The organism is Pseudomonas sp. 50_B (assembly GCF_017491625.1).
Classification (GTDB): domain Bacteria; phylum Pseudomonadota; class Gammaproteobacteria; order Pseudomonadales; family Pseudomonadaceae; genus Aquipseudomonas; species Aquipseudomonas danubii.
The window spans coordinates 1-57,671 of sequence record NZ_JAFGYX010000009.1 but is presented as its reverse complement, the minus strand read 5'-3'; the positions used below and the strand labels follow the sequence as shown (position 1 = coordinate 57,671).

The following is a 57,671-nucleotide window of genomic DNA, read 5'->3' as shown; positions in this document are numbered from 1 at the left end:
CAACTGAGAGGCCTTGGTCGACGCGGGAGCACTGTTGAAGCCGTGGATATAAAGGATCGAACCGGACATGCGAACTCCCTGTGCACCTGGGCAAAAGCCACAGTTTACAGGGATGACGACAGGTTACGAAGCCGCTTCAGTAGCCGTTGCTACCGTAGTCGATGGTGAATTCGTAGCCCAGGACCCGTTCCACACCGGTTTCCAACCGTCCATCGGGCCACAACCGCAGCCAGCGATAGCCAGGCACCTGCTCCTCGACCTTGAAGTCGTCGCTGCCGGGCTCGAACTGGATGCAGGTCGAGGGTGAGGCCAATAGCCGCATGGCGCCGCGCTGGCGATCGATTTCCTGATGCACATGCCCCCAGAGCAAGGCACGGACCTGAGGGAAAGCATCGAGCACGGCGAACAGCGCCTCGGCGTTGCGCAGGCCAATGGGCTCCATCCAGGTACAGTCAATGGATACCGGGTGATGGTGCAGGCAGATCAGGTGATGGCGCTCAGGCGCCTCGCTCAGGGAGTGAGCCAGCAATTGCAGTTGGTCGTCCTGCAGGTAACCCGGCACCGAGCCGGGCACCGCCGAGTCCAGCAAGGTGATGCGCCAGTTGCCGATATCCATTACCGGCTCCAGCAAGTCACTGTCCTGCGTCGCCAGTTGCATGACCTGCGGCTCGTCATGGTTGCCCGGCAGCCAGCGGCCCGGTGCCGGAATCTGTCGGGTCAACTGACGAAAGCGCTGATAGGACTCCAGGGAACCGTCCTGGGACAGATCACCGGTGGCCAGCATCAGGTCGATCCGCGGCTGCTGCGCCAGCACCTGCTCGATGACTCGCTGCAGACTGTCGGCGGTGTTCATGCCCAGCAAGGTGCCATCAGCGTCGGCAAACAGGTGGCTGTCAGTTAGTTGCACCAGCAGTACGGAATCGTCGGCAGTCAGTGCGGATACGCTTGGCACGGCGTTCTCCCGGAGCAAGGGCACAAAGCATGATGAAGGCGGCAATTATGCTGGGGGAAATGCAAAAGAGGAAACCTGGGAAACGGACCCAGTTCACATCTATCGCACGGCTTCGAACTCGTGGCCACAGGCCAGGCAATGACTCAGCCACTCCCCAAGAAAGACATTCAACTGAGCCTTTTCATCCGGCTGATGCATGAAGGCATTGGGATAGGGATAGATGCTACGAAAACGCCGGGCATGCTCGGCACTGATGACCTCCGCCATCCGCGCATCGTGATAGACCTGCACTTCCAGTTGCGGCACGGGCAGCCACGGCAAGCTATGCTCCTGACGCACCTGCAAGGTGGTGGTGTAGGGGCAGGCCAGCACCACTTCCAGGGCCAGTACGCCGAGCATCTGGTCGCCCTGGGTCACGGCAATGCGCCGTGCCACAGGCTGATTGCGCATGTCAGGCAACAGGCGCATCAGCCGAGCGTAGTTGGCCTCGCAGGACGCTTGCAGCCCCGCGAGATCAACCCGATAGCGGTCGCGTACCTTGTTTACGACCATAACCCCCTCACTTCAGCGCGATTGAGCGCCAGCCACTGCAAGGCAATGATGCTGGCGGCATTGCAGATCCGCCCGTCACGCATGGCCTGCAACGCATCCTCATAAGCCATCACCGAAACCCGGATGTCTTCCGCCTCTTCTTCCAGCCCATGCAGCCCGCCGGCAGCGCTGCTGTCGCAACGGCCCAGGAACAGGTGGACGAACTCGGTGCTGCCCCCCGGCGACGGAAAATACTGGGTCATCGGCCACAGCGCAGAGATGTCCAGGCCAGCTTCCTCCTGTGCCTCACGCCGAGCAACCTGTTCCGGTTGCTCGTCCTTGTCGATCAGCCCGGCCACCAGTTCCACCAGCCAGGGCGTAGCGGTCTTGCCCATGGCGCCAACGCGGAACTGTTCGATCAGCACCACTTCATCGCGTTGCGGATCGTACGGCAGTACGCAGACCGCATCGTGACGGACAAAGACTTCACGATTGATTTCCCGCCCCATGCCACCGGCGAACAACTCGTGGCGCAATTGCAAGCGATCGAGCCGGTAGAACCCCTGGAAGCAGTTTTCACGCCGGATGATCTCAACGGCACTTGGCGTGGAGTTGGCAAAGTCAGTCATAACAATCCTCGTGTACAGCGTATTCGACCCGAGGATCCCCCTCGACTTCGCGCCATCCTAACGCGCCCGCGGCTGCCGATGCAGCCCCTTTACCCTCAGCGGGATAGACGGCGAGGGGCTAAACCTACTCTAATTGCTTCTATTGAGCTTAGTGGCGAACCGACTGCCTCGCAGACAGTCGAAGCCGGTAACTTTTGCCTCCCCCCTGGTTTATGAAGGACGCCCATGTCGCTTGTCAAAATCGCCTCCGTGGCCTGTATCGCCCTGACCCTGGGCGCCTGCCAAAGCCTGTTTCAGCCAAGCTACAACACCCCACTGGAAACCAAGCGCGAGAAATCCGAACAACTCAAGCCCGGCTGCAGTGGCGCCGACTGCCCACTGGTCAACCTTGACACCGTGCACTTTCCCGCCGAGCCGCAACTGGACGCCATCGTCGAAAAGCGCTTGCTGCAAATGACCCGCACCAGCCCCGACGCCCCACTGCCGGCCAGCCTCAGCGCCTACCGCGAACAGTTCCTGCGCAGCGCAGCAGACCGCCACGGCATGTACCTGCAATCCAAGGTACGCGAGCAGCATGACGGACTGGTGATCATCGAACTGGCCAGCTACCTGGACACCGGCGCCGCCAATGGCACCCCGGGACGGGGCTTCGTCAATTACTCGCGCCAGCAACACAAGGCCCTGAACCTGGCAGACATGCTCCTGCCCGGCCAGGAGGACATGTTCTGGAAGGCTGCGCGGGTTGCCCACAACAACTGGCTGATCAGCACCCACCTGGATCGCGAAGCCGAATTCGTCAAGACCTGGCCGTTCCAGAAAACCCCGAACGTGGCCCTGACCCAGAAAGCCGTGACCCTCAAGTACGACGTCACCACCATCGCGCCCTCGGTTCTGGGTCATATCGAATTGCAGATTCCCTACGACCGCCTCAAGGGCGTGCTCAAGCCCGAGCTGTTTCCCGAGAACTGAACGCCCGCCCCAACAGCCACTGCAACAGCCCTGCCAGTACCAGTGACGGCAGGGTTGCACCGACATCCGGATACAAATTGGCCAGCAGGTGACAGGTGCTCACCCCACCCAACCAGGCCGGCAGCGCCGTCCAGCGCAGGGCTGAGTGCGGGATCTGCCCGCTGCGGCGACGCAGGATGAAGTGATCCACCAGCACAACGCCAAACAACAGCGCAAATGCCGAGCCGATCAACAGCAGGAAGTTCTGGTACCGGGCCAATGGCGCCAAACACGCGCTGGTCGGCCGGCTCCGGGAGATCGGGATAGCAGGTACTTGCCCTGCTCAAGGGATCTATCTCAGAAAGAACAGGAGCAAGCTGCAAGCCTCAAGCATCAAGAAAAAGCACTTCGGCCTTTGCTTTCCGCTTTCCGCTTGCAGCCTGCAGCTCGTGGCTTAGACCTTCTTGTACAGCTGGCTGCCTTCCTGCTTGAAGCGCGCGGCCTGCTCGGCCAGTCCCTTGGCGACATCCACATCCACCGCTTCGATGCGCTGGTTGGCCGCGTATTCGCGCACTTCCTGGGTGATCTTCATCGAGCAGAACTTCGGCCCGCACATGGAACAGAAATGTGCCACCTTGGCCGAATCCTTAGGCAGGGTTTCGTCGTGGTAGGAACGTGCGGTGTCCGGGTCCAGGCCCAGATTGAACTGGTCTTCCCAACGGAACTCGAAACGCGCCTTGGACAGGGCGTTGTCGCGGATCTGCGCGCCAGGGTGACCTTTGGCCAGGTCGGCAGCATGGGCCGCGATCTTGTAGGTGATGATCCCGGTCTTCACGTCATCCTTGTTCGGCAGGCCCAGGTGCTCCTTGGGCGTGACGTAGCAGAGCATGGCGCAGCCGAACCAGCCGATCATCGCCGCGCCGATACCAGAAGTGATGTGGTCGTAGCCCGGAGCGATGTCGGTGGTCAGCGGGCCCAGGGTGTAGAACGGTGCCTCATCGCAGCACTCCAGCTGCTTGTCCATGTTCTCCTTGATCAACTGCATCGGCACGTGGCCCGGGCCTTCGATCATGCACTGCACGTCGTGCTTCCAGGCGATCTTGGTCAGCTCGCCGAGGGTTTCCAGCTCACCGAACTGGGCTTCGTCGTTGGCGTCGGCAATCGACCCCGGACGCAGACCATCTCCCAGGGAGAAGCTGACGTCGTAGGCCTTCATGATTTCGCAGATTTCGTCGAAATGGGTGTAGAGGAAGTTCTCTTTATGGTGCGCCAGGCACCACTTGGCCATGATCGAACCGCCCCGGGAGACGATGCCGGTGACGCGCTTGGCGGTCAGCGGTACATAGCGCAGCAACACGCCGGCGTGGATGGTGAAGTAGTCCACGCCCTGCTCGGCCTGCTCGATCAGGGTGTCGCGGAACAGCTCCCAGGTCAGGTCCTCGGCCACGCCGTTGACCTTTTCCAGGGCCTGGTAGATCGGCACGGTACCGATCGGCACCGGCGAGTTGCGGATGATCCACTCGCGGGTTTCATGGATGTGCTTGCCGGTGGACAGGTCCATCACCGTGTCCGAACCCCAGCGGATGCCCCAGGTCAGTTTCGCCACTTCTTCCTCGATGGAAGAACCCAGGGCGCTGTTGCCGATATTGCCGTTGATCTTCACCAGGAAGTTGCGGCCGATGATCATCGGCTCCAGCTCAACGTGGTTGATGTTGGCCGGGATGATGGCGCGGCCGCGGGCGATTTCCTCGCGGACGAACTCTGGGGTGATTTCTTTCGGAATGCTGGCGCCGAAGCTGTGGCCGGCGTGTTGCTGCTTCAGCAGGCCGGCGGCGCGGGCCTCCTGCAGCTTCATGTTTTCGCGGATGGCGACGTATTCCATCTCGGCGGTGATGATGCCTTTGCGCGCGTAGTGCATCTGGCTGACGTTGGCCCCGGCCTTGGCTCGGCGCGGGTTATTGACGTGGGCAAAACGCAGCTTGGTCAATTCCGGGTCCGCCAGACGCTGCTGACCGAAGTTGGAGCTCAGGCCCGCCAGGCGCTCGGTGTCGCCACGGTCTTCGATCCACGCCGAACGTACATCGCCCAGGCCCTTGCGCACATCGATCACCACGTTCGGATCGGTGTAAGGACCGGAGGTGTCGTACACAGTGACCGGCGCGTTGATCTCGCCGCCGAAATCGGTGGGGGTCACGTCCAGGGTAATTTCGCGCATGGGCACGCGGATGTCCGGGCGGGAACCCTGGACATAGACTTTTTGCGAGCGGGTAAAGGGCTGCACCGATTGTTGGTCGACTTGGGCCGACTCACTGAGGTTGCTAGCGTTTTTTAGTTTTGTCGTCATCACGGGCTCTCCAGACAGCATCCAGGCAGTGGGATTTTGTCGGAGCGAACCTGTAGCGGACGGACGCACCCTGTCTAAGCAACTAGTGAGTGCAGTGCTTGGTACTCGAGGGGTGTTCGATTGTCGAACAACATCCCGGACGAAGCACAAGAGGACTCGCCGGGTGACGAGAAATCTTGTTCCCTACGCAGGCGCTAACCTGATCAGGTTCAACGGGATCCGGATTATCCGATCTCAGCCTCATAGCAAGGCACCCCGACAAGAACCGGGCCAGTCTAGACAAAGCCGGGACAGAACGCCAACCCCCGTGCAATAAGCAGGATGAATGGCGTAATTAGCGGATTGTTGCGACCTGCCAGCGGCTCTACACTCCTTGCCCTGTGTCGAACCTTGACGCTCTATGGGTCGCGCCTTAGCCTTGGCGCCTGGATTATCTCCGTAATATCAACTCTAGGGATCGCCGAATGCTGCGCAAACTCTCACTGGCTGTTGCCGTGTCTTGTGCGTCCAATGGAATGGCCTGGGCAGCAGAAGCGCCTTTGACCACCAAGACCGACCTGGTCAGCGTCTACCAGGAAGCGGTGGACAACAATGCCGATCTGGCCGCTGCACGCGCCCAGTACGGCGCCCAGAAGGAAGTGGTGCCCCAGGCTCGCGCCGGGCTTTTGCCCAACCTCTCTGCCGGCGCGGACATGAGCAATACCCGCACCAGGTTCGATGAGCCTTCCATGACCTCGACCCGCAGCGGCAACGTCTACCAGGCGACCCTGGCCCAGCCGCTGTTCCGCGCCGATCGCTGGTTCCAGTTGCAAGCCGCCAAGGACATCAACGAACAGGCCTCGCTGCAACTTTCGGCCACCGAACAGAACCTGATCCTGCAAAGCGCGGAGAACTACTTCGCGGTGCTGCGCGCCCAGGACAACCTGGCCTCGACCAAGGCCGAGGAAGCCGCCTTCAAACGCCAGCTGGATCAGTCCAACGAACGCTTCGATGTGGGCCTGTCGGACAAGACCGACGTACTGCAATCCCAGGCCAGTTACGACACCGCCCGGGCCAACCGCATCCTTGCCCAGCGCCAGGTGGACGACGCCTTCGAGGCCCTGATCACCCTGACCAACCGCGAGTACAACGCGATCCAGGGCATCGTCCATACCCTGCCGGTGCTGGCGCCGACCCCCAACGATGCCAAGGCTTGGGTCGACACCGCCGCCAAGCAGAACCTCAACCTGCTGGCCAGCAACTACGCGGTCAGCGCCGCCGAGGAAACCCTCAAGCAGCGCAAGGCCGGGCACGCCCCGACCCTGGACGCCGTGGCGCAGTACAAGAAAGGCGACAACGACGCCCTGGGCTTCAGCAACCCCAATCCGTTGACGCGCTACGGCAGCGATGTCGAACAGCGTTCCATCGGCCTGCAGTTGAACATCCCGATCTACAGCGGCGGGCTGACCAGCTCCCAGGTTCGCGAGTCCTATTCGCGCCTGAGCCAGACCGAACAGCAGCGTGAATCCCTGCGCCGCCAGGTGGTGGAGAACACCCGCAACCTGCACCGCGCTGTGAATACCGATGTCGAGCAGGTCCAGGCCCGACGCCAGTCGATCATCTCCAACCAGAGCGCGGTGGAAGCCACGGAAATCGGCTATCAGGTGGGGACGCGCAATATCGTCGACGTGCTCGATGCCCAGCGCCAGCTGTACACCTCGGTGCGCAACTACAACAACAGCCGCTACGACTACATCCTCGACAACCTGCGCCTGAAGCAGGCCGCCGGCACCCTCAACCCCGGTGATCTGCAAGACCTGTCGCGCTACCTCAAGGCCGACTACAACCCGGACCGTGACTTCCTGCCGCCCGACCTGGCCAAGGCCGCACAAGAGCAACTCAAGGCTCGTCCCTGAAGCTTGAAGCCATGAAAAAGGCCACCTTGGCGGGTGGCCTTTTTTTGCGGCCGCTACGCAGCCGAACGCAGCCTGCGGCAGCGGCTACAGACGGACGATCAGTGCCTGTTCAATAGACGATCAAGGCCATCCAATAACCGCTGCAAGGCCCCCTGGTTGGCCTTGAGCACCTTGAGCCCGGCCTCGGCCATCTTCTGTGCATCCCGGGGCAACTCGAACAGGCGCTGCACCGCCACCGCCAGTCCCTCAGCGTCATCCACCTCCTGCAAGGCACCGGCCTCGCGCAGCATCGCGGCGATTTCCAGGAAGTTGAACAGGTGCGGCCCGCTGATCACCGGTTTGGCCAGGGCCGCCGGCTCCAGCAGGTTGTGCCCGCCATTGGCGACCAGACTGCCGCCGACAAAAGCGCTGTCGGCCAGGGCGTAGAGGAACAGCAACTCGCCCATGGTGTCCCCCAGCAACACCGAGGTGGTGGCGCCCACCGGTTCCCCAGCGGAGCGGCGAACCGTCGCGAATCCCTGTTGCTGGCACAACTCGAACACCGAGTTGAAGCGCTCCGGGTGCCGTGGCACCAGGATCAGCAGGGCATTCGGGTAACTGGCCAGCAGTTGCCGATGGGCGTCGAGCACCACGGCATCTTCACCTTCGTGGGTACTGGCGGCGATCCACACCGGGCGCTCCATGGCCTGCCATTGCTGGCGCAGATCCCGGGCACGCTCCAGCAGTTGCGGGTCAATGCTCAGGTCGAACTTGATCGAGCCTGTGACTTCCACCGTCTCGGGACGTGCACCCAATTGACGGAAACGCTCGGCTTCGGCTTCGGTCTGCACCGCGAACAGGCTCATTTGCCCCAGCATGGGCGCGGTCAGGCGGGCAAAACGCCCATAGCCCTTGGCCGAGCGCTCGGACAACCGGGCATTGGCCAGGGCCACCGGAATCCCGCGCCGGGCGCACTGGTCAATGTGATTGGGCCACAGCTCGGTCTCCATGATCACCGCCAGCTTGGGCTGCACCCGATCCAGAAACCGCGCCGCGGCGCAGGGCAGATCGTAAGGCAGGTAGCAATGCTGGATTCGTGGCTCATTGGCGAACAACGCCTGGATACGCTCGGAGCCGGTGGGCGTCATGCAGGTCACGGTGATCGGCAACTGGGGATAACGGGCCAACAGGGCACGAATCATCGGCGCGGCGGCGATGCTCTCGCCCACAGACACCGCATGCACCCAAATGCCGCCAGTCTGCATGGCCGGCAAGCCAAGGGAGAAACGCTCGCCAATGCGTTTGGCATAAGCCGGAGCCTTGCGCGAACGCAGCCACAGGCGAATCGCTACCAATGGCAGCCCCAGGTAAAACAGTGCGGTATAGAGAGTTCTATTCATGGCGGCGGAGTTTATCGGTTTTTTAGCCGATCGCCTTCAGGTGCACGGCAAAACGTTCCGCCAGCCAACGCGCCGCCGGCCCCAGAGGTTCGTCGCGGCGCCAGGCCAACTCCACCACCAGCGCCGGCGGGGTCCATTCGCTGACCAATTCGACCATCTGGTGCTGGTAAGCCGGGTACTGCACCACATGCCGCGGCAGCCAGGCCCAGCCCAGGCCGCGCATCAGCCATTCAGCCATGACGTAAAAGCTGTCAGCCCGCCAGACCTGGGGGCTGACCTGCTCGCCACCAGGATAACCGCTGAGTTGAGGAGCGATCAGCAACTGCCGGTGCCGGGCCAGAAGCTGACGATTGACCCGTTTCTCATGGGCCAGCGGATGCCCCACGGCGCAGACAGTGACCATCTCGACGCTGCCCAGGGCTTGGCGCTCCAGGGTTTCCGGCATCTGCTCATGGTGAAACAGCAGCCCCAAGTCAGCCCGACGCTCCACCAGTTTTCGCGCCACGTCCCCCTGAGCACCGCTGGCCAGTTGCACTTCCAGGCTGGGAAAGCGCTCGGCCAGTGCCTCCAGGCTGTCGAGCACCGGCTGATAGGGCATCGCCTCATCCTGGGCCAGGCGCAACCGCGCCTCCTGGCCCCGCATCAAAGCCAGCGCCCGGCCATTGAGGCGATCACACTGGCGGAGGATTTCCCGGGCCTCCTGCAACAAGGCACTGCCGGCTTCGGTGAGCTTTGGCTGACGGCCGCTGCTGCGCTCGAACAGGCTCACTCCCAGATCCTCTTCCAGCAGGGCAATGGCACTGCTGATGGCGGACTGAGCCTTGCGTTGCTGGCGGGCTACTGCAGAAAACGAGCGCAGCTCGGCAACACTGACAAACAGCCGCAACTGCTCCAGGTTCCATTGCATGTTCATAGAGCAACCTATCTCCATAACAGATAGGTAATGACTTTACCCCATCTGAACACTCTCTAGAATGCCGACCTCAGAAAAGCAGTCCCAGACACGAGGAACCCTCCCATGAACGCTTACTACTACCTGGCCATCGCCATCTGCGCGGAAGTAATTGCCACTGTTTCAATGAAAGCGGTCAAGGGCTTGAGTACACCACTGCCCCTGGCGCTGATCATCGTCGGCTACGGCGTGGCGTTCTGGATGCTGACCCTGGTAGTGCGCACCGTCCCGGTAGGCGTGGCCTATGCAGTGTGGGCAGGCATGGGCATCGTCATGGTCAGCATCGCCGCCCTGTTTCTCTACGGCCAGAAGTTGGATATCCCGGCCATGCTGGGCATGGCGCTGATCGTCCTCGGCGTGGTGGTGATCCAGCTGTTCTCTAAAACCGCCGGGCACTGACCCTCTGCCCATGCAGGAGCCGGCTTGCCGGCGAGCAGCCCACCCCGTGACAACCTGTCACGGGGTTCGCCTGGCCGCTCCTACAGATTCACGAGCCTGTATACTGCGCCTCTCGTTTTGAACACTGAGGTCGCTGCATGCCATCCGCTATTTCTACCGATGTGCTGATTGTCGGCGCAGGCGTCGCCGGTCTCTGGCTCAACGCCCGTCTGCGGCGCCAGGGCTATTCCACTGTACTGGTGGAAAGCGCCAGCCTCGGTGGCGGACAGAGCGTGAAATCCCAGGGGATCATCCACGGCGGCGCCAAATACGCCCTGCACGGCGCCCTCACCGGTGCCTCGGAAGCCATCGCCGACATGCCGCGGCGCTGGCGCGAAGCCCTGGCCGGCACCGGCGAGCTGGACCTGTCCGGCGTGCGCCTGCTGTCCGACGCCCATTACCTCTGGTCTCCCGGCACCCTGGCCGGCAACCTCACCAGCTTCTTTGCCAGTAAGGCCGTGCGCGGCCGGGTCGATCAGGTCAAGGGCGAACAATTGCCCCCGGCCCTGCAAGACAAACGCTTCAAAGGCAAGGTCTATCGCCTGGCCGAGCTGGTGGTGGATGTGCCTAGCGTCATCCAGCGTCTGGCAGACCTCGGCGGCGATAGCCTGCTGGCCGGACAGAAGATCGAACCCCTACTGGAGAATGATCATCTGGTGGGCCTGCGGATCGATGGACGCGAGATCCGCGCGCAACGCATCGTCCTCAGCGCCGGTGCCGGCAATGCCGACCTGCTCAAGGCCATCGGCCTGAGCCAGCCGGCCATGCAGCAACGTCCGCTGCACATGGTGCTGGTCAAGGGGCCAACCCTTAAACCCCTGTACGCCCATTGCCTGGGCGGCGGCCCCAAACCCCGGATCACCGTCACCACTCACCCGGCTGCCGACGGCCAATGGGTCTGGTACCTGGGAGGCGATCTCGCCGAAGCCGAAGGCGTGGCCCGGGAACCGGCGGCGCAGATCGCCGCTGCCCAGAAGGAACTGGGGCAACTGCTGCCTTGGGTCGACCTGAGCCAGGCGCAGTGGGCCACCTTGCGAGTGGATCGGGCCGAGCCGGCGCAATCGGGCCTGACCCGGCCGGATAACGCCTTCCTCGCCGAGCAGGATCGCCTGCTGGTGGGTTGGCCGACCAAACTGGCCCTGGCGCCGGACTTCGCCGACCGCGTTCTCGCGGCTCTGGAGCGCGACGGCATTCGTCCAGGCCACAGTGATCCACTTCCCGCCCTGCCCAAGCCGCCCCTGGCACAACCGGCCTGGGAGCAACTGCTGCCATGAGCCAGCCGACCCTGCATAACCTGCATCGCCCCATCGGCAGCACCGGCCTGATGGTTTCGCCTCTGGGCCTGGGCACGGTCAAGCTGGGCCGTGATCAAGGGGTGAAGTACCCCAGTGGCTTCCAGATCCCAGATGACCAGGAAGCCCGCATGCTGCTCAAGCTGACCCGCGACCTGGGCATCAACCTGATTGACACCGCCCCCGCCTACGGCCGCAGCGAAGAGCGCCTGGGCCCCCTATTGCGCGGCCAGCGCCAGGAATGGGTGATCGTCAGCAAGGTCGGCGAAGAGTTTGCCGACGGCGTGTCCCGCCACGACTTCAGTGCCGCTCACACCCGACTGTCCGTGGAGCGCAGCCTGCAACGCCTGGAAACCGACTTCATCGACCTGGTGCTGGTGCATTCCGACGGCAACGATCTGGCGATCCTTGAGCAGTACGAGGTCTACCAGACCCTCGCGCAGCTCAAGCAGGAGGGCAAGATCCGTGGCTTCGGCTTCTCCGGCAAGACCGTCGACGGCGGTCTGAAGGCTCTGGAGCAAGGCGATTGCGCCATGGTTACCTACAATCTGAACGAACAGGCCGAGCGGGCGGTCATTGACTATGCCGCCGACCACCACAAGGGCATCCTGGTGAAAAAGGCCCTGGCCAGCGGCCATGTCTGCCTGAGTCCGGGCATCGACCCGGTGCGGGCCAGCTTCGAACTGCTGTTTGAGCGGCCCGGCGTTGCCAGTGCTATCGTCGGGACCATCAACCCGTTGCACCTGGCCCATAACGTGGCGACCGTGGCACAGGTTCTAGGGTCTGTTCCCGCTTGGTGACAGGCCGCGACGGCGGCTCACTGGGCACAGGGCAAGGCGCGAGGAGCGCTGTTTGGTTGTTCCAAATAAGCTCCGAGCAACGCCGCCCTGTGCCCAGTGAGCCCCGTCCCTTCGGGTTGCATGCCAAACGGGAACAGACCCTAGCTACCAACTGATGCCGCCGACGCGGCCGACCCCGACGCAAGAAGGAGCCGAGATGTCGCGACCGCTCATTAGAAAGAACCCCAGCAACTTCAAGACCCTGCCGCTGTTCGTCGAGGCGACTCCCGAAGGCCTCTGCTACCAGAGCGTCGGGAGGCCGCTGAACTTCGCTCAGACCCTGCAGCGCCGACGCGCGGTGACGGTGGCAGACCACGAAAGGTTTGCCTTGGAACTGGCCAACCTCGGGGTTTCTGTACGCCTGACCCTGCACTGGCAGAACCGTGACTACTGGGTGCTGGTGCGCCAGCGACGCCAGGACCGCGGCGACGTGGTGCTCAAGCTGATCTCCGGCTACGTACCCGCCCATGAACTGAACCTGCCGCTGCACACGGCCATCCAGGAAATCGCCGAGGAATGCCTGCTGGAAACCCCGGAAGGCTGGCTCGGCGGACGCTTCAACGACACTTGGCTACCTGCCCCTTACGCCGGGGCCCTGCATTATCGCGAGGCCCTGCCCTTTCGCCTGACTCCACTGTCCGGAGCCGCGCGACCGGTACGCTGCGCCAACCTGCAATTGCTGGAGCGACCCCGAGCCTACGTGCACCTGCCCACCGCCTCGTTGCAACTGATCTATGACCTGCGCCTGGACGTCCCCAAGGAAGCCAAGTCGCTGAGCCTGTTCCACGTCGACGAGCGCCTGGAAGGCGACCAGTTGGTGGCGCGCCTGGACCGCAAGCGGCCGGATCTGTACCTGATGCCCCTGGACAATGGCCAGCCCTGTGCCGAGCTGTACACCTTGAAGAAGGATCAACTGCACCCGGCCAGCACCCGCGGCCTGTACCTGGCCGAAAGCTTCGCCCAGCAGGAAGGCTGGGTGGTGCGTGAGGAGCGGATTCGCTGGAAGGACTGGCTCAGGCAACGAGGCCTGAGCGAACCGGAAAAGGACTCGAAGCTTTCGCGCCTGACCGGCAAGGCCCGGCAGATCCTGCGCAAGATGGTTCCCGCCAAGGCCAGGCGCCAAGGCTGAGGCAAAAAAAAGGCGCCTGGAGCAGGCGCCGTTTTTTCAGACTGCAACCGTTACTGGGCCTTGTCGGTCTTGCGGATCTTCTCGACGATGGCGGTGGTCGAGCTGTTCTCCACCAATCCCAGCACCTTCACCGTGCCGCCATACGCCGTGACGATATCGGCGCCCACCACCTGATCGATGCCGTAGTCGCCACCCTTGACCAGCACGTCCGGGCGGACCTGGGACAGCAGGTTTTCCGGAGTGCCTTCAGAAAAGCTGATCACCCAGTCCACGGCCCCCAGCCCCGCCAGCACCGCCATGCGCCGGTCGACACTGTTGATCGGACGTCCAGGCCCCTTGAGGCGGCTGACCGAAGCATCGTCGTTGATCGCCACGATCAATCGGTCCCCTTGAGCCCGGGCCTGTTCAAGGTAGGTCACATGCCCAGCGTGAAGGATGTCGAAGCAGCCATTGGTGAACACGATCTTCTCGTTGTGCGCCCGGGCATCATCGATGGCCAGCAACAGCTGATCGAGGCTCAGAACACCGCGCTCGGAACCTTCCTCGCGCTGGATCGCCCGACGCAGCTCCGGTGCACTGATGGCCGCCGTCCCCAGCTTGCCGACCACAATACCCGCGGCCAGATTGGCCAGGCCCACCGCGTGGGGCAGCTCTTCACCGGCGGCAATCGCTGCCGCCAGGGTCGAAATCACGGTATCACCGGCCCCAGTGACGTCGAACACTTCACGGGCACGGGCCGGCAGATGCAGGGCCGGATGATCCGGACGCAACAGGGTCATGCCGTGCTCGCCACGGGTCACCAGCAGCGCCCCCAGCTCCAGATCGTGCATGAGCTTGGCGCCCTTGCTCACCAGTTCGTGCTCGTCGGCGCAGCCGCCGACTATGGTTTCGAACTCGCTGAGGTTCGGCGTGATCAGGCTGGCACCACGGTAGATGGAGAAATCCTTGCCCTTGGGGTCCGCCAGCACCGGAATGCCACGGGCCCGCGCGGCCGCGATCAGCACCTGATGGTTGCGCAGAGCACCTTTGCCATAGTCGGACAGCACCAGCACCTTGATGCCGTCGAGCAAAGCGTCGACCTCGGCCGCCAGGGCCAGGGCGTCGGTGGCAAAGGGTTCTTCAAAGTCGATGCGCAGCAGCTGTTGGTGACGGCTCATGACCCGCAGCTTGACGATGGTCGGCTGGTGGGCAATGCGCTGGAACAGTGCACGTACGCCCGCACCTTGCAGGCTGTTGGCCAGGCTGTCGGCAGCCTCATCGTCACCGGTCACCCCGACCAGGGAGGCGGGCGCACCGAGGGCGGCGATGTTCAGGGCAACGTTGGCGGCACCACCCGGGCGGTCCTCGATCTGCTCGACCTTGACCACCGGCACCGGCGCCTCAGGGGAAATCCGTGAGGTACCACCATGCCAGTAACGGTCGAGCATGACATCGCCGACCACCAAGACAGGGGCTTGATCGAATCGCGGCATGGACAACTTCATGGAGCATCCCACATACAAAATGAACAGGGGCGCGATATTAACACAGGGTTGGCGCCGCCTAGTTCTATGCCTTGAGTGAGGCCGGCGAAGATTTTCTACGATTCATTTGCACGCCAGCAGTTGCAGCAGCCGGCGGATCGCCTCCGGCAACTCCACGCAGGACGTATCGATCTCGCAATCGGCTTGCAAAGGCGCTTCATACGGACTGTCGAGCCCGGTGAAATCCTTGATACGGCCCTCCAGGGCCGCCTGATACAGGCCCTTGGGGTCACGCTGGGCACAGGCCTGGAACGGCGTGCTGATGTACACCTCGATAAACTGTCCAGCCCCGAACAGCGCCCGGGCAGCATCACGATCGGCGCGAAACGGTGAAATCGCCGACACGATCACCAACAGCCCAGCCTCCACCATCAGCCGCGCCACCTCGGCCATGCGGCGGATATTTTCCTTGCGTGCCTCGGCCCCCATTCCCAGGTCACGGCACAGCCCACTGCGCACATTGTCGCCATCAAGGACGAAGGTATGCATGCCCAACTCGTTGAGGCGCAGTTCCAGCAGGTTGGCCAGGGTCGACTTACCGGCCCCCGACAGGCCCGTCAGCCATAGACAACAGGGCTTCTGCCGCTTGAGGGCGGCCCGGGCCTCGATGGACAGCGACAGGCTGTAGGGGCGGATCTGCAGTTGCTCCAAAGGCGCACAAGCGAGCTTATTCATAACCCAGCATCTCGTAGTCGCGTTGATAGACACGGCGCACCAGGCGACGGGTGCGTACCGAGCAGAATTCCCTGACAGGGGTAGTGCGGCGTTGAGCAGTGCCGTTGACATGGGGCAGTTGGGCATCGACCCCCAACTGCTGGCACAGCAGCTGGAAGTCACGTTGCAGGTATTCCTGATAGCCGATGAAGTCCAGGGCCAGGCGCCCCAGGGAGTCGGTGAGGAAGTCGCTCTGGGGCGCGAAATGCATCTGCCTGTGGATATTCTCCGAGTGCAGCCAGCGGCCGACAAAGTCGTCGAAGTCCCGGTAGTGCGTCACCAGGCTCTGGGCCGCCTGATCCCGTCGCCCCAGGCGGTTGCCCCGCAAAAAGGCATAGGCCGAATAGGCGCGTTCCAGGGGATCGCGGACGAAGGCGAACTTGAAGCTGCTGGAAAACGCCCGGGGAAACTGTTGCTCATACCAGTACAACGGCAGGTGCCCCGGCATCCACCCGTCGAACAGGGCCGAACAGACGCTGCTGCCGGCACACTTGGGAACATGGATAAACAGACAGGAATGACGGGCAAAAGCATCGGGGAACCGCACATTGGCGGACATGGACTTGTTCACCACCTGACGATCCACCACCGACAGGCGACCCAACAGGAAATGACGCTGGGTCTTGGGTAATAACTTCCACACAAAACGTTGCAGCATTGCGGTACCCACGCGAGAAGGATGGCCCTCTCGATCCATTCGAAGATTCAGGCGGGAACCATAACAAGCGTGAAACGCAGAATTATTTAGCCTTGGTCAAGACTGTAAGACGGGCCATACAAATGATGCCAAGGTGCCTTGCACACCCTGGAGGCTCCGGGGAACGAGCGGGCTCGCTCCCCGGAAAGACTCAGGCGATCCCGGTGGGTGCGGGCTCTTCCAGCCCCATGGCATGCAACCGCGAGTAGTAGCCATTCTGGGCCAGCAACTGGGCATGAGTGCCGCGCTCGACAATCCGTCCCTGATCCATGACCAGGATCATGTCCGCCTTCTCGATAGTGGACAGACGGTGCGCAATCACCAGGGTGGTACGTCCCTTCATGACCTTGTCCAGGGCAGCCTGGATATGCCGCTCGGACTCGGTGTCCAGGGCCGAGGTGGCCTCGTCGAGAATCAGCAGCGGAGCGTTCTTCAGCAAGGCCCTGGCAATCGCCAGGCGCTGACGCTGGCCACCCGAAAGCAGCACGCCGTTCTCCCCCACCTGAGTGTCGAGGCCTTCTGGCAACTGGGCGATGAAGTCCATGGCGTAGGCGTCGGCCGCGGCCTTTTCGATGTCAGCCCGCGGTGCCCCGGCCAGGTCGCCATAGGCAATGTTGTTGGCCACGGTGTCGCTGAACAGGGTGACGTGCTGGGTAACCTGGGCGATATGCCGACGCAGGTTCAGCAGGCGGTAATCTTCAACCTCGGTGCCGTCCAGAAGGATCTGGCCCTTGTCATGGTGATAGAAGCGCGGGATCAGGTTGGCCAGGGTCGACTTGCCGCTGCCGGAACGCCCCACCAGGGCGACCATTTTTCCGGGCTCGACGCTGAAGCTGATGTCGTCCAGCACCTGACGCTCGGTACCTGGATAGGTGAAGCTCAGGTTACGCACTTCCAGGTGTCCGCTGATGCTGGCGTGTTCCACCGTGCCATGATCGACCTCGGGCTCGACGTCCAACTGTTCGAAGATGCTTTCCGCGCCGGCCACGCCTTTCTGGATGGTGGAGCTGACTTCCGACAGCTGACGAATGGGCTTGGGCAGCAACCCGGCCATGGTGATGTAGGCCACCATTTCCCCCGCCGACGCATCGCCACGCAGGTACAGGACCAGGAACATCAGCACCGCCATGGCGCTGTAGATCACCAGTTGCAGCAGCGGCGTGTAGATCGCGCCGGTGCGGGTCATGCGCAGTTGCTTGTCGGTGTTGCCCTGGCTGGCCGCTAGAAAGCGCTGCTGCTCATAGGTCTCGCCGCCAAAGCTGCGCACCACGCGATAGCCCTGGATGGTTTCCGAGGCAACGTGAGTCACGTCGCCCATGGCCACCTGGATCTTCTTGCTTTGCTTGCGGAATTTCTTGCTGGCGGTACGCACCATGATCGCAATCAGCGGCAGGATGGCAATCATCACCAGGGTCAGGCGCCAGTTCATCCACAACAACGAGGCAAACAGGAAGATCACCGTCATGCCTTCGCGGATCACCACCTTGATCGCATCGGTCGCGGCCCCCGTCACCATGGTCACGTTGAACGTGATGCGCGAGATCAGGTGTCCCGAGTTGTGCTTGTCGAAGTAGCGGTTGGGCAAGGTCAACAGGTTGTTGAACAACTGCACCCGCAGGTCATGCACCAAGCCCAGGGAAACCTTGGCCAGGAAGTAGTTGCCCAGGTAGGAACCCAGGCCCTGCCAGGCAGCGATCAGCACGATCAACAGTGGCACCGCCTGCAGCAGCCGCATGTCTCGCAGGTAGGGCACAGTGGGAAACAGCGCAGCCTCGGGATTGGACAGGCCATCGACGAAATACTTGAGGATGTAGCCGAGCATGGGCTGGGTCGAAGCGAAGATCAGGAACCCGACGATGCTGATGAGAAACAGACCAATATAGGGCCGCACATAGCCAAGCAGACGGAAGTAGATTTTCAAGCTCGAAGGGCTTGCGCTGGGACTGGAGTCGGTCATATCACGGGAATGTCGTCAAAAAGGAGGCTGACTTTAGCACAGCTTGTTCGAGGTACCGGCACTCCCAAGGGACCGAGATTGTTCAGCTGACCAACGACACCACTCGGTATTAATCGCTATGATTGCCGGCTTAACTTCCGGGATGAACGTCTAAGCATGCAACCCAACGCTCTTCGCAACACGTCGAATCGAGTATTCGATTTCATTTGCCTGTGGATTCTGCCGCTAGGGTATCTATTGCTGCTATGCGCGCTGTTTTTCCTCCCCGGCCGCAGTCAGTTGCACAAGCTGTACTACGGCCTGTTCAGCATCCCGACGCTGATTGCCCTGTGTGCACGCCCCAGCGAACTGAAAGGACTGCTGCGCGAACCTATCTTCATCGCCATGCTGCTGTTCTGTACCTGGGCCATCGTCAGTCTGGCCTGGAGCCCGGCTGTCGACAGCGTGATGGGAGAGATCAAGACCCCTTTGCATACGCTGATGCTGTTCGCCGGCTGTACCCTGCTGGTGCGCTATCGCAATGACATAGTGCAGCCACTGATCTTCTGCGCGGCGATCGTTGCCCTGCTCGCCTCGATCTTCAATCTGTACGTCTTCGTTCGCTACCACACCCCCGATCTGCGCATGGTGGGTGCCGGAGCCTTTGACAATCCGCTGCTGAGCTCCCACGTCTTCGGTTTCTTCTGCGTCTACTGGCTGAGCCTGAGCATGACCTGTCGCCGCTACCAGATGCTCTGGCTGAGCATTCCGGCAATGGCCATCATGTTTGCCGCACTGATTGCCACCGGCTCCAGGACGCCCTTGGTGGCGCTGACCCTGGCCGCTCTCTGGCTGAGCCTCATCAGCTGGAACCGCCGCTCGTTGATGTTGCTTGCGGGCATGGCAGTAGGCGGCGCGGCGGTCCTGCTCCTGTTCTCGCAGATGCTTCTGGAGCGTGGCAGCTCTTCACGCTTCGACCTCTGGCGCCTGGCGCTGGAGCAGATCGTCAATCATCCCTGGATCGGTCATGGCTATAACGCCAGCCTGTCCCTGGACCCGGGTATCGGCTTCCTCCTGGAAGAGCCACACAACTTCGCCCTGGGGGTTCTCTACTATGTGGGCATCTTCGGCCTGCTGCCGTGGCTGTTCATGCAGGTCTGGGCCCTGCTCAAGAGCTGGCAGCTTCGCACCACACCCTTGCTGATCCTGGCTTCCAGCTGGTTGGTCTTTGGCATTGGCGCCGGCCTGACAGAAGGCGGCGGGATTCTTTCGCGTCCAAAGGAGCACTGGTTCCTGCTGTGGATCCCCCTGGCCATGATCGCCGCCCTGTGCATTCACCAGCGCGCCAGACGTTCGCCGCCCCTGCAGGTAGCCTCGCTGACCCCGGCCGCAGCCGAACAACTGCTCGCCAATGCCCAGGTCATCGAAGCCGATGGCCTGGGGCCCAAGGTCCTGCGTCTGGAGGATGGCAGTTTCTTCAAGCTGTTCCGCCCTCGTCGCTGGTACACCTCGGGAGGGTTCAACCCCTACTCCGAGCGCTTTGCCGCAAACAGCGAGCAACTGCGTGATCTGGGCATTACCACCCCGGTCATCCTGGGCCTGTACCGACTTGCCGACGGCAGCAACGCCGTGCGCTACCAGCCACTGCCTGGGCAGACCCTACGCCAGCGCCTGCAATTGGCAGGCTCGGCAGAAGAGCGTGCCCAACTGATCAAGGACTTCGGTACGTTCATGGCTCGACTGCATGAACAGGGGGTGTACTTTCGCTCGCTTCACCTGGCCAATGTGCTGGTCCTGGAGAACGGCGAATTCGGCCTGATCGATCTTGCCGATCTGCGGGTCTACCCCTCCTCGCTGAGAACTTCACTGCGCCAGCGCAATCTGCGGCACATGCAGCGCTATAGCGAAGACAGTAACTGGCTGTTCCAGGAGCACCTGAATGCACTACAGGCGGGGTATGCGCTGCCTACCTCGATGTCCCGTGCAACCGGCCTGCTGAAGCAACTGCCTGCGAGCGACGAGCGCCAAGGCGCTCACTGAAACCCTGCACCCACATCTGCACCCTGACAGTCGCACAAGGCTGTCGGGGAATCAGGTCACAGGGAATTGAGCCGCTGAACGTCAGGCCTGACGCTGCCGGGCATAAGCCAGGAAGCCTTCGATATCATCACTGCACAGCTTGTCGGCAAGCCCGTGCAACTCGGCTTCCGGCCAGTCCCACCAGGCACTCTGCAACAACTGCTGGCGCTGTTCTTCGGGGAAGCGCCACCGCAGGAAACGCGCCGGATTGCCACCGACCACCGCATAGGGCTCCACATCCTTGGTGACCAGAGCCCCCGCCGCGACAATCGCGCCATGGCCGATGGTCACACCGGACAACAGTGTGCTGTTGGAGCACAGCCATACATCACTGCCCACCCGCACATCGCCATTGGTGCCGGCGTAACCGCTGATATGCGCGGCCTGGGGCAGCATTGCGGGAAAGGGGTAGGTGCTGACCCAATCCGCACGGTGGTGACCACCAAGAAAAATCTGCACGCCTTCGGCGATCGAGCAGTAAGCACCGATGCTCAGGGTCGAACCTTCCTGCCAGTCATGCACCTCAGGCAAGCCATAACTGCCGCGGCCAATGCTGTACCCCGGATAACGCTGTTGGAAGCGCACCACGCCGCGTTCGATTTTCGGCAGTTTGCGGATCGCACGCTTGGCGCGCTTTTCAAGAAAGCGTTGAATCCAGCCCATGCTCCGGCGCCCCTTTCAGTCTTTTTCCAGCGGCGAAAAATACAAGCGGCCCAGCCCACGCCAGGTTTTCTTGTTCCAGGCCTTGAACGGAATCTGTGCCAACAATTCGCGAGCCAGTTTCCGATCGCGATTGGACACCTTGAGGAACATCGAACTGAGGAACTTGTAGCGAACCTCCTCGTACAGCGGATGCTCACTGAACAGAGCGTAGGTGCGCAGGATGTTGTCGATCATGAAGCGGTTGTTCTTGTAGGAGTTGGTGGCGTGCTTGCGATAACGCGCCATCACTACGTTCAAGCCGTCGATAAAGTAGCCCGCATGGGTGATCTTCAGCTCGATCAGCAAGTCCTCAAGGCGGATATTCGGGTCGAAACCACCGACCTTCTCCAGTGCCTCGCGGCGAATCATCAACGTCGGCGCAGGCGGGTAAGGCTTGCGCTCAAGGAACATGTCATCGAAATCCAGACGCCGGAACGGTACATCACGGCGCTGGCGATTTTCGGGAAACGGGTTGCCATCGCTGTCGATCAACTCGATATTGCCGGCGCAGATCCCGACCTCCGGCTTGCCGTCCAGGTAGGCCACCTGAGTCGCGATACGTTCGGGCAGCATAATGTCGTCGGAACCGAAGGGCACGATCAGGCTGCCCTTGGCCCGAGCGATGGCGCCATTGAGGGTATTGGTCAGCCCCTGATTCTGCTGGACGCGGAAGTCGAAACCATGCAAAGCCTGCAAACGCCGGATGCGCTCGACGCTGTCATCGCTGGAACCGTCATCCACCACCAGCAGTTCGATGTTCGAATAGGTCTGGTTGAGCACGCTGAGAATGCTCTGCTCGATATAGGGTGCGTGGTTGTAGGAGGCGATGATTACCGTCACCACAGGTTGCTGGTCTGTCATTGCTGCCTCTTGCCCGCCTGACTCAATCCCGAGTCGATCAATTGCCGGTATTCCTCGCGGAACACCTCGATATCATGTTCTTTTTGTAGATAGCGATACGCTTGCTGGCCCTTGTCGGCCAACGCCTCATCGGAGAGCCCCAGGTAATTGTCCAGTGCCGCCGTCAGCGCCGGCACATTGGCCGGCTCAACCGCCAGGCCACCGGCCCCTTCAATCAGCGGCAGCATGGCCGGTACATTGGAAGCGATCACCGGCAACTGCCCGCTCATGCCTTCCAGCAACGCCAGGCCCAAGCCTTCGGCCAATGACGGCATGGTCCAGATATCGAAGGCACGCACATACTGCAGTGCGTTCTCCTTGAAGCCCAGCAGGTGGGCCCGGCCCTGCAGGCCCAGACGCTCGATCTCGGCGCGCAGATTGGCCTCTTCGCGCCCGGCGCCAATGATCGCCAACTGAGTCTGTGGGTACTTGTCCTTGAGCTGAGCAAATGCCTGCAGCAGGTAAGTGTGGCCCTTGACCGGCACCAGGCGCCCCAGAGCACCGATCAGGCGCACGGAAGGGTCCAGCCCCAACAACTCACGAGAGCGCTCGCGGGAGTGCTGCAAGGCTTCGGCCTGTTCGATATCGATGGCGTTGGTGATCGCCCAGGTGTTCTGGTCGGTGAAACCGCACCGGCAATCCAGCAGGTACTGCTTGACCGCGGGCGATACACCGACAAAACGCCAGTGCCGGTCGATCAGGCGCTGGGTCTGGCGCCGCCGGTAAAGCCGGTCGTACTCACCGAAACCATGGGAGATGCCAATGCACAGGGGGACCTTCAACCAACGGTTGAGGGTCAGCATCATGTTCACCGGCTTGAAGCGATTGCAGATCACCACATCGAACTTTTCCTTGCGGCAGAATTGATACAACCGCCACATGGCCCGCAGACGCATGCCTTTCAGGGCCTTGTCGGAAAACTCGAAATACACCGAATGATCGGCCCGGCTGACCGGATCAGCCGGCCCGGGTCGCCCACGCAGGAAGGCCGCCGTCATCTCGTACCGGTCAGCCGGCAAGGCCTTGACGATCTGCTCCGCCAGGTCGGCGAAGTCGTGGGATTTGACGTTGTAGTCCGGCTGCAATTGCAGGACCTTGAAGCGCTGACTCATAACTCTCCCCGGTGGAAGCCTGTGGCATCGATGACCCAGGAAGACTCGCTGGCCAGGGCCTGGACCACCTTGGCATCCTGCTCAGGCAAATCCGACCACTCATTGCGCTTCCAACACACAAAGTGGAAATACGGAAAACTGCGGTCGCCGTCGCGGTCATTGGTCAGATGCCCCTCCTTCCAGTACCAGCGCGTTGGAAAATCACGACTGCCGTCATGCCAGTCGATCACTCCGCCCGGCGTGCTGAACGCCTCAGTGAACTCGCTGCGACGACGCCATGGATTGAACTTGCCCACCAGCTTGAACAGCGGCTTCGGGAAATTCTTGCGCCAGAGAAAAATTCGACTGAACGCCCCTTCATCCAGTGCATGATGCTGCTGGTCGGTAAAGCGCGTCTGCCAATCCTTGATCTGCCTGAACAATTCAAGCTGGCGGGCGCTGTTGCGTATCAGGCACAAGTGCCCAGCGACGCGACGCTCGTGGGTGGAGAACAGGTCATACTTCGCCAAACGATCTGCGGTGAAGTAGGCCCGCAGGTCACCGTAGACCAGATCGATATCGCCGAAAGCCCAAAAGTCGTAGCCCTGCAGCCGATCAATATGGATATAACCCATTGCAGGCCTGATATCACAGAGCTTGTAAGCTGCATTGGGCGCAAAATCGATGTTCAGGCGCTGCGACACCAAGGCGCAATAATCAGCAAAGCTGATGCTTTCAAACTGGACGTTCGGCGGCAGATTCTCCGGAATCCCACAATCGCTGAAAAACAACCAGTCGATGTCCGGATTGCGTCGGCAGCTTTCGAGAAAAAACGGCAGCCAGAATGGCCAGCGCCCGAAATAGGGCATGAGAAACAGGATTCGCGGGCGTGGATTGATCACAAAAGACTCGCTGTCAGGTTAGGGGCACAACAGATTCCTGTGTTTATGCCGGTTTTATCGCTGCCGCAACAGCCAGAACAGTTCATGCCGCCGCACTGCCTTGCGAAAGAACTCATTCTCTCCCAGGGTCGAAGGCACTCTACTAGCCAGAAGCCATTGTATCGACCTGCGCAGACGCCGCTTGAACGGCATTCTCGGCTGCAGGTCATGCATCATGCCCAAGGCCATGGCCTTGTCATATTGCTCTACCTGGGACAGTGGCAAACACCAGGGACGCAACTCTGTCGTCGAATCGAACACCGGCGGCAAAGCAATGCCCGCCCCCGAATCACCCATTGGCCAGCGGTCGTTGTCATGCAGGTGATTGGCATAGCCAAGCACGGTGGTCGGCTGCCAGTCCAACCCCTCCAGCGCCTGCATCACCGCCGCCTGGGCACAGATATGGTCAGGATGAGGGTCCAGTGACGGATGGGGCAGCACCAGCACTTCGGGCCGCGCCTTGAGCAGCAGCTCGCGCAGATCAGCCAACAGGTTGTCCCAGGTCGGCAGCCCATCCCGATCGGCTGGTAGCGGGAACGGATTGAACTGGCGGAACAGGCGGATATCGCTCAACTGCGCCTCACGCGAGGCCACCGGCTGTTGCGGCGCGGCCTGCATGGCAGGCAGTTGCAGACAGAAGTACCCCAGCTGTACGCAGTGCGCTTCAGGCACTCCCGCCCAACGCGGCACCGCGATACTGTCCCAGGCTCGCAAACGGCCCTTGATTCGCGCTGCCTCGGCAGCGTTCATACCCATGGCCTGATAATGCTCAGCCTCGATTTCCCCCGCTGTCAGGGTCACGATCCAGGCTTCGTCGGCCTGGCTGTACAAGCCAAAGGCTGCCAGTTCAGCATCGTCGGCATGGGGCGCAATCACCATCACTCGCTGGCGTCGGTAGTCGGGGTCGCGCCAGGCCATCAACTGCGGCTGGACCTGAATCCGACAGAATCGCCCACGCAGTTGCAGCTCGCCGCCGAGCAGCGGGCCAGTCAGGCCGCTAAGGTTGAGATAACGCAGGCCATCGACGCCCCGCTCGAACGCCTGGCGGTCGAGCGTCGGGCCGCCCAGCACCTCAATGGCCGGATCGAGAAAACGTCCGATCCAGGAACTCTTGACCTGCACCCCAAGAATCAGTGTCTCGTCCGCCGCCAGTTCCGGCACCGAGTCCAGCAGCAGGCGCCCCGCCTCCAGGCGCACTGCGAGCTGCCGAACATCGCTGCCAAAGTCATAGCAGTAGTCGTCCTTGGGCGAGTAGAACAGGTGATCGGCAAACCAGGCTTCATGGGCCAGCCAGCCAAGAACGGCCAACAGCAGCGGCAACCACCAGGCCACCAGCACGCCAATCAGCAGCAACAGCACCAGCCCCACCAACAGGGCGATTCGTTTATTGCGCCGGTGGCGCTTGAGCAGTTGCTGTTTGCGACTCATGGACGGCCTCACACCTGAAAAACCGGCACCGGATTGCACCAACGGTCCTTGTACTCACGGTCGGCGCGGCCAAAGGAAAAACGCAGCGGTTTGTCCAGGGCCCGAGCCTGTTCCCAGGCACTCTGGGTGTTGAGGAAGCTCAGCACGCTCCCCGGACTGAACTCACGCGTCTGTGGGTCAACACCACCGTTTACATACTCCACGCTGATCCACTGCGGCGCTTCGACCCGGTAGATCAACTGCACGGCAATCGGCGCATCGTTGAGGAAAATCACCGAGCCGATCAGCAGCTCGCGCAAGCGTTCCAACACCTCGGCCATGCGCTCGGCGCCAGTGGCCGCAAAGCCCCAGCGGCGCTGGAACAGGTCACAGTAGATGGCCGCCAGTTCAGCGCTGGTGAAATCACTGACCGCACGCACCACCCCGCCCGCCTCCTCCAGCAGACGCAGTTCACGGCGCTGGTTGTAGCGAAACTTCTTCGACAACTCTTCGGGGGTACGGGCCATGGCCAATTGTTCGGCCTGAGGCTTGAGGGTGCTGAAGCGCCCTTCGTTAAGCGCAGACAGGTAGCGCCCACGATGACGCAGTGGCACCTGAGCATCGGCCGCTGCCGGAAGGATCAACTCGGCATTGCCGATATCAAACAGGCCCTTCTTGCCGGCTCGCTTGAGCACGTCCTTGGACAGCGCCAGGTCCCGCCCCCAGGTGGCAATGGCCGCCTGCAGATGGCCGTCCTGTTCCCAGGCCAGATAACGCACGGGAATCTGCGCCAGGTCCGCCAGTTGCTCCACCACCAACGGATGGGTCGCCACACTGCCACCAAAGCGCTGCCAGGCATCGGCATAGGTCGACGCGTCAATGACTGACCAGCCACGTTCGCGCCAGCCTTGAAATCGATTGAGCATCAGCCCCTCGCGGTCAGATCGGTGACTTGCGGCAAACGCCAGAATACGTCCCGTACAGCACGGTCGGAGAAACGCTCGCGCAAGCGATCGAGCATCAACTCGGCACAGACCCGGCGCTGATGGTCATCCATCGCGGCCAGGTGCTGCAGGCCTTGAGCCATGTGCTCGGCGTCTCCCAGGGGGAACAGAATGCCCACACCCTCTACCACTTCCTTTGCACCGCCGCAGGCGGTGGCCAGCAAGGGCACACCGGCCGCCATGGCTTCCAGCAGGACCATGCCAAAGGGTTCGTGATCGGAGCTCAAGGCAAATACGTCGAACGCACGGAAATAGCGCCGAGCGTCCGGCACCTGACCGAGGAACAGCACGCGATCAGCCACGCCCAGTTCACGGGCCAGGGATTTCAGATCCTTCTCCAGGCGCCCGGTCCCCAGGATCGCCAGTTGACTCTGCTGCGGCAATTGCGGCACGGCGGCGGCAAAGCCCCGCAGCAAAGTGGCCTGATCCTTGTCCGGGTGCAGGCGTCCGACGTTGCCGACAATCCAGGCATCCGCGGACAGGCCCAGCTCGCTGCGGGCCTGGGCTGCGTCCAGCTGGCTGGCCTGCAAGGCTTCCAGGTCGATGCGGTTGTACAGGGTCTGGATACGCGCCGCAGGCCATTTGGGCAGGCAGGCACGCATGTCGTCGCGCACCGCATCAGAGACCCCCAACAGGCTCAGGCGCTTGCGAAACAGTCCAGCGAAGATCTGCCGGCTACGACGCTTGTAGTCGGAAAAGGCGTGATGGACACCCACTACCGGCAAGCGGGTGCCCAACAAAGCGATGTAGATCGGCTTGAAGCGGTGAGCGATGCAAAAGCTGAAATTGCGCGAGGCGGCAATCTTGCGCAGGTCACGAATGGCACCCAGCTTGAGGCCACGAATGGCCTTGGAGCTGTATTCCATGAACAGCACTTCATCGGACGCACAACCGGCAGCCACTTCGGCATCGGCGGCCCCGGTGAGAAACACCGTGGTCACCCGATAGCCGCTGCCCGCGAACAAGTTGGCGTATTGCCGGGCGCAGTCCAGGAACGGCCCGTCATAGCCGTGGCAAAACTGTAGCACATGGCGTTCAGCCGAGCGTGTCATAAGGGTCCACGCCGTCTTTGACCACCAGAATGTCTTCCATGATCAGGTACTGCAGATCGGAACCGTAGAACATGTTCAGGGCGTCGGTCGGCGAGCAGATCATCGGCTCGCCCCGGCGGTTCAACGAGGTGTTCAGCGACACGCCGTTACCGGTCAGGACTTCCAGGGCCTTCATCATGTCGTAGTAGCGCGGGTTGTATTCGCGCTTGAGCACCTGGGCCCGGGATGTACCGTCTTCGTGAACCACTTCCGGCACCCGGGTCTTCCACTCTTCAGCCACTTCGAAGGTGAAGGTCATGAACGGCGCCGGGTGGTCGACCTTGATCATCTGCGGACCGACGGTGTCGAGCATCGACGGGCAGAAAGGCCTCCAGCGCTCGCGAAACTTGATCTGCTCGTTGATCCGGTCGGCAACGCCCACGGCGCTCGGGCAACCGATGATCGAACGACCGCCCAAGGCCCGTGGACCGAACTCCATGCGGCCTTGGAACCAGGCCACCGGGTTGCCATCGACCATGATCTTGGCGATGCGTTCCGGGGTGTTGTCGATCTGCCGCCAGGCCGGTTTGTTCGGGTGACGGGCACAGGCGGCGATCACGTCTTCGTTGCTGTAGGACGGGCCGAGATAGACGTGCTCCATCTTCTCTACCGGCACCCCACGGGCATGGGAAACGTACGCAGCAGCGCCCACGGCGGTGCCGGCGTCGCCGGAAGCCGGCTGCACGAACAGCTCTTTGACTTCAGGACGGGCAATGATCTTCTGGTTCAGCTTGACGTTCAGCGCGCAGCCGCCGGCGAAAGCCAGCTTGCCGGTTTCCTTGAGGACGTCGCCCAGGTAGTGGTCGATCATCTGCAGGGCCAGTTTCTCGAACAGCGCCTGCATGCTCGCGGCGTAGTGGATGTAAGGCTCGTCGGCGATGTCGCCTTCGCGCTTGGGACCCAGCCACTCGATGAGTTTTGGCGAGAAGTAGAAACCCTTGCCCTTCTCTTTGTAGCGACGCAGGCCAATGACGTTGGCGTAGTCGGTGTTGATCACCAGTTCGCCGTTTTCAAAGCTGGCCAGGCGCGAGAAATCGTACTTGCTGGCGTCGCCATAAGGCGCCATGCCCATGACCTTGAACTCGCCGTCGAGCATTTCGAAGCCGAGAAACTCGGTGATCGCGCCATAGAGGCCGCCCAGGGAGTCCGGATCGAAGAACTCCTTGATCTTGTGGATCTTGCCGTTTTCGCCGTAGCCGAAGAAGGTAGTGGCGTATTCGCCCTTGCCGTCGATCCCGAGAATCGCGGTCTTCTCCTTGAAGCCCGAGCAGTGGTAGGCACTGGAGGCGTGGGCCAGGTGGTGCTCCACCGGCTCGATCTTGACCTTTTTCGGGTCAAAACCCAGTTGCTCCAGGCACCAGACGATCTTCTTGCGATAGCGCTTGTAGCGACGGTTGCCCATCAGGATCGCGTCCAGAGCGCGGTCCGGGGCATACCAGTAGCGCTTGGCGTAATGCCAGCGAGCCTTGCCGAACAGGCTGATCGGGGCAAACGGAATCGCTACCACGTCAACGTCGGAAGGCTTGATCCCGGCCTGTTCCAGGCAGAACTTCGCCGACTCGTAGGGCATGCGGTTCTTTGCATGCTTGTCGCGCACGAAACGCTCTTCTTCAGCGGCGGCAATCAGTTTGCCGTCGATATACAGGGCTGCTGAAGGATCATGGCTAAGGGCGCCGGACAGGCCAAGAATCGTCAATGCCACAGGGGTCTAGCCTCGTTTAGTCTGCATGCGGGCGCAGTGCGCCTTGAAAATAAAGTGTGCTCGCAAAGGGGCGAGAAACAACGAAAGGGCGGGATTATAACGTAAAAGCAGGAGCAAGCCTCTAGCGGCAAGCGCCAAGCCCGGGCGCCGCATACGCCACGGCCCGCAGCCGCTGCCAGCTGCAGCGGCCATAGGTCGCAGGTCAGGCCTCGGCGCTCTGGACGGTCTTGGGCAGCCGCCGATCAATCACTTGATACAAATTGCTGCTTTCGGGCCAGTTGCGCATGAAACGTGCGCGATCCCGGGCAAATGCCGGAGCAAAGCTGCTCTGACTGGAGTGCTGACACATGGAATCCAGATCGATCAGGGCCCAGCGATCTTCCTGCCAGAACAGATTGTGGCCCTTGAAGTCGCCATGACTGATGCGCTCCCTGATCAACTGGGCAAACAGCCGATCCAGCGCCAGCAACTCCGACTCAGGCGCCTCGCCACTGTCCACGAACGGCGCAAAACGCTCAATGATGTCAGGCCCAGGCAAGTACTCGGTCACCAGGTAGGCGCGATGGCGCAACCAGAGAAAACGCTGCTCCAGTACCGCCAGGGGCCTGGGCGTGGCAATCCCCAGGAACTCCAGGCGATTGCCTTCACGCCAGGAGTGCCAGGCCCGGCTCGGGCGCCAGAAACGCTTGAGCCAATGAGCCAAGCCCTTGATGTTGTAGCGCTTGACCACCAGGGTCCGCCCCGCGGCCTCAACCCGGCCGACACTGGCGGCGCCACCGGTCTTGTACAGATGCCCCTTATCCAACAGGGCATCGGCCTGCGCCAACACTGGCAGCATCGCGGCCTCTTCCTCACGGCGAATCGCACGCAAGGCGAAAGGTCCACGCTGCACGCTGAACAGCGTGCACTCACGGCCAACCTTGTTGAGAAAGTCCCGCAGGCGCCAGCCACGCACCTTGTTCACCTGCTTCTCCAGGGCCTCCAGAGGCAAGGCGTGCTCGGCATTGCTCAGCAGGTAATGCACCAGCAACTCTTCAGTGAAGGGTTCCAGGCTCTTGGGTAGCTGGGCGAAGAACACTCCCAGGTTTTCCAGGACCTTTTGCCGGGACAGGGGCTTGCCAGCCTCTTCGACACAGATCCCCGCGCCATCGATCAGGTGCAGCTTGCCGTCATGGCGCAGCAGGTTGTCCAGGTGCAGGTCTTCCTGCCACAGGCCCTTGGCGTGCAACTGGGCAATAGCCCCGAGGGCCTCAGCCAACACCGCGGTCTGCTCATCGGCCAGCACCGGCAGCTTTTCCACCTGCTTCCAGGCGTCGCCGAGGCTTTGCGCCCCTTCCAGGAACTCGAAGAGCAACCAGCCGCCCTCGCCTTCCTGCAAGCCGTCCGCCAGCAGCAACGGCGTGGTCAGCCCCTGCTCCGCCAGCAGGCGCACACCCTGCAATTCCCGCTGAAAATGCCGCGCTGCCTTGGGCCCCACCAGCAACTTGGCCAGCACCGGACGCCCACGCCAGACACCGGCACCGACATAGCGCTGCCCCGGCAGCACGCGCAACAGGGTCAGCAACTGCAACTGCGCCGGGCCGGCAGCGTCCGCCAGCTCCAGGCTCAGGGGCAGGGTCGGGCTGCGCCCGCTGTTTTTCAGCTCGGACAAACGCATCAGCGAGATTCCTTATGACTGCTGCGAGCACTGAGACGAGCGGCCCAGGCGCCCACCAGGGAACTGTCCAGGGGCTGGTCCAGATAGGCCGCCAACAGGCCACGCACTTCGTCGGCATTCCACACCGAAGCCCGGCGCAGTAAAGGTTCCAGATCCTTGACCCGGTCGCGCTGACCGAACAGCAAGGGCCGAGTTTTCTCCAGGTCGATCAACTGCGCCCGGTAACCCTCGCCATGGCCTTGCAGGAAAATATGCTTGGGATAGAAGCAGCCATGGACCTGACGCAAGCTGTGCAGTTGCCGGGCCAATTGCCCACAGGCCTTGAGTACCGCCTGGCGCTGAAGCTCACTGAGCTCATCCCAACGCGACAGCAGCGCATCCAGATCGTCCCAACCATCCAGGGCCCGGGTCAGGAGTATGGCTCGAGACTCGCCATTGACCTTGCGCATGCCAAAGAACACCGCCTGCAGCGCGGGAATGCCCAACTGCTGATAACGCCGGATGTTGCGAAACTCCCGGGCGAAACTCGGTTCGCCGAAAGGCCGATGCAGGGTCCGGGTCTGGTAGTTGGTCTGCCGCTTGAGATAGAACCCCTGCCCTTCCACATCCAGGCGAAAGACGCTGCTGCTGCCGCCGCGACTGGTATTGGGCTCATCCACCGCATCCAATTGCGTAGCCCACAACTGGTCAAAAGTGCCGAGACCGTTACGCTCCAGTAGCGCACGCTCCTCGGACGCCAGGAAATCAGTCATTCGCGCCCCTCGAAAAATCTCACCACGTGGCGAATACGCGCCTTGTCGGCGGCACTCAAGCGATCGCGCTGGCGATACTGCAGATAGAAACGCAGGCGCTGAGTGGCCGACAGATGATATTTGGCCACCTTGTCCAGGCAGGCCAGATCCTTGGTGATCCGGTACTTGAGCCAGAACCCACGCCAGAAATCGCCGTTCGGACAGTCGATCAGGTACAACCGGTCCTGATCGTCGATCAGCAGGTTGCGCCACTTCAAATCATTGTGGGTAAAGCGATGGTCATGCATGACCCGGGTATAAGCGGCCAACTGACGACTCACCCCATCGACCCAGCGCCGATCCTTGAGCCGCGGATCGTTGCGCTCGGCCAGCACCGACAGGTCCTCGGTCCGCGGCAGCTCGCGAGTGATCATCGCGCCCCGGGAGTAGGCCAGGCAGCGACGCTCCAGGCCCCAGGCCACCACATCGGCAGTGGGAATGCCCCACTTGGCGAAGCGCTTGAGGTTCTGCCATTCGAACTTGACCCGGGGCTTGCCCAGGTAGCGCCGCAGGTTCTTGCCGGCGCCGGTATAGCGCTTGACGTAGTAATTGACGCCGCCGCGCTCGACCCGAATAACCTCCGACAGAGGGTCCCGGGTCAGATGCTCGCCCTGCAGGGCAAATACCGCGTCCAGACTGCCAAAATCTTGCGTCAACTCCTGATAAGCGGGGTCCAGGTTCCAACTCGCCATCAGAGTGCATCTCCGTACCGCTGCTTACGTGCGTAGAGTTTTTCCGCCTTGCCTTCGAGCCAGGACAGCAGCGCCGCTTCTTCGGCCAGGATCTGCCGCAACGGCTGCTGGAAATAGCCCTTGAGGAAGCGCAACTTGTCGCGGCGCGTCAGGCCGATATCCAGGGCGGAGAAATACAGGGCGGCCAGGTCCTTGTTGCGCCAGCGCAGGGTGATCTTCGGCCGGGTCTGGGCACGATGCAGGTCGATCACCGAGAGTTTCAGCTCCGCAGGCGTGATGGGACGATCGGTGTGCAACAGGAAATGGCAGATGTAGCAGTCGCGGTGGTTGACCCCGGCGCGGTGCATCATGCCGGTCATGCGCGCCACTTCGGCGATCAGCGCGCGCTTGAGGGCCGGCGCAGGCGGCTGCTTGACCCAGTCGATGCTGAAGTCTTCAAGGCTGACGGTGGGCGCCAGCTCCTCGGTGACGATGAACGAGTGCTGGTCCGCCGGGTTGCTGCCGCGCTCGCCGTAGGCCACGGCGGTCATGGTCGGCACGCCCACCTGATGCAGACGCTCCAGCGCCCGCCATTCCTGACCGGCGCCAAGCACCGGCAGCTTGGCGGTGATCAGGTTCTTGACGATCTCGCCCCAGCCAATGCCGCGATGGATCTTCACGAAATAACCGCGACCGTCGACTTCCGTACGCAAGGTACGGCGCGCTTCCAGCTCACGGTAGACCTGGCCCTTCAGGCCCTCGACAGCGTCGAACGCATCGCGTCCGGCCCAGAGGCTCTTGAAGGGTTCGGCAAGCATCAACTTCATCGGTGTTGCTCCGCCAGAATCACATCCGCAGCGTGCTGCGGCATGCTGTAAAGGTCGGCCGTCTCGGCGAACGCCAGGCCATTACGGCTCCAGGTCGCGCGTGCAGCGTCGTCGGTCAACAAGGTGGTGAGGTATTGATTGAGCTGCGCCTGCTCGAACGGCTCATCCAGCACCAGGCCGCATTCGGCCTCGGCGATGTAATGGGCGTAGCCGCAGACCGCGCTCACCAGCACCGGCAGCCCAGCCACCAGGGCTTCGAGCAGCACGGTGCCGGTATTTTCGTTGTAGGCCGGATGAATCAGCAGGTCGGCTCCCAGCAGGAAACGCGGAATATCACTGCGCCCCTTCATGAACTGCACCTGGTCGCTGAGCCCCAATGCGGCACTTTGTACCTGGAATACCTTGGGGTCGTCCTGGCCGATTACAAACAGTCGGGTGCGTTTTTTCAGCGCCGAAGGCAGGGCCGCCAGCGCCTTGAGGCTGCGGTCCACGCCCTTGGTCTTGAACCCGGAGCCAATCTGCACCAGCAGCAGCTCGTCGTCCTTCAAGGCGAACTCACGACGAAAATCGGCGCGGATCTCGGCCGCGTTGGACGGTGCGCGGCGATCCTGGGCAATGCCCGGCGGCAGCAGGTGAAAGCGCTCCAGCGGGGTGTCGTAATGCTTGATGAACAGCGGCTGCTGAACCTCGGAGATCATCAGGATCTCGGTCTTGGCATCCTTGGCGAACACCGCCCGCTCGTACTCGGCGAAATGCCGGTAGCGGCCCCAGCGACGGTACAGGGAGTGCCGCAGATTCTGCGCCTTGTCCTCGAAGCAGCCGTCGGCGGCGTAGTACACGTCCAGCCCCGGCATCTTGTTGAAACCGATCAGCCGATCCACCGGACGCTTGGCCAGGTCGGCCGCCATCCAGGCGCTGAGCTTTTCGTTGCGACGATGATTGAACAGCGCCTTGACCGGCGCCACCAGCACTTCAAAGCCAGGAGGCACATCACCTTCCCAGATCAGGGTGTAGACGCGGATCTGGTGCCCGCGGCGCTGACACTCCAGGGCAATGCGCATGAAGTCGCGCTGCAAGCCGCCAAAGGGAAAATACTTATAAAGGACAAAAGCCAATTGCATCAGCGCGGCTCCTCAGCCAGTAACAAGGTGCTCAGTCGGCTGGCGACACGCTCGGGGTTAAGGCGCGTGAAGCACAATGGCCACTCGCGCTTGATGTCATAGCGTTGCTGATCCACAGCAGTGGGCTGGTAGGTGCATTTCTTCTGCAGGCACGGCGCACAGGGGAAGTTGCTCCCCAGGTGAATCTGCACCTTGCCATAGGCACCGGTCAGGCCCGGATTGGTCGGGCCAAACAAGGATATGGTCGGCACATCCAGGGCAGCGGCCAGGTGGCCCAACCCGGTGTCCACGGCCACACAGGCCTGGGCATCGGCCAGCACCTTGGCGACCCCGGCCAGGTTCAGCTTGGGCAGTACCGTGGCGTTTTTCAGGCCACTGGCAATACGCTCCGCCCGAGCCTTCTCGACAGCATTGCCCCAGGGCAGCTTGACCTCGACCCCGAGCATGCCCATGCGCTCGGTCAGCTCGCGCCAATAGGCCTCAGGCCAGTGCTTGGTGTCCCAGGTGGTGCCGTGCAGGAACAGCACGAAGGGATTCTTGCGCGGCAGCTCCACCAGCTTTTCGACATTCAGGCCGTAGTCGCCCAGGCCCTGTGGCAGGTCGTAGCCCAGGGCCACGGCGAACAGCTGGCGCACCCGCTCCACGGCGTGCTGCCCGCGGGCCACCGCCAGGCGTCGCGAGTAGAAACGCGAAGCCAGGGGCTCACGGGCCGAGTGCTTGTCCAGCCCCGCCACCGGGGCGCGCACGTAACGGGTCAGCCAGGCGCTTTTCAGCAGGCCCTGGGCATCGATCACCAGGTCGTACTTGGTCGAACGCACACTCTGCTTGAAGCGGCGCCACTCGCCGCTCTTGATGGTCTGCCAGATATTCTTGCGCCAGCGGCGGATCGCCACTGGAATTACCTTGCCTACCGCCGGATGCCAGGAAGGAATCTCGGCGAAGCCTTCTTCCACCACCCAGTCGAACGTGATCCCCGGGATCGCTCGCGCGGCATCGGTCAGCGCCGGCAATGCATGAATCACATCACCCAGGGATGAGGTCTTGATCAACAGTACCCGCAACTTACTGGACCTCTACCACAGTGCCCTGCAACCGCTGCAGGGCTTCGTTCACCGGCTGCGGCAGGAGTTGGCGCAGGCAGTTGTAATGACCGAAGCGACAAGTGCGATCGAAACACGGACTGCACTCGATCCCCAGGCGCACCACTTCGACCTGATCCGCCAGGGGCGGGGTGAAACCCGGGGAGGTGGAGCCGTACACCGCCACCAGCGGACGATTCAGCGCGGCCGCCACGTGCATCAGCCCGGAGTCGTTGGACACCACCGAATCGGCGCAGGACAGCAGGTCGATGGCCTCGGCCAGGGAGGTTTCGCCGCTGAGATTGGTCGACTCCTCGCGCAAGCCGGGAATCAGTCGCCCGCGAATCTCTTCACCCACGGCATGATCGTTCTTCGAACCGAACAGCCAGACCTGCCAGCCCTCGCGGATCTTCGCCTCAGCCACTTGTGCGTAATGCTCGGACGGCCAGCGCTTGGCCTCGCCGAACTCCGCTCCCGGGCACAGCGCCAGCACCGGGCGATCCAGGCTCAGGCCAAACTTGGCCAGGGCCGCCTCGCGGCTTTGCGGATCGATCTGCAGGCTCGGGCGCGGATACGGCTGGGGTAATTCGGCGCCCGGCTCATAGGCCAGAGCCATGAAGCGCTCGATCATCAGCGGGTAACGCTCTTTGTCGAGCTTGCGCACGTCATTGAGCAAGCCGTAGCGGAACTCGCCGCGCCAGCCGGTGCGCTTGGGGATGCCTGCGAAGAACGGCACCAGGGCCGACTTCAGCGAATTGGGCAGCAGGATCGCCTGATCGTACTGGCCGGCCAGGGACTTGCCGATCCGCCGGCGGGTCGCCAGTTCCAGGACACCGTGGCCAAGAGGAAAGCTCAAGGCCCGACGCACCTGGGGCATGCGCTCCAGGATCGGCCGGCTCCACTCGGGGGCCAGCACGTCGATCTCGCATTGTGGATGACGCTGTTTCAGGCACTCCAAGAGTGTCTGCGCCATCACCATGTCACCGACCCAACTGGGCCCAACGATCAGAATATTCATGTGGTTTCCATAAACGAGCCGGGGAGGCATACGCCTCCCCGCCTCGAGAATCCAGCACCGCGGCCTTCACCGTCGGTTCAGTTGGGGCGAGCCTCGCAGCTCGCCGAATACAATTGCGGCTGCATTATGCCGACTAGCTTAGCCCCAGCTCGCGCCAAATTCGTAACACTTCCCGTCGTTCGGTCACGAATTGATCACCGTTAATGATTCCGGCCTCATTCTGCAACGCCTGCCGGTGAGCCGCGGAACGGTAGGCCTTGTAGACCTCGCGCAGCAGGCTGGCATCGCTCGCCGGCATCAGCCCAACCTGCTCCAGCCCTTCCAGAATGCGGATGTTATCGGTGTAGCGCAGCAATGACGGGTGCTCTTCGGACCACGCCAGGGCCGCGTATTGCACCATAAATTCGATATCGACGATACCTCCGGCGTCCTGCTTGAGGTCGAACGGCGCCGTGGCTTCAAAGGCGTTGGCCGCGGTTCCGGCGGCGGTCAGGCGGCTGCCCAGGTTGTCACGCATCTTGGCCCGCATTTCACTGACTTCCTGGCGCAACTTGGGCAGGTCGCGGGATTTACCCAGCACGGCGGCACGGACCTTTTCAAAGGCCTGGCCCACATCCTGGCTGCCCACCAGCACCCGGGCCCGGACCAGCGCCTGATGCTCCCAGGTCCAGGCTTCGTTTTCCTGATAGCGGGCAAAAGCTCCCAGGGAACTCACCAGCAGCCCCGAAGCACCGGACGGCCGCAGGCGCATATCCACTTCATACAACTGGCCGGAGTTGGTCTGAGTGGTCAGCAGATGGATGATGCGCTGCCCCAGCCGGGTGAAGAACTGTGCACCGTCTATGGGTTTGGGCCCATCGGTTTCCGCTTGCGGATCGCCATCATGGATAAAGACCAGATCCAGGTCGGAACCGTGGCCCAGCTCGATGCCGCCGACCTTGCCGTAGCCGACGATGATGAAACCCGGGTCACACAAGGTGCCGTCAGTGCGCTGTGGCGCCCCGTACTTGGCCACGGTCTGGCGCCAGGCCAGGGCCAGCACCTGCTCCAGAATCGCCTCGGCGAGCCAGGTCAGGTAATCGCTGACCTTCATTAAAGGCAGGCTGCCAGCGATCTCCGAGGCGGCCACCCGCAAACGGTGGGCCAGTTTGAAGTGGCGCAGGGCCTCCATCTGCTGTTCCAGGTCGTCCTCGGGAATCCGCGTCAGGCGCTCGCGCAGCTCGGCCGCCAGCTCCGGCGCCAGGGGCGGCTTGAACAGGCGTCCTTCGTTGAGCAATTCGTCCAGCAACAGAGGGAAGCGGGTGATTTGCTCGGCAATCCACGGACTGGCCGCGCACAGGGTCAGCAAGCGGCGCAAGGCGCCCGGATTTTCGGTGAGCAACACCAGATAGGCCGAACGCCGCGCCACCGCCTCGACCAGCGGCAAGACCCGCTCCAGGACCAGATCCGGATTGGCGTGTTCGACGGCCTGAGCCAGCAGGCGTGGAATAAAGGCATCCAGACGCTCACGCCCCAGGCGCTGCATGGCCCGCAATTGCGGACTACCGCGCAGGCTGGCGAGTGCCCGCAGGGCCTTGGGCGCATCGACGAAACCACCCTCCTGCAACTGCCGGCAGGCGGCCTCCTCGTCCTGGGCTTCCTCCCATAACGGCAGCCACTCGCCCCCCACCACCACTTCGCTTTCGGCGCCTTCATCTTCATCAGGATCGGCAATCACCTGGCGGAAGTGCCACTCCACCCGCCCACGCCAGTACATCAGTTGCTCATGGAAGGCGCTCCAGTCGGCAAAGCCGAGCATGAAGGCGATTCGCGCCTGATCCTGGGGGTTGTCCGGCAGCATCTGCGTCTGCCGATCGGCAATGGCCTGGATCGCGTGCTCGGTATAACGCAGGAACTCGTAGCCCTCACGCAGCTCGCTGATCACCGCAGCCGGCAAATAACCCTGCCCCTCCAGCGTACCCAGCACCTTTAATAAAGGACGCTGCTGCAGGCTCAGGTCGCGACCGCCGTGAATCAGCTGGAAGGCCTGGGCGATGAACTCCACCTCGCGAATGCCCCCCGAACCCAGCTTGATATTGTCGGCCATGCCCTTGCGCCGCACCTCCTGCTGGATCAATTGCTTCATGGTGCGCAGCGCCTCGATGGCGGAGAAGTCCAGGTACCGGCGATAAACGAAGGGCCGCAACATCTCCAGCAATTGCGCCCCGGCCACCTGATCCCCGGCCACCACCCGGGCCTTGATCATGGCGTAGCGTTCCCAGTCGCGCCCCTGGTCCTGGTAGTACTGCTCCAGGGCATTGAAACTCAGCACCAGGGCACCCGCTGAGCCGTAAGGCCGCAGGCGCATGTCGACCCGGAACACGAAACCGTCGACGGTCATGGGGTCCAGGGCCTTGATCAGACGCTGCCCCAGACGGATGAAGAATTCCTGGTTATCCAGGGCACGCTTGACCCCCACCGTCTCGCCGCCTTCGGGGTACGCGAAGATCAGGTCGATGTCCGACGAGAGGTTGAGCTCCACCGCTCCCAGCTTGCCCATGCCGAGGATGACCATCTGCTGCGGCTCGCCGCTGCGGCCGCCGGTAGGCACGCCAAATTGCTGGGTATGTCGCAGATACAGCCATTGATAGGCCTGGTCGATGCAGGCGTCGGCCAGGTCGGAAAGGTCACGGCAGGTTTGCACCAGATTCGCCTGGCGGGTCAGGTCGCGCCAGATGATCCGCACCTGCTGGCGGGTGCGCTGGCGGCGCAGTACGCGGCCCAGTTGATCATCGGTCTCGGCCGCTTGCACCGCCGCCGCAATCTGCGCGCACAACTCACCCGGCGCAAAAGCCCGGTCCAACTCACCGGAGCGCACCAGCTCCAGCAACATCAAAGGGTCACGCAGACTCTGTTCAATGACAAAGTCACTGGCGGCACTGACCCGGGCAAACTCGGCCCAGCGCTCGGTGCTCCAATCCGCAACATCGGGACCGCCTTCAAGGGTCGCTACCGCAGCGCGGAACGACTGCTCTGCACGGCTGACCAATGGCAGGAGAATCGCGGGGACTGGGGCAAGCGCGGGCAGACTCATGGGCTATCCTTGATCGGCGTGGAAAAGGCAGGCGGAGAGGAATATCGAGGGCAAGCAGCCTGATGGACTGTCGAACAAAAGTTAGAAATAGCTGAAAATAGGTTTTTTTTAGCAGCCGGCATTAATTTATTACCTATTCCCGTTAGTCAGCGACCAACAGTAACGATTATTCTCACAACGCAGCAGGAGGCCATAAGCCGCTCTTCTGTAGTTTTACTACTCGTATATACATTCGAAAGGCTGAAATGGCCGACGATTTGTAGTAAAACTACACGCCGCCGGATCAACCTCCGGCAATCCAAGAATTTATAATCGTCTGCCCACAAGGCCAGTCGCAAACTCAGGCAACCGATTCTGGAAGCCTTTCCGCCCTGGAGCAAGCCATGCAAGACCTCGATCCCGTCGAAACCCAGGAATGGCTGGACGCCCTGGAATCGGTTCTCGACAAAGAAGGCGAAGACCGTGCTCACTATCTGATGACCCGTATGGGCGAACTCGCGACCCGCAGCGGCTCGCAACTGCCCTACGCCATCACCACGCCATACCGCAACACGATTCCCGTCACCCACGAAGCACGCATGCCTGGCGACCTGTTCATGGAACGCCGCATTCGCTCGCTGGTACGTTGGAACGCGTTGGCCATGGTCATGCGTACGAACCTGAAAGATTCTGACCTGGGCGGTCACATCTCCAGCTTCGCCTCCAGCGCCACCCTGTATGACATCGGCTTCAACTACTTCTTCCAGGCCCCGACCGACGAACACGGCGGCGACCTGATCTACTTCCAGGGGCACGCATCGCCAGGCGTCTACGCCCGTGCGTTCATGGAAGGCCGCATCACCGAAGAGCAAATGAACAACTTCCGCCAGGAAGTGGATGGCAACGGTCTGTCGTCCTATCCACACCCTTGGCTGATGCCTGATTTCTGGCAGTTCCCCACCGTTTCCATGGGTCTGGGTCCGATCCAGGCGATCTACCAGGCACGCTTCATGAAGTACCTGGAAGCCCGCGGCTTTATCCCGGCCGGCAAGCAGAAAGTCTGGTGCTTCATGGGCGACGGCGAGTGCGACGAGCCGGAATCCCTGGGCGCGATCTCCCTGGCCGGCCGCGAGAAGCTGGACAACCTGATCTTCGTCATCAACTGCAACCTGCAGCGCCTCGACGGCCCGGTTCGCGGCAACGGCAAGATCATCCAGGAACTCGAAGGCGTGTTCCGTGGTGCCCAGTGGAACGTCAACAAGGTGGTCTGGGGCCGTTTCTGGGACCCACTGCTGGCCAAGGACGTCGACGGCATCCTGCAACGCCGCATGGACGAAGTCATCGACGGCGAGTACCAGAACTACAAGGCCAAGGACGGCGCGTTCGTCCGTGAGCACTTCTTCAATACCCCTGAACTCAAGGCGATGGTTGCCGATCTGTCCGACGACGAGATCTGGAAACTCAACCGTGGCGGCCACGACCCGTACAAGGTCTATGCGGCCTACCACGAGGCGGTCAACCACAAAGAGCAGCCGACCGTCATCCTGGCCAAGACCATCAAGGGTTATGGCACCGGCGCCGGCGAAGCGAAGAACACCGCGCACAACACCAAGAAAGTCGACGTCGACAGCCTGAAGCTGTTCCGCGACCGTTTCGACATTCCGGTGAAAGACGACGACATCGAAAACCTGCCGTTCTTCAAGCCTGAAGAGGGCAGCGCCGAAGCCCGTTACCTGAGCGAGCGTCGTGCTGCGCTGGGCGGTTTCGTGCCTCAGCGTCGCGCCAAGAGCTTCAGCATCCCGACTCCGCCACTGGATACCCTCAAGGCCATCCTCGACGGTTCCGGCGATCGCGAAATCTCCACCACCATGGCCTTCGTGCGGATCCTCGCGCAGTTGGTCAAGGACAAGGAAATCGGCCAGCGCATCGTGCCGATCATCCCGGACGAAGCCCGTACCTTCGGTATGGAAGGCATGTTCCGCCAGTTGGGCATCTACTCCTCCGTCGGCCAGCTCTACGAGCCAGTCGATAAAGACCAGGTGATGTTCTACCGCGAAGACAAGAAGGGCCAGATCCTCGAAGAAGGCATCAACGAAGCGGGCGCCATGAGCTCCTTCATCGCGGCCGGTACTTCGTACTCCAGCCACAACCAGCCGATGCTGCCGTTCTACATCTTCTATTCGATGTTCGGCTTCCAGCGTATTGGCGACCTGGCCTGGGCTGCCGGCGACAGCCGCACCCGCGGCTTCCTGATCGGCGGTACCGCCGGCCGTACCACCCTCAACGGTGAAGGCCTGCAGCACGAAGACGGTCACAGCCACATGCTGGCCGGGACCATCCCGAACTGCCGCACCTTTGATCCAACCTACGGCTACGAGCTGGCGGTGATCATCCAGGACGGCATGAAGAAGATGACCGAAGAGCAACAGGACGTCTTCTACTACATCACCGTGATGAACGAGTCCTACCAGCAGCCAGCCATGCCTGAAGGTGTCGAGGAAGGCATCATCAAGGGCATGTACCTGCTGGAAGAAGACACCCGCGAAGCCGCGCACCACGTGCAACTGATGGGCTCCGGCACCATCCTGCGCGAAGTCCGCGAAGCGGCGAAGATCCTGCGTGACGAGTTCAACGTCGCCGCCGACGTGTGGAGCGTGACCAGCTTCAACGAACTGCGTCGCGATGGCCTGGCCGTAGAGCGCAGCAACCGTCTGCACCCTGGCCAGAAGCCGAAGCTGAGCTACGTGGAAGAGTGCCTGAGCGGCCGTAAGGGTCCGGTCATCGCCTCTACCGACTACATGAAGCTGTTTGCCGAACAGATCCGCCAGTGGGTGCCGTCCAAGGAATTCAAAGTCCTGGGCACCGACGGTTTCGGCCGCAGCGACAGCCGCAAGAAACTGCGTCACTTCTTCGAAGTAGACCGTCACTTCGTGGTGTTGGCAGCCCTGGAAGCCTTGGCTGACCGTGGCGACATCGAACCCAAGGTCGTGGCTGAAGCCATCACCAAGTTCGGTATCGACCCGGAAAAACGCAACCCACTGGACTGCTGAGGAGACTTTCTGTGAGCGAACTCATTCGCGTACCTGACATCGGCAGCGGTGAAGGTGAAGTAATCGAACTGATGGTCAAGGTCGGCGATCGCATCGAAGCCGACCAGAGCATCCTGACCCTCGAGTCGGACAAGGCCAGCATGGAAATCCCTGCGCCGAAGGCCGGCGTGGTCAAAAGCCTGAAAGTGAAGCTGGGCGACCGCCTGAAAGAAGGCGACGAACTGCTGGAACTGGAAGTCGAGGGCGCCGCTGCTGCGGCCCCTGCGCCTGCAGCCGCTGCACCTGCACAGCCGGCCGCAGCGCCAGCTGCTGCTGCTGCCGCTCCAACTGCCGCTCCTGCCGCTGCCTCGGTACAGCAGGTGCACGTGCCGGATATCGGCTCGTCGGGCAAGGCCCAGATCATCGAGATCCAGGTCAAGGTCGGCGACACCGTCGAGGCCGATCAGTCGCTGATCACCCTCGAATCCGACAAGGCCAGCATGGAAATCCCGTCGCCGGCTGCCGGCGTGGTCGAGAGCATCAGCGTCAAGCTCAACGATGAAGTGGGCACTGGCGACCTGATCCTGGCCCTGAAAGTGGCCGGTGCTGCGGCTCCTGCCACTGCCGCACCAGCCCAAGCCGCCGCTCCGGCTGCCGCCGCGCCTGCACCAGCCGCTGCTGCAGCTGCGCCAGTGGCCGACAGCGTCCAGGACATTCACGTTCCGGACATCGGCTCGGCCGGCAAGGCCAAGATCATCGAAGTGCTGGTCAAGGCCGGCGACAGCGTGGTTGCCGACCAGTCGCTGATCACCCTCGAATCCGACAAGGCCAGCATGGAAATCCCATCGCCAGCCGCCGGCATCGTGGAAAGCGTGTCGATCAAGCTGGACGACGAAGTCGGTACCGGTGACCTGATCCTCAAGCTCAAGGTCAAGGGCGCAGCCCCGGCAGCCGCTCCGGCACCTGCCGCGGCCCCTGCCACGGCGAAAGCTGAAGCTGCTCCTGCCGCCGCCGCGCCTGCCGCTGCCGCTCCAGTTGCCGCACCGGCCAAACCAGGCGCGAAAGTTCACGCTGGCCCGGCTGTGCGCCAACTGGCCCGCGAATTCGGTGTCGAGCTGAGCGCCGTGAGCGCCAGCGGTCCGCACGGCCGCATCCTCAAGGAAGACGTGCAGGTCTACGTCAAGGCGATGATGCAGAAGGCCAAGGAAGCACCGGCTGCCGGCGCAACCGGTGGCGCGGGCATCCCGCCAATCCCGGTCGTGGACTTCAGCCGCTTCGGTGAAATCGAAGAAGTGCCGATGACCCGCCTGATGCAGGCCGGCGCCGCCAACCTGCACCGCAGCTGGCTGAACGTGCCGCACGTGACGCAGTTCGACTCGGCCGATATCACCGAGCTGGAAGCGTTCCGCGTTGCACAGAAAGCCGTGGCCGAGAAGGCCGGCGTCAAGCTGACCATCCTGCCGCTGCTGCTCAAGTCCTGTGCGCACCTGCTCAAGGAACTGCCGGACTTCAACAGTTCCCTGGCACCAAGCGGCAAGGCGATCATCCGCAAGAAGTACGTGAACATCGGCTTCGCCGTGGACACCCCGGATGGCCTGCTGGTACCGGTGATCAAGAACGTCGACCAGAAGAGCCTGCTGCAACTGGCGGCCGAGGCGGCTTCCCTGGCGGAAAAAGCCCGGACCAAGAAGCTCTCTGCAGACGAGATGCAAGGCGCCTGCTTCACCATCTCCAGCCTCGGGCACATTGGCGGCACCGGCTTCACGCCGATCGTCAACGCGCCGGAAGTGGCGATCCTCGGTGTTTCCAAGGCCACCATCCAGCCCGTCTGGGACGGCAAGGCCTTCCAGCCGAAGCTGATGCTGCCACTGTCCCTGTCCTACGATCACCGTGTGATCAACGGCGCGGCCGCCGCACGCTTCACCAAGCGTCTGAGCGACCTGCTGGCCGACATCCGCACCATCCTGCTGTAACTCGCGAACCGGCCTTCCCGTCATGGGCGGGCCGGTACCGCACGTTTTCCGAGCGCCACGCTCGTACCTCAACCCCGTCAATTTGGCGGGGCTTTTTTTTGCCGGAAAAACGTCGCCAATTGCCCGTCATTGCTCGAGCCCAAACAGCAAAAAAGTTACTTTGCAGAAATCCTTCTGCCTGCCGATACAGGTTTATAGCACTTAGCCTTCATCTTACTTGTCAGTCGATGCCGCATGATGCAACCTTGCCGCAGGCAACAGTAAAGAGGGCGCGAGCCCGGCGCGATCAGCAATTTCGAAGCGAGTTTCCCCATGAAAAGCCAACCCGATGCCGCCAGCCGTATGGCGGCCGAGGTAGTGACGCAGTTGCCTGTGCCCTCGCGGCTCGGCATGTTGCGTTTCGAACGGCTGAATGAAGCGAGCTGGGCGCTGCTGTTTCTCGATCCCAACTGCGAACGTCAGTTCGGCCTGCCCGCCGTCGAACTCTGCGCTCTGGTCGGTTCCCCCTATGCCAGCCTGATGGAGCCTGAGGCGCGTTATCAGTTGCACGACGCCATCCAGCAGCAACTGAGTAACAGCCCCCATTACCTGATCCGCTACACCTTGCACACCGGCCAAGGCCCCTTGAGCATCCTGGAGCTGGGGGAAGCCTACAAACAACACAACCGGCACTTGCTGCGCGGCTACCTGCTGGTGGTCGAAGGCCTGTTCAGCGATGCCTCGCCAATGCCCACCGTGGATCTGGAAACCCAGAACACCCGCCTGCAGATCGCCCTGGAACTCAACCAGCGGGCCCAGCAGGAACAGCTGCAGCATCTGGAACGGGTACGTGCGCAGCAGGACCTGATCCTGCTCCTGACCCGCCAGCGCTACAGCACCAGCAACTCCCTGAAGGAAGCTGCCGAGCTGATCACCCGCAGTGCCTGCGACATCTACCAGATCGACTGCGCCAGCATCTGGAACCTGGAAGACCAGCGACTGGTGCCGATTGCCGCCTACCACCGCGGCCCCCAGGAATACCGCATGCCGGAGTCCATCGACGCCAGCAGCTTTCCCGATTACCTGGAAGCCCTGCACAGCTGCCGCGCCATCGACGCCCAGAACGCCATGCGCGACCCGCGCACCCGAGAGATGGCCGAAAGCCTGCGGCCACGGGATGTGAATGCCATGCTCGACGCCAGTATCCGCATCGACGGCCAGGTAGTCGGCGTGCTGTGCCTGGAACAGACCGGCATGACCCGAGCCTGGCAGTCCGACGAGATCGCCTTTGCTGGCGAGCTGGCAGACCAGTTCGCCCAAGTCATCAACAATCACAACCGACGCGCCGCCACCAGCGCCCTGCACCTGTTCCAGCGCGCCGTGGAACAGAGCGCCAACGCTTTCCTGCTGGTCAACTGCGACGGCGTGGTGGAGTACGTCAACCCAAGCTTTACCGCGATCACCCAATACAGCACCGAAGAGGTGCACGGTCACCGCCTGTCCGAACTGCCGGCCCTGGAAAACCTCAGCGAACTGTTGTTCGACGCCCCTTCCAGCCTGGCCAAGAGCAACAGCTGGCAAGGCGAGTTCAAGAGCCGACGCAAGAACCTCGAGCCCTACTGGGGCCAACTGTCGATCTCCAAGGTCTACGGCGACAATCGTGAGCTGACCCACTACATCGGCATCTACGAAGACATCACCCAGACCAAGCTCGCCCAGCAACGCATCGAGCGCCTGGCCTACACGGACAACCTGACCAACCTGGGCAACCGCCCCGCGTTCATCCGCAACCTGGATGAACGCTTCGCCCGAGACAGCGATACCCCGATCAGCCTGCTGCTGGTAGACATCGACAACTTCAAGCGGATCAACGACAGCCTCGGCCACCAGACCGGCGACAAACTGCTGATCAGCCTGGCCCGACGCCTGCGCAACAGCCTGAGCCCAAGCGGCAGCCTGGCGCGCTTTGCCAGTAACGAATTCGCCGTACTGCTGGACAACACCGACCTGGAAACCGGCCAACAGATCGCCAGCCAACTGCTGATGACCCTGGACAAGCCGATGTTCGTCGACAACCAGCTGATCAGCGTCACCGGCTCCGTGGGGCTGGCCAGCGCGCCACTGCATGGCCGCGACCCGCAGACCCTGATGCGCAACGCCGGCCTGGCGCTGCACAAGGCCAAGGCCAACGGCAAGCACCAGGTGCAGGTCTTCACCGAAGCCCTCAACGCCGAAGCCAGCTACAAGCTGTTCGTCGAAAACAACCTGCGCCGGGCCCTGACCCAGAACGAGCTGGACGTGTTCTATCAGCCCAAGCTGTGCCTGCGCAGCGGCCGCCTGCTGGGCATGGAAGCGCTGCTGCGCTGGAACCACCCGGAAAAGGGCATGATCCGCCCGGACCAGTTCATCAGCGTGGCGGAAGAAACCGGCCTGATCATCCCCATCGGCAAGTGGATCGCCCGCCAGGCCTGCCGCATGAGCAAGCAACTGACCGCCGCCGGCCTGGGCAACCTGCACGTAGCCATCAACCTGTCGCCCAAGCAGTTCTCCGACCCGGACCTGGTTGCGTCCATCGCCAGCATCCTCAAGGAAGAACAACTGCCCTCCTCGCTGCTGGAGCTTGAGTTGACAGAGGGCTTGCTGCTGGAAGCCACCGACGACACTCACCAACAGCTAGAACAGCTGAAAAAACTTGGCCTGACCCTGGCCATGGACGACTTCGGCACCGGCTATTCGTCCCTGAGCTACCTGAAGAAATTCCCCATCGATATCATCAAGATCGATCGCAGCTTCATCCACGAGATCCCCGACAACCAGGACGACATGGAAATCACCTCGGCGGTGATCGCCATGGCTCACAACCTGAAGATCAAGGTGGTCGCCGAAGGCATCGAAACCGCCGAGCAACTGGCGTTCCTGCGCCGTCATCGCTGCGACGTCGGCCAGGGCTACTTGTTCGACCGACCGATTCCCGGCACCGAACTGATCGCCAAGCTCAAGCGCTATCCCCGCGGTCCAATTGCCTGACAGCGCTGTAACACTCGGGCAAACTGCGTGTCTGATTAATTACTCAATCCCACCCTGACTGAGAGGACTGATCATGGTTCTGCGCTCGGAAATTCTGGTGAAAAAAAACGTGCTACCTACCAAAGAACAAGCTCTGCCTGGCCGCGAAACCCCGATGACACTGCCTGAAAAGCACTTTGTCTTCGAAGACACCCCGCTGCTGGGCCCGTTCTTCCAGGACGTCGACTTCGCGATCTTCGGCCTGGGCTGTTTCTGGGGCGCCGAACGTCGCTTCTGGCAGCGCGAGGGCGTGGTCAGCACCGTGGTCGGTTACGCCGGCGGCTTCACACCGAACCCGACATATGAAGAAGTCTGCTCGGGCTTAACCGGCCACACCGAAGTGGTGCTGGTGGTGTATGACAAGGCCAAGGTCAGCTACAAAGAACTGCTGGCGATGTTCTGGGAACTGCACAACCCGACCCAGGGCATGCGCCAGGGCAATGACATCGGCACCCAGTACCGCTCGGTGATCTACACCACCAATCCGGCCCAGCTGGAGCAGGCGCTGCACAGCAGGGATGTGTTCCAGGCGGAACTGACCAAGGCCGGCCTGGGCACCATCACCACGGAAATCGAAGAAGCGCCGACCGTGTACTTCGCCGAGGCTTACCACCAGCAGTACCTGGCGAAGAACCCTGAAGGCTACTGCGGGATCGGCGGCACCGGAGTGACTTGCCCAATCTGAAGCAGCTACAAGCTGCAAGCCTCAAGCTCCAGACGCTGTGTTTTCAGCTTGAGGCTTGAGGCTTGAGGCTTGAGGCTTGAGGCTTGAAATTTAGCGCTGTTACTCGGCGATCAACCAGTCCATCTGCCAGCCGCCCTGGGTCTGGCCAAGCTTCTTCGACAGCCACGGCAGCAGCTCGCGCAACTCCTCCTCCAGCCCCCAAGGCGGATTGGCAATCGCCAGGCCTGAACCGTTGAGGCTGTTGGGCGTATCCAGCGGATGCACCAGCAACTCCACCCGCAGCAACTTCGGCGCACCGGTGCCGGCCAGGTCCTGGTAGAAACGCCGCAGGGCCCGCTGGTCCTTGACCGGGTACCAGATGGCCGCCACGGTCTGACGCATGCGGCCAATGGCCTCCTTCAACGACGCAGCACAGCGCTGCATCTCGTCGAGCTGCTCGAAAGGCGGGTCGATCAGCATCACCGCACGTTTTTCAGCCACCGGCAGCAACGCCCGGGCCACATGCCAGCCTTCCCCCAGGTGCACCGCCACCCGACGATCACCCTTCATGTTGTCCTTGAGCAGCAGGCCGTCTTCCGGGTGCTTTTCGTTGAGCAGCACCCGGTCCTGGGAACGGGTCAGGCGTCGCGCCAATTCCGGTGAACCCGGGTAGTAACGCAACTCGCCATCGGGGTTCATCTTGTGCAGCACCTGCATGTAGTCGGCGGTCAGCGCCGGAAGATCCTGTTCGCCCCACAAGCGGGCGATGCCTTCCAAATACTCGCCGGTACGGTTTGCCTGGTCGCCCTTGAGGTCATACAGACCGATGCCGGCGTGGCTGTCGAGGTAGGCGAACGGCTGCTCCTTGCGCGACATCAGGGCGATGAGGCGGGTCAAGGTCAGGTGTTTGAAGACGTCGGCGTGATTGCCGGCGTGGAAGGCGTGACGATAGTTCATGGTTGCTCCTGCGCAGGCGGGCAAGTTTACCTTGTGCGCAGGCTGTCGTCAGTTCGAACGGCGGCCGTACCCGGCGCAGGCGACAATGGGTACGGCCCGGGACTCAGGCAAATTCGTGGCGGACCTCGGACCACAGGCTGACCCGCCGCCCGGACGATTCGAAGACCTCGATCTCGCGCTTGATCCCGCCGCTGTCCTTCCAGCCCGGCAGGTCGAGCACGATCAACTCTTCCATCATCGCCATGTACAACGCATCCACCGGTGCCCAGAGCCTGCCGATGGCAGCGTTGTCCTTGCCGGCCAGGCACAGGTTGATCGGATGGGACATGCTCACCTGGCTGAACACGGCGTGCCCGGCCTCGAGTATCTGCGCCGCAACGCGATTGCACTGAAGAAAACGCTCATTGATGACCTCAGCGTCGGAGTGGCTGTAGGGACAGGCCAGGAAAATCTTGCGCATCGTTACCTCGACTTCAGGGATAGGTGGAGCGGACCCTCAGGTCCGCGCAGGTTGCAGGGCAAAGGCCGCGGCCTGTTCCTGCTCTTGCAGCTCATAACGCTGGGCGGCCGGCACCGAGATACGGATGGCAATCGCCACCGCCAGCAAGCCGCCGAACAGTTTGCCGATGAGCACAGGCAGGATCAGGCTCGGCTGGAAGTTCGCGGTGAACGCCAGGTGATCGCCGATCAGCGCCTGGGCACAGACCCCCAGGGCCACGCACAGCACTTTGTCGCGAGCGGTCATGTGCTTGAACAAGTGGTAGGTGGCGATGATGTTGGCGAACACCATGACAAAGCCCGCAGCACCGGTGCTGGACAGGTTCAACTGGCGTCCCAGCAGTTCCATGGGCTTTTTGCAGTAGCGCTGGAACAGGTAGCAGATGGGGAAAGTGCCGGCGAGCATGATGCCGATGTAACCGGCGATCTCGATGGCCCGGAACAGCTCCTTTTCATCGGCGAACATCGGGTCGAAGCCCCAGCCGCCGAAGTTGATGCTGAAGAACTTGGTGAAGTGCTCGACGATGCTCAGGGCCAGGATCAGCTTGATCGCCGCGTCCATGATCTTGCCGAACACCAGGAAGCCGCCAACCATCATGCGCGGCCGGTAACGCAGTCCCGCCGCCAGCAGGAAGCAGAACACGAACAGCGGCGCCAGCAGCTTGAGCATGTCGACAAACCCCAGGGACAGGTAGTACAGCGCCTCGGAGTTGGTGGAGACGATATCGCGCACCGGCAACTGGGTAGCGGTGATGATCAGCAACGACATCAGCACGGCGAAGGGAATGCTGATCAGCCCGGCCATGGCGCCCAGGGCCAGGTACTTGTGGTCCTTGCGCTCAAGCATGGTCAGGCCCACCGGGATCAGGTAGACGATGGTCGCCCCCGAGGTGTAGCCCACCAGCATCGCGGTGATCCACAGGTCGCGATTGGCGGTCAGGGCATTGGCCAGCTGATAGCCGCCCATGTCCACGGCGATGATCGACAACGCCGCGATCGACACATCCGAACCCAGGGCATTGAAAAACGGCCCCAGCGCATGGGAGATGCCCTGGGACAGGTAGGGAATCGCCACCATGATCCCGGCCTGGGCCAGAAAGACCGGACCAATGGAGTGGATACCGTTGACGAACTCCTTACCCAGGCCACTGTCGGGCTTGATGATGGATGACAGGGCGCCGACCACGGCGCCGAGCATGATCAGGTAAATGACGTAGTTTCCAAATTCAGCCATGTGGGTTCATCTCTCTGCGCGTCATTTATAGGTTTCCCCCACCGGGGAGGTTTTTGTTGAGGCCAGCGCTGGTCATCTCTTCGCCAAGGCGGGCGATGACCCGGTGTGCAAACACAGGGCATTTCCTATGCCACAATGTGTATTAGTTGTGGCTTTTACCTACAAACACTCAATTATCGGTCACAATATCTGTCACCAGAGTCTTCATGTGCTGATCTGGCCTAGCTAAGCGGGTGACCGGTCACGATTGTGAAACCTGCAGTTAAATGCTTAACTTCGCCATCGAACCTGACCGAATATGCATGCAAATGTGCAAAATGTGTGCGTAAGTAACAGAAACTGCCCATTTGTGTGGCGAAGTACCACTAACGGAAAGCCCCATGCGCCCCAACGAACGACGACAGCAGATTCTCGAACTCCTGCGCCAGCGGGAGCGAATTTCCGTGGAGGAACTGGCCCGCATTACCGCCACTTCCCAGGAAACCATTCGCCGCGACCTCAGCGAACTGGCGGAAAACGGCCTGGTTACCAAGTTCCACGGCGGCGCGGCCCTGCCGCCTACCGGTGAACACGAAAACACCTTCCAGACCCGCATGAACGAACACGCCCAGGAGAAGCGCGCCATTGCCCGCTACGCCGCCGGCCTGTTCTGCGCCGGGGACAGCATCTTTATCGATACCGGGACCACCACCCTGTTCTTCGCCCGGGAACTGGCCCAGCTCACGCGCCTGACGGTCATCACCAACTCCCTGCCAATCGCCGGCTGCCTGGGCGAATCCGGCAACCGGGTGTTCATGATCGGCGGCGAATACCGCCCCGACTCGACGCAGAACGTCGGCACCCTGGCCCTGGAGCAGATCACCCGCTTCAACGCCGAACACGCGGTGATCACCATCGGTGCACTGAATGAAGACGGCGCCATGGACTTCTCCATCGAAGAGGCCGAAGTCGCTCGCGCCATGATTGCCCAGGCCCGCCAGCTGACCGTAATCGCCGACTCCTCGAAGCTGGAACGCCGTGGCCTGTTCAAGGTATTTCCACTGGAGCGCATCGACCGCCTGGTGATTGATCGCCAGCCCGGACCAGCACTACAGGCAGCGCTGGAAAAAGCCGGTGTGGAGGTGCATCTGGTGGCGCAGGCTTGAGCCCGCCCGGTGTGGCAGGCGGTCGCCCAGCGCCTTAAACCCACACATAACTGACCGATATATGACCGAATAAGAAATAAAAACAACAATCATGGCCCACAATATGCTTTGATTCCTGCACACGACCTTGGTGTTACCGCAGGAAACAGGCATTCATATGACCGAACTTTATCCGAACAGTGTGACTTTCGACGTGGCCATCGTCGGTGGCGGGGTCGTCGGTTGCGCCATGGCCAGGCGCTTTGCCCTGGAGGGTGCACGGGTGGTGCTGCTGGAAAAGGGCAGCGACATTCTTTCCGGCGCCAGCAAGGCCAACAGCGCCATCCTGCACACCGGCTTCGATGCCCCCAGCGGCAGCCTGGAGCTGCAGTGCATGCAGGCCGGGTACCAGGAATACCTGGAGATTCACTCGGCCATGAACTTGCCGCTGCTCAAGAGTGGCGCCCTGGTGGTGGCCTGGAACGCCGAGGACCAGGCCCGCCTGCCAGGGATTCTCGACCAGGCCCAGGCCAATGGGGTCAATAACGTGCGCCTGCTGGAACGCAGCGAGATCCTCGCCCTGGAACCCCATCTGGCCAATCACGCGGTGGGCGCGGTGCTGGTGCCCGACGAACACCTGATCGACCCCTGGTCAGCGCCCCTGGGTTACCTGCAGCAGGCCATGGCCCATGGCGCCCGGGTGCAGCTGCGGTGCGAGGTGCTGCAAGGCCAATTCGATGGTGATGCCTGGACCCTGCATACCAACCAGGGCACCTTGCGCAGCGCCCAGGTGATCAACTGCGCGGGGCTGTTCGGTGACACCCTGGAGCACAACCTGCTGGGCCACAGCGAATTTCGCATCATGCCGCGCAAGGGCCAGTTCGTGGTCTTCGACAAGGCCGCGGCCAAACTGCTGGAGCGCATCGTCCTGCCGGTGCCCAACGAACGCACCAAAGGCATCGTCCTGACCCGCACCGTCTACGGCAACCTGCTGGTGGGCCCCACCGCCGAAGAACAGGAGGACCGGGTGCATGCCGGGCTCGACGGCCCGACCCTGCAAAGCCTGATCGACGCTGCCGTGGAGCGGATTCCCGGCCTCGCCGGAATGCCGGTCACCGCGACCTACGCGGGGCTGCGCCCGGCCAGCGACAAGAAGGAGTACCGGATCCAGGCCGATCACTCCCGGCACTGGATCACCGTCGGCGGCATCCGCTCCACCGGGCTCACTGCCGCCCTGGGCATTGCCCGGCACGTCTACAGCCTGTACAGCCAGCGTCGCCAGCATCACCCGGTGCGCGAGCCGGTCTGGCCGCAGATGCCCAACCTCGCGGAGCACTTGCCCCGGGACTGGCAACGCCCCGGCTATGGCGAAATCGTCTGCCATTGCGAACTGGTGACCCGTCGCGAAATCGAGACCGCCCTGCACAGCCCCCTGCCCCCCGGCGATCTGGGTGGGCTCAAGCGTCGCACCCGTGCCTGCATGGGGCGCTGCCAGGGTTTCTATTGCTCGGCCCAAGTCGCCGAACTCAGTGCCAGTCAACTGGCCGTCTCACTTGCCACAGGTCGTTGCCATGAACAGCACTGAACTCCTTCAGGCCGAAGCGGCCATTATCGGCAGCGGCCCGGCGGGCCTCGCGGCCGCCCTTGAACTGCGGCGCCAGGGCATCGGCCCGGTGATTGTCATCGAGCGAGAAAGCGAAGCTGGCGGCATTCCCCGGCACTGCGCTCACCCGCCCTTCGGCATGCGCGAGTATCAGCGCATTCTCAGCGGCCCGGCCTATGCCCGGCGCAACGTCGAAGCCGCGCTGAAAGCCGGCGTGATCCTGCTGCTGCGCCACACGGTAGTCAGCCTGGAACCCGGCGGCCTGCTGCGCCTGGCGAGCACCGACGGGCCGCGACAGATCCAGGCAAAAAAGGTCCTGATCGCCACCGGCGCCCGGGAAACCCCGCGCTCGGCACGCCTGCTGTCCGGCGACCGCCCGGTGGGCGTGATCAACACCGGAGCCTTGCAGAACTTCCTCTATATGCAGCACCTCAAGCCCTTTGAGCGGCCGCTGATCGTCGGCACCGAGCTGGTCAGCCTGTCCGCCGTGCTCAGTTGCCGACGCGCAGGAATCCGCCCAGTAGCGGTGCTCGAAGCCAACAACCGGGCAACCGCACGCTGGCCGCTGTCGCTGTTTCCACGCTTGCTGGGCATTCCCATACATTTCGGCGCGCAATTGCTGGCGATCAACGGCACCGGCCGGGTGGAATCGGCCCAGGTGCGCCTGGGCGACGGTCAGGTGCGCGAGATTGCCTGCGACGGCGTGCTGCTCACGGGCCAGTTCACCCCGGAGTCGAGCCTGGTGCGCCAGAGCCACCTGCAGCTGGACAGCGGTAGCAACGGGCCGAAGATCGACCAGTACGGGCGCTGCTCGGACCCGGCCTACTTCGCCGCCGGCAACCTGCTGCGACCGATCGAGACCGCCGGCTGGTCCTACCGTGAAGGGCGGCGTATCGGCAGCCTGATGGCACTGGCCCTGTGCAACCAGCTACCCGCTCCCCATGACGCGCTGACCCTGAAGTACGCAGCCCCGATCAAGCTCGGCGTACCGGGCCGGCTGGTGCGCGGCGAGCTGGCGGGCCTGCGGCACATCCAACTGCGGGTCAGCCGAGCGGTCAGCGGCACCTTGCGGGTCCGCGCCCAGGGCCTGGACCTCTGGAGCCGCCCGGTCTCGGCACTGCCGGAACGGCGCCTGCTGATTCCCCTCAAGGAGCTGCAACTGCCGGAACACCTTGACCAACTGGACATCTGCATCGACTAGGCCCGTCCCACAACAAGAGAAAAGACCATGCGAATAGCCGCACTTGACCAGGGCACCACCAGCACCCGCGTACTGGTTGTGGACATGCAAGGCCGTGCCGACATCCAACTGGCGCTGCGCCACCAGCAGCATCACCCTCGTCCGGGCTGGGTCGAGCACGACCCGCTGGAACTGCTGGCCAACCTGCAACGCTGCCTGGAAGCCACCGGCCGGGTCGACGCCATCGGCTTGGCCAATCAGGGCGAAAGCTGCCTGGCCTGGGACGCCATCAGTGGCGCACCGCTGTCTCCGGTAATCGTCTGGCAGGACAACCGCAGCGCCGCACGCATCGAGGAACTGCGGGCCAACGGAGCCGAAGCCCTGACCCTGGAGCGGGCCGGATTGCCTCTGGACGCCTATTTTTCCGCCAGCAAGCTGGCCTGGATCGTGGAGAACCTGCCGGCGGCACAAGCGGCCCTGAGTGCCGGCCGCCTGCGTCTGGGCACCACCGATGCCTACTTCCTCGACCGCCTGGCCGGGGTCTATGCCACCGACATCACCACCGCGTCGCGCACCTCGCTGATGAACCTCGCCACCGGCCAGTGGGACCCGCAGTTGTGTGCACTGTTCGGCGTCCCGCTAGAGGCCCTGCCACCGATCCGCGCCACGGTCGGCGACTTCGGGCGTATCGGCCAGACGCCCATCAGCGCCTCAGTGGTGGACCAGCAAGCCTCGCTCTACGGCCACGGCTGCCGGCAGCCGGGGGACGCCAAGATCACCTTCGGCACCGGCGCCTTCGCCCTGACCGTCACCGGCGATCAGATCATCCGCACACCGGAGAAAGGCCTGCTGGCCACCATTGCCTGGCAGGTCGATGGCAAGCCGGTGTATGCCATGGACGGTGGCGTGTACGACGCCAGCGCCGCGGTGGAGTGGGCCGGGCGGCTGGGCCTGTTCAGCGACTTCTCGGAGCTGGCGGCCTTCGATCAGCCACCGGCCATTTCCCGCGAACTGGCCTTTGTCCCGGCGTTGTCGGGGCTGGCCTGCCCGCACTGGGACCGCAGCGCCGGAGCGGTGTGGATCGGCATGAACGCCGCCACCAGCCGCCAGGACCTGTGCCAGGCGGTGCTGGAAGGCGTGGCCCTGCGCAGCGCCGAAGTGATCACCGCGATGGACGATCACCTGCGTGTCACCGACCAGCTGTCGATCGACGGCGGGCTGGCCCGCAGCCCGTATTTCGCCCAGTTCCTTGCCGATATCCTGCAACGCACCATCGTCACCCAGCGTTTCGACGAACTCACTGCCCTGGGCTGCGCCGCCCTGGCTGCCCGTGGCCTGGGCCTGGAGCTGCCGGAGTTGGACAACACCCGCACCCACTATCAGCCCCGTGTCGACCGGACCACGGCCGACGCCTGGCGCCGCACCTTCAGCGCCGCCGTCAGCCGCTCCCAGGGCTGGTCCCAGCCGCGCTGAAACCGCCATTGGCCAAGGACGGCCGCCCCGTTCCCGGCAAGCCAGCGCCCCCTTGCCCATCCGCCGCGCCTATTGGACACTGACGCGCCCGCTCGCGGCCAAGCGGCGGGCACCTCAAGCGGTTGCTGGCGACTCAGACACACGGGACCACTGACTGCTGCGCGGGCACACGACCTGCCTGGCTGTGCTCATAAAACGGATTGCTACTGAGTCGAGGATTTATGAAAGACGCAACGATTGCGCTGCACCATGGATTCAAGTCGGACCCGACCACCAAGGCCGTGGCCGTGCCCATCTACCAGAACGTCGCCTTCGAATTCGACAACGCCCAGCACGGGGCGGACCTGTTCAACCTGGATGTGCCCGGCAACATTTACACCCGCATCATGAACCCCACCAACGATGTGCTGGAACAGCGCATGGCCGCCCTGGAAGGCGGGATCGCCGGGCTGGCGGTGGCGGCTGGCAGCGCGGCGATCCACTACGCGATCCAGACCCTGACCCAGGCCGGGGACAATATTGTCTCCACACCCCAGCTGTACGGCGGTACCTACACCCTGTTCGCCCACCTGCTGCCCAGCTTCGGGGTCGAAGTGCGCTTCGCCCGGGACGTTTCGCCAGAGGCCATCGCCGAGCTGATCGACGACAAGACCAAGCTGGTGTACTGCGAAAGCATCGGCAACCCGGCGGGCAACATCGTCGACATCGAGGGCCTGGCCCAGGCCGCCCACGCCCGCAACGTACCGCTGATGGTGGACAACACCGTGGCCACGCCAATCCTGTGCAAGCCGATCCAGTTCGGCGCCGACATCGTGGTGCACTCGGTGACCAAGTACGTCGGCGGCCACGGCAACTCCCTGGGCGGGGTGATCGTCGACAGCGGCAACTTCCCCTGGGCCGAGCATCCGCAGAAGTTCGCCAGCCTCAACACCCCGGAGCCGGCCTACCACGGCGTGGTCTACACCGAAAAGTTCGGCCCGGCTGCCTTTATCGCCCGGGCCCGCACCGTACCACTGCGCAACACCGGCGCGGCGCTGGCGCCGATGAACGCCTTCCTCCTGCTGCAAGGCCTGGAAACCCTGGCCCTGCGCATGGAGCGCCACACCGACAACGCGATCCGGGTCGCGCAGTTCCTCAAGGACCACCCGCTGGTGGCCTGGGTCAGCTACGCCGGCCTGGCCGATCACCCGCACCATGAACTGGCGCGCAAGTACATGCAGGGCAAGCCGTCGGCGATCCTGTCCTTCGGCCTAAAAGGCGGCTATGCCGCAGGCGTGCGCTTCTACGACGCCCTGCAGATCTTCAAGCGCCTGGTAAACATCGGCGACGCCAAGTCCCTGGCCTGCCACCCGGCGTCCACCACCCACCGGCAGATGAACGAACAAGAGCAGGCCAAGGCCGGCGTCAAGCCGGAGATGATCCGCCTTTCGGTCGGCATCGAGGCCATCGAGGACCTGCTCGAGGACCTTGACCAGGCGCTGAAACAAGCCTGATTCATCGGCCCTGGCAGCAGACGCCAGGGCCGATGAATCAGGCTTGTTTCAGCGCCTGGTCAAGGTC

Annotated in this window: 46 protein-coding genes, 1 pseudogene and 1 riboswitch (1 of these 48 running past the window's edge); of the genes and pseudogenes, 16 read left to right on the top strand and 31 right to left on the bottom strand. The window is 62.5% G+C overall.

Annotated elements, in window-relative coordinates; genetic code table 11:
• From J5M73_RS14600 to J5M73_RS14585, 4 genes are all read right to left on the bottom strand, one after another.
• On the bottom strand, window positions 1–69 hold the 5' portion of the coding sequence (locus J5M73_RS14600) for a YqiA/YcfP family alpha/beta fold hydrolase (RefSeq protein ID WP_102862890.1). The gene continues 540 nt to the left of window position 1, outside the view; 69 of the gene's 609 nt are visible here — the first part of the coding sequence; it begins with the start codon at window positions 67–69; its stop codon lies off the left edge, out of view.
• Between the two features lie 67 nt (window positions 70–136).
• On the bottom strand, window positions 137–952 hold the full coding sequence (cpdA, locus tag J5M73_RS14595; protein ID WP_102862889.1) for a 3',5'-cyclic-AMP phosphodiesterase: 816 nt from the start codon (window positions 950–952) through the stop codon (window positions 137–139).
• 99 nt (window positions 953–1,051) lie between these two features.
• On the bottom strand, window positions 1,052–1,504 hold the full coding sequence (locus J5M73_RS14590; protein WP_011058915.1) for a DUF1249 domain-containing protein: 453 nt from the start codon (window positions 1,502–1,504) through the stop codon (window positions 1,052–1,054).
• Window positions 1,495–2,112, bottom strand: a complete 618-nt coding sequence (locus tag J5M73_RS14585) for an NUDIX domain-containing protein (protein WP_102862888.1) — start codon at window positions 2,110–2,112, stop codon at window positions 1,495–1,497. Before J5M73_RS14585 ends, J5M73_RS14590 begins: the two co-directional genes overlap by 10 nt.
• Window positions 2,113–2,337: 225 nt before the next feature.
• Here J5M73_RS14585 and J5M73_RS14580 point away from each other — a divergent pair, with 225 nt between their 5' ends.
• On the top strand, window positions 2,338–3,081 hold the full coding sequence (locus J5M73_RS14580; protein WP_102862887.1) for an RsiV family protein: 744 nt from the start codon (window positions 2,338–2,340) through the stop codon (window positions 3,079–3,081).
• Here J5M73_RS14580 and J5M73_RS14575 read toward each other — a convergent pair.
• Together J5M73_RS14575 and thiC are read right to left on the bottom strand one after the other, a co-directional pair.
• Window positions 3,053–3,355 (bottom strand): annotated as a pseudogene (locus J5M73_RS14575) (putative hydroxymethylpyrimidine transporter CytX); the annotation flags it as partial. The gene J5M73_RS14580 and the pseudogene J5M73_RS14575 overlap by 29 nt on opposite strands.
• A 159-nt stretch (window positions 3,356–3,514) precedes the next feature.
• Complete coding sequence (gene thiC / locus J5M73_RS14570) at window positions 3,515–5,404, bottom strand: phosphomethylpyrimidine synthase ThiC (protein ID WP_102862886.1); 1,890 nt, start codon at window positions 5,402–5,404, stop codon at window positions 3,515–3,517.
• Window positions 5,405–5,567: 163 nt separating this feature from the next.
• A riboswitch (TPP riboswitch) is annotated at window positions 5,568–5,672 on the bottom strand.
• 196 nt (window positions 5,673–5,868) lie between these two features.
• On the opposite strand from thiC, the gene J5M73_RS14565 reads away from it, so the two are divergent.
• Window positions 5,869–7,299 carry a TolC family outer membrane protein gene (locus J5M73_RS14565; protein ID WP_102862885.1) on the top strand — a complete coding sequence of 477 codons (1,431 nt, stop codon included), beginning with the start codon at window positions 5,869–5,871 and terminating at the stop codon, window positions 7,297–7,299.
• A 98-nt stretch (window positions 7,300–7,397) separates the two neighbouring features.
• Here J5M73_RS14565 and waaA read toward each other — a convergent pair whose 3' ends face one another.
• The gene (waaA, locus tag J5M73_RS14560; protein ID WP_102862884.1) at window positions 7,398–8,678 is read right to left on the bottom strand and encodes a lipid IV(A) 3-deoxy-D-manno-octulosonic acid transferase; all 1,281 of its coding nucleotides are present in this window, start codon (window positions 8,676–8,678) and stop codon (window positions 7,398–7,400) included.
• Window positions 8,679–8,700: 22 nt separating this feature from the next.
• On the bottom strand, window positions 8,701–9,585 hold the full coding sequence (locus J5M73_RS14555) for a LysR family transcriptional regulator (protein WP_162884166.1): 885 nt from the start codon (window positions 9,583–9,585) through the stop codon (window positions 8,701–8,703).
• A 111-nt stretch (window positions 9,586–9,696) separates the two neighbouring features.
• Here J5M73_RS14555 and J5M73_RS14550 point away from each other — a divergent pair, with 111 nt between their 5' ends.
• The 4 genes from J5M73_RS14550 to J5M73_RS14535 all read left to right on the top strand — a co-directional run bounded on the left by J5M73_RS14550 (window position 9,697) and on the right by J5M73_RS14535 (window position 13,328).
• On the top strand, window positions 9,697–10,029 hold the full coding sequence (locus J5M73_RS14550) for a multidrug efflux SMR transporter (protein ID WP_011058907.1): 333 nt from the start codon (window positions 9,697–9,699) through the stop codon (window positions 10,027–10,029).
• Between the two features lie 137 nt (window positions 10,030–10,166).
• On the top strand, window positions 10,167–11,342 hold the full coding sequence (locus J5M73_RS14545) for an FAD-dependent oxidoreductase (RefSeq protein ID WP_207166982.1): 1,176 nt from the start codon (window positions 10,167–10,169) through the stop codon (window positions 11,340–11,342).
• Complete coding sequence (locus J5M73_RS14540; protein ID WP_102862881.1) at window positions 11,339–12,160, top strand: aldo/keto reductase; 822 nt, start codon at window positions 11,339–11,341, stop codon at window positions 12,158–12,160. The genes J5M73_RS14545 and J5M73_RS14540 overlap by 4 nt, the downstream gene beginning before the upstream one ends.
• Before the next feature lie 196 nt (window positions 12,161–12,356).
• Window positions 12,357–13,328: a metal ABC transporter ATPase gene (locus J5M73_RS14535; RefSeq protein WP_102862880.1), complete on the top strand. Its 972-nt coding sequence runs from the start codon at window positions 12,357–12,359 to the stop codon at window positions 13,326–13,328.
• Between the two features lie 50 nt (window positions 13,329–13,378).
• On the opposite strand, the gene hldE is transcribed toward J5M73_RS14535, so the two are convergent.
• From hldE to msbA, 4 genes are all read right to left on the bottom strand, one after another.
• Window positions 13,379–14,812 (bottom strand): bifunctional D-glycero-beta-D-manno-heptose-7-phosphate kinase/D-glycero-beta-D-manno-heptose 1-phosphate adenylyltransferase HldE, encoded by a 1,434-nt coding sequence (hldE, locus tag J5M73_RS14530; protein WP_102863061.1) that lies wholly within the window; start codon window positions 14,810–14,812, stop codon window positions 13,379–13,381.
• A 102-nt stretch (window positions 14,813–14,914) separates the two neighbouring features.
• Window positions 14,915–15,526, bottom strand: a complete 612-nt coding sequence (gene cysC, locus J5M73_RS14525) for an adenylyl-sulfate kinase (protein ID WP_102862879.1) — start codon at window positions 15,524–15,526, stop codon at window positions 14,915–14,917.
• Complete coding sequence (locus J5M73_RS14520) at window positions 15,519–16,223, bottom strand: sulfotransferase family 2 domain-containing protein (protein WP_102862878.1); 705 nt, start codon at window positions 16,221–16,223, stop codon at window positions 15,519–15,521. Before J5M73_RS14520 ends, cysC begins: the two co-directional genes overlap by 8 nt.
• 190 nt (window positions 16,224–16,413) lie before the next feature.
• Window positions 16,414–18,219 (bottom strand): lipid A export permease/ATP-binding protein MsbA, encoded by a 1,806-nt coding sequence (gene msbA, locus J5M73_RS14515; protein WP_102862877.1) that lies wholly within the window; start codon window positions 18,217–18,219, stop codon window positions 16,414–16,416.
• 156 nt (window positions 18,220–18,375) lie between these two features.
• Between msbA and J5M73_RS14510 the strand changes: the two genes are divergently transcribed.
• Window positions 18,376–20,238: an O-antigen ligase family protein gene (locus tag J5M73_RS14510; RefSeq protein ID WP_102862876.1), complete on the top strand. Its 1,863-nt coding sequence runs from the start codon at window positions 18,376–18,378 to the stop codon at window positions 20,236–20,238.
• Between the two features lie 81 nt (window positions 20,239–20,319).
• Here the strand turns inward: J5M73_RS14510 and J5M73_RS14505 are convergent, their stop codons facing one another.
• The 16 genes from J5M73_RS14505 to glnE all read right to left on the bottom strand — a co-directional run bounded on the left by J5M73_RS14505 (window position 20,320) and on the right by glnE (window position 39,352).
• Window positions 20,320–20,940, bottom strand: coding sequence for a CatB-related O-acetyltransferase (locus J5M73_RS14505; RefSeq protein WP_102862875.1), 621 nt, complete (start codon window positions 20,938–20,940; stop codon window positions 20,320–20,322).
• Window positions 20,941–20,955: 15 nt separating this feature from the next.
• Window positions 20,956–21,840: a glycosyltransferase gene (locus J5M73_RS14500; RefSeq protein WP_102862874.1), complete on the bottom strand. Its 885-nt coding sequence runs from the start codon at window positions 21,838–21,840 to the stop codon at window positions 20,956–20,958.
• Window positions 21,837–22,991, bottom strand: coding sequence for a glycosyltransferase (locus J5M73_RS14495; RefSeq protein WP_102862873.1), 1,155 nt, complete (start codon window positions 22,989–22,991; stop codon window positions 21,837–21,839). The genes J5M73_RS14500 and J5M73_RS14495 overlap by 4 nt, the downstream gene beginning before the upstream one ends.
• Window positions 22,988–23,872 (bottom strand): DUF6625 family protein, encoded by an 885-nt coding sequence (locus J5M73_RS14490; protein WP_102862872.1) that lies wholly within the window; start codon window positions 23,870–23,872, stop codon window positions 22,988–22,990. The genes J5M73_RS14495 and J5M73_RS14490 overlap by 4 nt, the downstream gene beginning before the upstream one ends.
• A gap of 54 nt (window positions 23,873–23,926) precedes the next feature.
• Entirely contained in the window at window positions 23,927–25,339 is a 1,413-nt protein-coding gene (locus J5M73_RS14485) for a PIG-L family deacetylase (RefSeq protein ID WP_102862871.1), read from the bottom strand.
• Window positions 25,340–25,347: 8 nt separating this feature from the next.
• Complete coding sequence (locus J5M73_RS14480) at window positions 25,348–26,244, bottom strand: antimicrobial resistance protein Mig-14 (RefSeq protein ID WP_102862870.1); 897 nt, start codon at window positions 26,242–26,244, stop codon at window positions 25,348–25,350.
• Window positions 26,244–27,374, bottom strand: coding sequence for a glycosyltransferase (locus J5M73_RS14475; RefSeq protein ID WP_102862869.1), 1,131 nt, complete (start codon window positions 27,372–27,374; stop codon window positions 26,244–26,246). The genes J5M73_RS14480 and J5M73_RS14475 overlap by 1 nt, the downstream gene beginning before the upstream one ends.
• Complete coding sequence (locus J5M73_RS14470) at window positions 27,358–29,115, bottom strand: carbamoyltransferase (RefSeq protein ID WP_102862868.1); 1,758 nt, start codon at window positions 29,113–29,115, stop codon at window positions 27,358–27,360. The genes J5M73_RS14475 and J5M73_RS14470 overlap by 17 nt, the downstream gene beginning before the upstream one ends.
• A 202-nt stretch (window positions 29,116–29,317) precedes the next feature.
• The gene (locus J5M73_RS14465) at window positions 29,318–30,772 is read right to left on the bottom strand and encodes a lipopolysaccharide kinase InaA family protein (RefSeq protein WP_102862867.1); all 1,455 of its coding nucleotides are present in this window, start codon (window positions 30,770–30,772) and stop codon (window positions 29,318–29,320) included.
• The gene (locus J5M73_RS14460; RefSeq protein ID WP_102862866.1) at window positions 30,772–31,524 is read right to left on the bottom strand and encodes a lipopolysaccharide kinase InaA family protein; all 753 of its coding nucleotides are present in this window, start codon (window positions 31,522–31,524) and stop codon (window positions 30,772–30,774) included. Before J5M73_RS14460 ends, J5M73_RS14465 begins: the two co-directional genes overlap by 1 nt.
• A complete protein-coding gene (locus J5M73_RS14455; protein ID WP_102862865.1) occupies window positions 31,521–32,255 on the bottom strand; it encodes a lipopolysaccharide kinase InaA family protein in 735 nt (244 codons plus the stop codon). Before J5M73_RS14455 ends, J5M73_RS14460 begins: the two co-directional genes overlap by 4 nt.
• The gene (gene rfaP / locus J5M73_RS14450) at window positions 32,255–33,061 is read right to left on the bottom strand and encodes a lipopolysaccharide core heptose(I) kinase RfaP (RefSeq protein ID WP_102862864.1); all 807 of its coding nucleotides are present in this window, start codon (window positions 33,059–33,061) and stop codon (window positions 32,255–32,257) included. Before rfaP ends, J5M73_RS14455 begins: the two co-directional genes overlap by 1 nt.
• A complete protein-coding gene (locus tag J5M73_RS14445) occupies window positions 33,058–34,182 on the bottom strand; it encodes a glycosyltransferase family 4 protein (protein WP_102862863.1) in 1,125 nt (374 codons plus the stop codon). The genes rfaP and J5M73_RS14445 overlap by 4 nt, the downstream gene beginning before the upstream one ends.
• A complete protein-coding gene (waaC, locus tag J5M73_RS14440; RefSeq protein ID WP_102862862.1) occupies window positions 34,182–35,243 on the bottom strand; it encodes a lipopolysaccharide heptosyltransferase I in 1,062 nt (353 codons plus the stop codon). Before waaC ends, J5M73_RS14445 begins: the two co-directional genes overlap by 1 nt.
• A 1-nt stretch (window position 35,244) precedes the next feature.
• Complete coding sequence (gene waaF / locus J5M73_RS14435) at window positions 35,245–36,279, bottom strand: lipopolysaccharide heptosyltransferase II (RefSeq protein WP_102862861.1); 1,035 nt, start codon at window positions 36,277–36,279, stop codon at window positions 35,245–35,247.
• A gap of 133 nt (window positions 36,280–36,412) precedes the next feature.
• On the bottom strand, window positions 36,413–39,352 hold the full coding sequence (gene glnE / locus J5M73_RS14430; RefSeq protein WP_102862860.1) for a bifunctional [glutamate--ammonia ligase]-adenylyl-L-tyrosine phosphorylase/[glutamate--ammonia-ligase] adenylyltransferase: 2,940 nt from the start codon (window positions 39,350–39,352) through the stop codon (window positions 36,413–36,415).
• Window positions 39,353–39,735: 383 nt separating this feature from the next.
• Between glnE and aceE the strand changes: the two genes are divergently transcribed.
• The 4 genes from aceE to msrA all read left to right on the top strand — a co-directional run bounded on the left by aceE (window position 39,736) and on the right by msrA (window position 48,063).
• Window positions 39,736–42,381, top strand: coding sequence for a pyruvate dehydrogenase (acetyl-transferring), homodimeric type (aceE, locus tag J5M73_RS14425; protein WP_102862859.1), 2,646 nt, complete (start codon window positions 39,736–39,738; stop codon window positions 42,379–42,381).
• A gap of 11 nt (window positions 42,382–42,392) precedes the next feature.
• Window positions 42,393–44,333 (top strand): dihydrolipoyllysine-residue acetyltransferase, encoded by a 1,941-nt coding sequence (gene aceF, locus J5M73_RS14420; RefSeq protein WP_102862858.1) that lies wholly within the window; start codon window positions 42,393–42,395, stop codon window positions 44,331–44,333.
• A gap of 312 nt (window positions 44,334–44,645) precedes the next feature.
• Complete coding sequence (locus J5M73_RS14415; RefSeq protein WP_102862857.1) at window positions 44,646–47,339, top strand: GGDEF and EAL domain-containing protein; 2,694 nt, start codon at window positions 44,646–44,648, stop codon at window positions 47,337–47,339.
• Between the two features lie 73 nt (window positions 47,340–47,412).
• Window positions 47,413–48,063 carry a peptide-methionine (S)-S-oxide reductase MsrA gene (gene msrA, locus J5M73_RS14410; protein ID WP_060837213.1) on the top strand — a complete coding sequence of 217 codons (651 nt, stop codon included), beginning with the start codon at window positions 47,413–47,415 and terminating at the stop codon, window positions 48,061–48,063.
• 99 nt (window positions 48,064–48,162) lie between these two features.
• On the opposite strand, the gene rlmJ is transcribed toward msrA, so the two are convergent.
• The 3 genes from rlmJ to eutH form a co-directional block, all read right to left on the bottom strand.
• Entirely contained in the window at window positions 48,163–48,999 is an 837-nt protein-coding gene (gene rlmJ, locus J5M73_RS14405; RefSeq protein WP_102862856.1) for a 23S rRNA (adenine(2030)-N(6))-methyltransferase RlmJ, read from the bottom strand.
• A gap of 103 nt (window positions 49,000–49,102) precedes the next feature.
• Window positions 49,103–49,459, bottom strand: coding sequence for a DUF1937 family protein (locus tag J5M73_RS14400; protein WP_102862855.1), 357 nt, complete (start codon window positions 49,457–49,459; stop codon window positions 49,103–49,105).
• Between the two features lie 36 nt (window positions 49,460–49,495).
• On the bottom strand, window positions 49,496–50,731 hold the full coding sequence (gene eutH / locus J5M73_RS14395) for an ethanolamine utilization protein EutH (RefSeq protein WP_102862854.1): 1,236 nt from the start codon (window positions 50,729–50,731) through the stop codon (window positions 49,496–49,498).
• A gap of 380 nt (window positions 50,732–51,111) precedes the next feature.
• Here eutH and J5M73_RS14390 point away from each other — a divergent pair, with 380 nt between their 5' ends.
• The 5 genes from J5M73_RS14390 to J5M73_RS14370 all read left to right on the top strand — a co-directional run bounded on the left by J5M73_RS14390 (window position 51,112) and on the right by J5M73_RS14370 (window position 57,604).
• The gene (locus J5M73_RS14390) at window positions 51,112–51,876 is read left to right on the top strand and encodes a DeoR/GlpR family DNA-binding transcription regulator (RefSeq protein WP_102862853.1); all 765 of its coding nucleotides are present in this window, start codon (window positions 51,112–51,114) and stop codon (window positions 51,874–51,876) included.
• A gap of 157 nt (window positions 51,877–52,033) precedes the next feature.
• Window positions 52,034–53,440: an NAD(P)/FAD-dependent oxidoreductase gene (locus tag J5M73_RS14385; protein WP_102862852.1), complete on the top strand. Its 1,407-nt coding sequence runs from the start codon at window positions 52,034–52,036 to the stop codon at window positions 53,438–53,440.
• Window positions 53,427–54,659 carry an NAD(P)/FAD-dependent oxidoreductase gene (locus tag J5M73_RS14380; protein WP_102862851.1) on the top strand — a complete coding sequence of 411 codons (1,233 nt, stop codon included), beginning with the start codon at window positions 53,427–53,429 and terminating at the stop codon, window positions 54,657–54,659. The genes J5M73_RS14385 and J5M73_RS14380 overlap by 14 nt, the downstream gene beginning before the upstream one ends.
• A gap of 27 nt (window positions 54,660–54,686) precedes the next feature.
• Window positions 54,687–56,111 (top strand): glycerol kinase, encoded by a 1,425-nt coding sequence (locus J5M73_RS14375; protein ID WP_102862850.1) that lies wholly within the window; start codon window positions 54,687–54,689, stop codon window positions 56,109–56,111.
• Window positions 56,112–56,332: 221 nt separating this feature from the next.
• Window positions 56,333–57,604 carry an aminotransferase class V-fold PLP-dependent enzyme gene (locus tag J5M73_RS14370; protein ID WP_207815835.1) on the top strand — a complete coding sequence of 424 codons (1,272 nt, stop codon included), beginning with the start codon at window positions 56,333–56,335 and terminating at the stop codon, window positions 57,602–57,604.
• Window positions 57,605–57,671 lie beyond the last annotated feature (67 nt).

Coding starts and splice junctions, on each gene's coding strand:
- J5M73_RS14590 (WP_011058915.1), bottom strand. CDS start 1,504: ATGGTCGTAAACAAGGTACGCGACCGCTATCGGGTTGATCTCGCGGGG.
- J5M73_RS14585 (WP_102862888.1), bottom strand. CDS start 2,112: ATGACTGACTTTGCCAACTCCACGCCAAGTGCCGTTGAGATCATCCGG.
- J5M73_RS14580 (WP_102862887.1), top strand. CDS start 2,338: ATGTCGCTTGTCAAAATCGCCTCCGTGGCCTGTATCGCCCTGACCCTG.
- thiC (WP_102862886.1), bottom strand. CDS start 5,404: ATGACGACAAAACTAAAAAACGCTAGCAACCTCAGTGAGTCGGCCCAA.
- J5M73_RS14565 (WP_102862885.1), top strand. CDS start 5,869: ATGCTGCGCAAACTCTCACTGGCTGTTGCCGTGTCTTGTGCGTCCAAT.
- waaA (WP_102862884.1), bottom strand. CDS start 8,678: ATGAATAGAACTCTCTATACCGCACTGTTTTACCTGGGGCTGCCATTG.
- J5M73_RS14555 (WP_162884166.1), bottom strand. CDS start 9,585: ATGCAATGGAACCTGGAGCAGTTGCGGCTGTTTGTCAGTGTTGCCGAG.
- J5M73_RS14550 (WP_011058907.1), top strand. CDS start 9,697: ATGAACGCTTACTACTACCTGGCCATCGCCATCTGCGCGGAAGTAATT.
- J5M73_RS14545 (WP_207166982.1), top strand. CDS start 10,167: ATGCCATCCGCTATTTCTACCGATGTGCTGATTGTCGGCGCAGGCGTC.
- J5M73_RS14540 (WP_102862881.1), top strand. CDS start 11,339: ATGAGCCAGCCGACCCTGCATAACCTGCATCGCCCCATCGGCAGCACC.
- J5M73_RS14535 (WP_102862880.1), top strand. CDS start 12,357: ATGTCGCGACCGCTCATTAGAAAGAACCCCAGCAACTTCAAGACCCTG.
- hldE (WP_102863061.1), bottom strand. CDS start 14,812: ATGAAGTTGTCCATGCCGCGATTCGATCAAGCCCCTGTCTTGGTGGTC.
- cysC (WP_102862879.1), bottom strand. CDS start 15,526: ATGAATAAGCTCGCTTGTGCGCCTTTGGAGCAACTGCAGATCCGCCCC.
- J5M73_RS14520 (WP_102862878.1), bottom strand. CDS start 16,223: ATGCTGCAACGTTTTGTGTGGAAGTTATTACCCAAGACCCAGCGTCAT.
- msbA (WP_102862877.1), bottom strand. CDS start 18,219: ATGACCGACTCCAGTCCCAGCGCAAGCCCTTCGAGCTTGAAAATCTAC.
- J5M73_RS14510 (WP_102862876.1), top strand. CDS start 18,376: ATGCAACCCAACGCTCTTCGCAACACGTCGAATCGAGTATTCGATTTC.
- J5M73_RS14505 (WP_102862875.1), bottom strand. CDS start 20,940: ATGGGCTGGATTCAACGCTTTCTTGAAAAGCGCGCCAAGCGTGCGATC.
- J5M73_RS14500 (WP_102862874.1), bottom strand. CDS start 21,840: ATGACAGACCAGCAACCTGTGGTGACGGTAATCATCGCCTCCTACAAC.
- J5M73_RS14495 (WP_102862873.1), bottom strand. CDS start 22,991: ATGAGTCAGCGCTTCAAGGTCCTGCAATTGCAGCCGGACTACAACGTC.
- J5M73_RS14485 (WP_102862871.1), bottom strand. CDS start 25,339: ATGAGTCGCAAACAGCAACTGCTCAAGCGCCACCGGCGCAATAAACGA.
- J5M73_RS14480 (WP_102862870.1), bottom strand. CDS start 26,244: ATGCTCAATCGATTTCAAGGCTGGCGCGAACGTGGCTGGTCAGTCATT.
- J5M73_RS14475 (WP_102862869.1), bottom strand. CDS start 27,374: ATGACACGCTCGGCTGAACGCCATGTGCTACAGTTTTGCCACGGCTAT.
- J5M73_RS14465 (WP_102862867.1), bottom strand. CDS start 30,772: ATGCGTTTGTCCGAGCTGAAAAACAGCGGGCGCAGCCCGACCCTGCCC.
- J5M73_RS14460 (WP_102862866.1), bottom strand. CDS start 31,524: ATGACTGATTTCCTGGCGTCCGAGGAGCGTGCGCTACTGGAGCGTAAC.
- J5M73_RS14455 (WP_102862865.1), bottom strand. CDS start 32,255: ATGGCGAGTTGGAACCTGGACCCCGCTTATCAGGAGTTGACGCAAGAT.
- rfaP (WP_102862864.1), bottom strand. CDS start 33,061: ATGAAGTTGATGCTTGCCGAACCCTTCAAGAGCCTCTGGGCCGGACGC.
- J5M73_RS14445 (WP_102862863.1), bottom strand. CDS start 34,182: ATGCAATTGGCTTTTGTCCTTTATAAGTATTTTCCCTTTGGCGGCTTG.
- waaF (WP_102862861.1), bottom strand. CDS start 36,279: ATGAATATTCTGATCGTTGGGCCCAGTTGGGTCGGTGACATGGTGATG.
- glnE (WP_102862860.1), bottom strand. CDS start 39,352: ATGAGTCTGCCCGCGCTTGCCCCAGTCCCCGCGATTCTCCTGCCATTG.
- aceE (WP_102862859.1), top strand. CDS start 39,736: ATGCAAGACCTCGATCCCGTCGAAACCCAGGAATGGCTGGACGCCCTG.
- J5M73_RS14415 (WP_102862857.1), top strand. CDS start 44,646: ATGAAAAGCCAACCCGATGCCGCCAGCCGTATGGCGGCCGAGGTAGTG.
- msrA (WP_060837213.1), top strand. CDS start 47,413: ATGGTTCTGCGCTCGGAAATTCTGGTGAAAAAAAACGTGCTACCTACC.
- rlmJ (WP_102862856.1), bottom strand. CDS start 48,999: ATGAACTATCGTCACGCCTTCCACGCCGGCAATCACGCCGACGTCTTC.
- J5M73_RS14400 (WP_102862855.1), bottom strand. CDS start 49,459: ATGCGCAAGATTTTCCTGGCCTGTCCCTACAGCCACTCCGACGCTGAG.
- eutH (WP_102862854.1), bottom strand. CDS start 50,731: ATGGCTGAATTTGGAAACTACGTCATTTACCTGATCATGCTCGGCGCC.
- J5M73_RS14390 (WP_102862853.1), top strand. CDS start 51,112: ATGCGCCCCAACGAACGACGACAGCAGATTCTCGAACTCCTGCGCCAG.
- J5M73_RS14385 (WP_102862852.1), top strand. CDS start 52,034: ATGACCGAACTTTATCCGAACAGTGTGACTTTCGACGTGGCCATCGTC.
- J5M73_RS14380 (WP_102862851.1), top strand. CDS start 53,427: ATGAACAGCACTGAACTCCTTCAGGCCGAAGCGGCCATTATCGGCAGC.
- J5M73_RS14375 (WP_102862850.1), top strand. CDS start 54,687: ATGCGAATAGCCGCACTTGACCAGGGCACCACCAGCACCCGCGTACTG.
- J5M73_RS14370 (WP_207815835.1), top strand. CDS start 56,333: ATGAAAGACGCAACGATTGCGCTGCACCATGGATTCAAGTCGGACCCG.